The sequence below is a fragment of the Effusibacillus consociatus genome, assembly GCF_042652925.1.
GTDB classification, from domain to species: domain Bacteria; phylum Bacillota; class Bacilli; order Tumebacillales; family Effusibacillaceae; genus Effusibacillus; species Effusibacillus consociatus.
Map to the genome: position 1 here is coordinate 1 of NZ_JBHSHC010000119.1, position 55,649 is coordinate 55,649.

General features: G+C 47.6%; 63 protein-coding genes, 1 pseudogene and 1 riboswitch (1 of these 65 running past the window's edge). Of the genes and pseudogenes, 55 read left to right on the forward strand and 9 right to left on the reverse strand.

Going from position 1 to position 55,649, the window contains the following annotated elements:
• Positions 1 to 96 precede the first annotated feature (96 nt).
• Positions 97 to 285, forward strand: a complete 189-nt coding sequence (locus tag ACFO8Q_RS17275) for a hypothetical protein (RefSeq protein ID WP_380027258.1) — start codon at positions 97 to 99, stop codon at positions 283 to 285.
• Between the two features lie 351 nt (positions 286 to 636).
• On the opposite strand, the gene ACFO8Q_RS17280 is transcribed toward ACFO8Q_RS17275, so the two are convergent.
• Positions 637 to 1,407: an Ada metal-binding domain-containing protein gene (locus ACFO8Q_RS17280; RefSeq protein WP_380027260.1), complete on the reverse strand. Its 771-nt coding sequence runs from the start codon at positions 1,405 to 1,407 to the stop codon at positions 637 to 639.
• A 325-nt stretch (positions 1,408 to 1,732) separates the two neighbouring features.
• Between ACFO8Q_RS17280 and ACFO8Q_RS17285 the strand changes: the two are divergent.
• The 9 genes and pseudogenes from ACFO8Q_RS17285 to ACFO8Q_RS17325 form a co-directional block, all read left to right on the forward strand.
• Positions 1,733 to 2,259: pseudogene (locus tag ACFO8Q_RS17285) on the forward strand (2,3-bisphosphoglycerate-dependent phosphoglycerate mutase); the annotation flags it as partial.
• A 251-nt stretch (positions 2,260 to 2,510) separates the two neighbouring features.
• The gene (locus ACFO8Q_RS17290; RefSeq protein ID WP_380027262.1) at positions 2,511 to 3,212 is read left to right on the forward strand and encodes a cell division protein FtsQ/DivIB; all 702 of its coding nucleotides are present in this window, start codon (positions 2,511 to 2,513) and stop codon (positions 3,210 to 3,212) included.
• 482 nt (positions 3,213 to 3,694) lie between these two features.
• Complete coding sequence (locus ACFO8Q_RS17295) at positions 3,695 to 4,831, forward strand: GspE/PulE family protein (RefSeq protein ID WP_380027264.1); 1,137 nt, start codon at positions 3,695 to 3,697, stop codon at positions 4,829 to 4,831.
• Positions 4,726 to 5,772, forward strand: a complete 1,047-nt coding sequence (locus ACFO8Q_RS17300) for a type II secretion system F family protein (RefSeq protein WP_380027266.1) — start codon at positions 4,726 to 4,728, stop codon at positions 5,770 to 5,772. Before ACFO8Q_RS17295 ends, ACFO8Q_RS17300 begins: the two co-directional genes overlap by 106 nt.
• Positions 5,773 to 5,786: 14 nt before the next feature.
• On the forward strand, positions 5,787 to 6,131 hold the full coding sequence (locus ACFO8Q_RS17305) for a competence type IV pilus major pilin ComGC (RefSeq protein WP_380027268.1): 345 nt from the start codon (positions 5,787 to 5,789) through the stop codon (positions 6,129 to 6,131).
• A complete protein-coding gene (locus ACFO8Q_RS17310; protein ID WP_380027270.1) occupies positions 6,058 to 6,567 on the forward strand; it encodes a Tfp pilus assembly protein FimT/FimU in 510 nt (169 codons plus the stop codon). Before ACFO8Q_RS17305 ends, ACFO8Q_RS17310 begins: the two co-directional genes overlap by 74 nt.
• Entirely contained in the window at positions 6,564 to 6,902 is a 339-nt protein-coding gene (locus ACFO8Q_RS17315) for a type II secretion system protein (protein ID WP_380027272.1), read from the forward strand. Before ACFO8Q_RS17310 ends, ACFO8Q_RS17315 begins: the two co-directional genes overlap by 4 nt.
• The gene (locus tag ACFO8Q_RS17320) at positions 6,871 to 7,359 is read left to right on the forward strand and encodes a PilW family protein (protein WP_380027274.1); all 489 of its coding nucleotides are present in this window, start codon (positions 6,871 to 6,873) and stop codon (positions 7,357 to 7,359) included. Before ACFO8Q_RS17315 ends, ACFO8Q_RS17320 begins: the two co-directional genes overlap by 32 nt.
• Positions 7,352 to 7,759 carry a hypothetical protein gene (locus tag ACFO8Q_RS17325; protein WP_380027276.1) on the forward strand — a complete coding sequence of 136 codons (408 nt, stop codon included), beginning with the start codon at positions 7,352 to 7,354 and terminating at the stop codon, positions 7,757 to 7,759. Before ACFO8Q_RS17320 ends, ACFO8Q_RS17325 begins: the two co-directional genes overlap by 8 nt.
• 80 nt (positions 7,760 to 7,839) lie before the next feature.
• Here ACFO8Q_RS17325 and ACFO8Q_RS17330 read toward each other — a convergent pair whose 3' ends face one another.
• Positions 7,840 to 8,715 (reverse strand): Cof-type HAD-IIB family hydrolase, encoded by an 876-nt coding sequence (locus tag ACFO8Q_RS17330; protein WP_380027279.1) that lies wholly within the window; start codon positions 8,713 to 8,715, stop codon positions 7,840 to 7,842.
• The gene (locus ACFO8Q_RS17335; RefSeq protein WP_380027281.1) at positions 8,712 to 9,479 is read right to left on the reverse strand and encodes a DeoR/GlpR family DNA-binding transcription regulator; all 768 of its coding nucleotides are present in this window, start codon (positions 9,477 to 9,479) and stop codon (positions 8,712 to 8,714) included. The genes ACFO8Q_RS17330 and ACFO8Q_RS17335 overlap by 4 nt, the downstream gene beginning before the upstream one ends.
• A 334-nt stretch (positions 9,480 to 9,813) precedes the next feature.
• Here ACFO8Q_RS17335 and asnB point away from each other — a divergent pair, with 334 nt between their 5' ends.
• The 6 genes from asnB (at position 9,814) to ACFO8Q_RS17365 (ending at position 15,966) form a co-directional block, all read left to right on the forward strand.
• Positions 9,814 to 11,742: an asparagine synthase (glutamine-hydrolyzing) gene (gene asnB / locus ACFO8Q_RS17340; RefSeq protein ID WP_380027283.1), complete on the forward strand. Its 1,929-nt coding sequence runs from the start codon at positions 9,814 to 9,816 to the stop codon at positions 11,740 to 11,742.
• A gap of 228 nt (positions 11,743 to 11,970) precedes the next feature.
• Positions 11,971 to 12,414 (forward strand): ACT domain-containing protein, encoded by a 444-nt coding sequence (locus ACFO8Q_RS17345; RefSeq protein WP_380027286.1) that lies wholly within the window; start codon positions 11,971 to 11,973, stop codon positions 12,412 to 12,414.
• 22 nt (positions 12,415 to 12,436) lie between these two features.
• On the forward strand, positions 12,437 to 13,486 hold the full coding sequence (gene thrC / locus ACFO8Q_RS17350; protein ID WP_380027289.1) for a threonine synthase: 1,050 nt from the start codon (positions 12,437 to 12,439) through the stop codon (positions 13,484 to 13,486).
• Positions 13,487 to 13,497: 11 nt separating this feature from the next.
• Positions 13,498 to 14,418 (forward strand): homoserine kinase, encoded by a 921-nt coding sequence (gene thrB / locus ACFO8Q_RS17355; RefSeq protein WP_380027291.1) that lies wholly within the window; start codon positions 13,498 to 13,500, stop codon positions 14,416 to 14,418.
• 61 nt (positions 14,419 to 14,479) lie between these two features.
• A complete protein-coding gene (locus ACFO8Q_RS17360; RefSeq protein WP_380027293.1) occupies positions 14,480 to 14,941 on the forward strand; it encodes a hypothetical protein in 462 nt (153 codons plus the stop codon).
• A 230-nt stretch (positions 14,942 to 15,171) separates the two neighbouring features.
• On the forward strand, positions 15,172 to 15,966 hold the full coding sequence (locus ACFO8Q_RS17365; RefSeq protein ID WP_380027295.1) for a hypothetical protein: 795 nt from the start codon (positions 15,172 to 15,174) through the stop codon (positions 15,964 to 15,966).
• Here ACFO8Q_RS17365 and ACFO8Q_RS17370 read toward each other — a convergent pair.
• Together ACFO8Q_RS17370 and ACFO8Q_RS17375 are read right to left on the reverse strand one after the other, a co-directional pair.
• Positions 15,921 to 16,766, reverse strand: a complete 846-nt coding sequence (locus tag ACFO8Q_RS17370) for a YqhG family protein (RefSeq protein ID WP_380027298.1) — start codon at positions 16,764 to 16,766, stop codon at positions 15,921 to 15,923. The two genes, ACFO8Q_RS17365 and ACFO8Q_RS17370, sit on opposite strands and share 46 nt — an antisense overlap.
• Entirely contained in the window at positions 16,759 to 18,474 is a 1,716-nt protein-coding gene (locus ACFO8Q_RS17375) for a DEAD/DEAH box helicase (protein WP_380027300.1), read from the reverse strand. Before ACFO8Q_RS17375 ends, ACFO8Q_RS17370 begins: the two co-directional genes overlap by 8 nt.
• A gap of 70 nt (positions 18,475 to 18,544) precedes the next feature.
• A riboswitch (glycine riboswitch) is annotated at positions 18,545 to 18,645 on the forward strand.
• A gap of 187 nt (positions 18,646 to 18,832) precedes the next feature.
• On the opposite strand from ACFO8Q_RS17375, the gene gcvT reads away from it, so the two are divergent.
• Genes gcvT through gcvPB form a run of 3 tightly spaced genes read left to right on the forward strand, consistent with a single transcriptional unit; the run spans position 18,833 to position 22,773 of the window.
• Positions 18,833 to 19,930 (forward strand): glycine cleavage system aminomethyltransferase GcvT, encoded by a 1,098-nt coding sequence (gene gcvT, locus ACFO8Q_RS17380; RefSeq protein ID WP_380027302.1) that lies wholly within the window; start codon positions 18,833 to 18,835, stop codon positions 19,928 to 19,930.
• Between the two features lie 39 nt (positions 19,931 to 19,969).
• On the forward strand, positions 19,970 to 21,319 hold the full coding sequence (gene gcvPA / locus ACFO8Q_RS17385; RefSeq protein WP_380027304.1) for an aminomethyl-transferring glycine dehydrogenase subunit GcvPA: 1,350 nt from the start codon (positions 19,970 to 19,972) through the stop codon (positions 21,317 to 21,319).
• Entirely contained in the window at positions 21,316 to 22,773 is a 1,458-nt protein-coding gene (gene gcvPB / locus ACFO8Q_RS17390; RefSeq protein ID WP_380027307.1) for an aminomethyl-transferring glycine dehydrogenase subunit GcvPB, read from the forward strand. The genes gcvPA and gcvPB overlap by 4 nt, the downstream gene beginning before the upstream one ends.
• 29 nt (positions 22,774 to 22,802) lie before the next feature.
• On the opposite strand, the gene ACFO8Q_RS17395 is transcribed toward gcvPB, so the two are convergent.
• Positions 22,803 to 23,468 carry an N-acetylmuramoyl-L-alanine amidase family protein gene (locus tag ACFO8Q_RS17395; protein ID WP_380027309.1) on the reverse strand — a complete coding sequence of 222 codons (666 nt, stop codon included), beginning with the start codon at positions 23,466 to 23,468 and terminating at the stop codon, positions 22,803 to 22,805.
• A gap of 118 nt (positions 23,469 to 23,586) precedes the next feature.
• On the opposite strand from ACFO8Q_RS17395, the gene ACFO8Q_RS17400 reads away from it, so the two are divergent.
• Positions 23,587 to 23,835, forward strand: coding sequence for a DUF1657 domain-containing protein (locus ACFO8Q_RS17400; protein WP_380027311.1), 249 nt, complete (start codon positions 23,587 to 23,589; stop codon positions 23,833 to 23,835).
• Between the two features lie 50 nt (positions 23,836 to 23,885).
• Here the strand turns inward: ACFO8Q_RS17400 and ACFO8Q_RS17405 are convergent, their stop codons facing one another.
• Both ACFO8Q_RS17405 and ACFO8Q_RS17410 read right to left on the reverse strand, forming a co-directional pair.
• Positions 23,886 to 24,413, reverse strand: a complete 528-nt coding sequence (locus ACFO8Q_RS17405) for a YhcN/YlaJ family sporulation lipoprotein (protein ID WP_380027313.1) — start codon at positions 24,411 to 24,413, stop codon at positions 23,886 to 23,888.
• 291 nt (positions 24,414 to 24,704) lie between these two features.
• A complete protein-coding gene (locus tag ACFO8Q_RS17410) occupies positions 24,705 to 25,289 on the reverse strand; it encodes a histidine phosphatase family protein (RefSeq protein ID WP_380027315.1) in 585 nt (194 codons plus the stop codon).
• A gap of 171 nt (positions 25,290 to 25,460) precedes the next feature.
• Here ACFO8Q_RS17410 and aroQ point away from each other — a divergent pair, with 171 nt between their 5' ends.
• The 34 genes from aroQ to spo0A all read left to right on the forward strand — a co-directional run bounded on the left by aroQ (position 25,461) and on the right by spo0A (position 54,522).
• Complete coding sequence (gene aroQ / locus ACFO8Q_RS17415; protein ID WP_380027317.1) at positions 25,461 to 25,913, forward strand: type II 3-dehydroquinate dehydratase; 453 nt, start codon at positions 25,461 to 25,463, stop codon at positions 25,911 to 25,913.
• Positions 25,914 to 25,929: 16 nt separating this feature from the next.
• A complete protein-coding gene (locus tag ACFO8Q_RS17420; RefSeq protein ID WP_380027319.1) occupies positions 25,930 to 26,997 on the forward strand; it encodes a M24 family metallopeptidase in 1,068 nt (355 codons plus the stop codon).
• Between the two features lie 37 nt (positions 26,998 to 27,034).
• Entirely contained in the window at positions 27,035 to 27,592 is a 558-nt protein-coding gene (gene efp, locus ACFO8Q_RS17425) for an elongation factor P (RefSeq protein WP_380027321.1), read from the forward strand.
• Between the two features lie 118 nt (positions 27,593 to 27,710).
• Complete coding sequence (locus ACFO8Q_RS17430; RefSeq protein WP_380027324.1) at positions 27,711 to 27,983, forward strand: YqhV family protein; 273 nt, start codon at positions 27,711 to 27,713, stop codon at positions 27,981 to 27,983.
• Between the two features lie 136 nt (positions 27,984 to 28,119).
• Positions 28,120 to 28,563, forward strand: coding sequence for a CD1247 N-terminal domain-containing protein (locus ACFO8Q_RS17435; protein ID WP_380027326.1), 444 nt, complete (start codon positions 28,120 to 28,122; stop codon positions 28,561 to 28,563).
• Between the two features lie 181 nt (positions 28,564 to 28,744).
• Positions 28,745 to 29,770, forward strand: a complete 1,026-nt coding sequence (gene spoIIIAA, locus ACFO8Q_RS17440) for a stage III sporulation protein AA (RefSeq protein ID WP_380027328.1) — start codon at positions 28,745 to 28,747, stop codon at positions 29,768 to 29,770.
• Entirely contained in the window at positions 29,758 to 30,276 is a 519-nt protein-coding gene (spoIIIAB, locus tag ACFO8Q_RS17445; protein WP_380027330.1) for a stage III sporulation protein SpoIIIAB, read from the forward strand. The genes spoIIIAA and spoIIIAB overlap by 13 nt, the downstream gene beginning before the upstream one ends.
• Positions 30,277 to 30,293: 17 nt before the next feature.
• On the forward strand, positions 30,294 to 30,500 hold the full coding sequence (gene spoIIIAC / locus ACFO8Q_RS17450; protein ID WP_380027332.1) for a stage III sporulation protein AC: 207 nt from the start codon (positions 30,294 to 30,296) through the stop codon (positions 30,498 to 30,500).
• A 24-nt stretch (positions 30,501 to 30,524) separates the two neighbouring features.
• Positions 30,525 to 30,926 carry a stage III sporulation protein AD gene (gene spoIIIAD / locus ACFO8Q_RS17455; RefSeq protein WP_380027335.1) on the forward strand — a complete coding sequence of 134 codons (402 nt, stop codon included), beginning with the start codon at positions 30,525 to 30,527 and terminating at the stop codon, positions 30,924 to 30,926.
• Entirely contained in the window at positions 30,923 to 32,095 is a 1,173-nt protein-coding gene (gene spoIIIAE, locus ACFO8Q_RS17460) for a stage III sporulation protein AE (RefSeq protein ID WP_380027337.1), read from the forward strand. Before spoIIIAD ends, spoIIIAE begins: the two co-directional genes overlap by 4 nt.
• A gap of 4 nt (positions 32,096 to 32,099) precedes the next feature.
• Positions 32,100 to 32,735: a stage III sporulation protein AF gene (gene spoIIIAF / locus ACFO8Q_RS17465; protein WP_380027339.1), complete on the forward strand. Its 636-nt coding sequence runs from the start codon at positions 32,100 to 32,102 to the stop codon at positions 32,733 to 32,735.
• 13 nt (positions 32,736 to 32,748) lie between these two features.
• Complete coding sequence (spoIIIAG, locus tag ACFO8Q_RS17470) at positions 32,749 to 33,315, forward strand: stage III sporulation protein AG (RefSeq protein WP_380027341.1); 567 nt, start codon at positions 32,749 to 32,751, stop codon at positions 33,313 to 33,315.
• A 24-nt stretch (positions 33,316 to 33,339) separates the two neighbouring features.
• Positions 33,340 to 33,885 carry a SpoIIIAH-like family protein gene (locus ACFO8Q_RS17475; protein WP_380027343.1) on the forward strand — a complete coding sequence of 182 codons (546 nt, stop codon included), beginning with the start codon at positions 33,340 to 33,342 and terminating at the stop codon, positions 33,883 to 33,885.
• A 290-nt stretch (positions 33,886 to 34,175) separates the two neighbouring features.
• Entirely contained in the window at positions 34,176 to 34,679 is a 504-nt protein-coding gene (gene accB / locus ACFO8Q_RS17480; protein ID WP_380027345.1) for an acetyl-CoA carboxylase biotin carboxyl carrier protein, read from the forward strand.
• Positions 34,680 to 34,696: 17 nt separating this feature from the next.
• Positions 34,697 to 36,037, forward strand: coding sequence for an acetyl-CoA carboxylase biotin carboxylase subunit (gene accC, locus ACFO8Q_RS17485; RefSeq protein WP_380027347.1), 1,341 nt, complete (start codon positions 34,697 to 34,699; stop codon positions 36,035 to 36,037).
• Positions 36,038 to 36,220: 183 nt separating this feature from the next.
• Positions 36,221 to 36,595, forward strand: coding sequence for an Asp23/Gls24 family envelope stress response protein (locus ACFO8Q_RS17490; RefSeq protein WP_380027505.1), 375 nt, complete (start codon positions 36,221 to 36,223; stop codon positions 36,593 to 36,595).
• A 66-nt stretch (positions 36,596 to 36,661) separates the two neighbouring features.
• Positions 36,662 to 37,198, forward strand: coding sequence for an alkaline shock response membrane anchor protein AmaP (amaP, locus tag ACFO8Q_RS17495; protein WP_380027349.1), 537 nt, complete (start codon positions 36,662 to 36,664; stop codon positions 37,196 to 37,198).
• Positions 37,198 to 37,428 (forward strand): DUF2273 domain-containing protein, encoded by a 231-nt coding sequence (locus ACFO8Q_RS17500; RefSeq protein ID WP_380027351.1) that lies wholly within the window; start codon positions 37,198 to 37,200, stop codon positions 37,426 to 37,428. The genes amaP and ACFO8Q_RS17500 overlap by 1 nt, the downstream gene beginning before the upstream one ends.
• Before the next feature lie 81 nt (positions 37,429 to 37,509).
• Positions 37,510 to 37,932: a transcription antitermination factor NusB gene (gene nusB / locus ACFO8Q_RS17505; protein ID WP_380027353.1), complete on the forward strand. Its 423-nt coding sequence runs from the start codon at positions 37,510 to 37,512 to the stop codon at positions 37,930 to 37,932.
• Entirely contained in the window at positions 37,929 to 38,885 is a 957-nt protein-coding gene (locus ACFO8Q_RS17510; protein ID WP_380027355.1) for a Kae1-like domain-containing protein, read from the forward strand. The genes nusB and ACFO8Q_RS17510 overlap by 4 nt, the downstream gene beginning before the upstream one ends.
• Before the next feature lie 95 nt (positions 38,886 to 38,980).
• Complete coding sequence (locus ACFO8Q_RS17515; RefSeq protein WP_380027507.1) at positions 38,981 to 39,979, forward strand: NAD(P)/FAD-dependent oxidoreductase; 999 nt, start codon at positions 38,981 to 38,983, stop codon at positions 39,977 to 39,979.
• Between the two features lie 71 nt (positions 39,980 to 40,050).
• Entirely contained in the window at positions 40,051 to 40,899 is an 849-nt protein-coding gene (gene folD / locus ACFO8Q_RS17520; RefSeq protein WP_380027357.1) for a bifunctional methylenetetrahydrofolate dehydrogenase/methenyltetrahydrofolate cyclohydrolase FolD, read from the forward strand.
• Positions 40,900 to 40,921: 22 nt separating this feature from the next.
• A complete protein-coding gene (xseA, locus tag ACFO8Q_RS17525) occupies positions 40,922 to 42,292 on the forward strand; it encodes an exodeoxyribonuclease VII large subunit (RefSeq protein ID WP_380027509.1) in 1,371 nt (456 codons plus the stop codon).
• The gene (gene xseB / locus ACFO8Q_RS17530; protein ID WP_380027359.1) at positions 42,282 to 42,545 is read left to right on the forward strand and encodes an exodeoxyribonuclease VII small subunit; all 264 of its coding nucleotides are present in this window, start codon (positions 42,282 to 42,284) and stop codon (positions 42,543 to 42,545) included. Before xseA ends, xseB begins: the two co-directional genes overlap by 11 nt.
• 2 nt (positions 42,546 to 42,547) lie before the next feature.
• Positions 42,548 to 43,438 carry a polyprenyl synthetase family protein gene (locus tag ACFO8Q_RS17535; protein WP_380027361.1) on the forward strand — a complete coding sequence of 297 codons (891 nt, stop codon included), beginning with the start codon at positions 42,548 to 42,550 and terminating at the stop codon, positions 43,436 to 43,438.
• Between the two features lie 157 nt (positions 43,439 to 43,595).
• Positions 43,596 to 44,438, forward strand: coding sequence for a DUF421 domain-containing protein (locus ACFO8Q_RS17540; RefSeq protein WP_380027363.1), 843 nt, complete (start codon positions 43,596 to 43,598; stop codon positions 44,436 to 44,438).
• An 868-nt stretch (positions 44,439 to 45,306) separates the two neighbouring features.
• On the forward strand, positions 45,307 to 45,936 hold the full coding sequence (locus ACFO8Q_RS17545) for a hypothetical protein (protein ID WP_380027366.1): 630 nt from the start codon (positions 45,307 to 45,309) through the stop codon (positions 45,934 to 45,936).
• The gene (dxs, locus tag ACFO8Q_RS17550; RefSeq protein ID WP_380027368.1) at positions 45,905 to 47,791 is read left to right on the forward strand and encodes a 1-deoxy-D-xylulose-5-phosphate synthase; all 1,887 of its coding nucleotides are present in this window, start codon (positions 45,905 to 45,907) and stop codon (positions 47,789 to 47,791) included. The genes ACFO8Q_RS17545 and dxs overlap by 32 nt, the downstream gene beginning before the upstream one ends.
• 78 nt (positions 47,792 to 47,869) lie before the next feature.
• The gene (locus ACFO8Q_RS17555; RefSeq protein WP_380027370.1) at positions 47,870 to 48,706 is read left to right on the forward strand and encodes a TlyA family RNA methyltransferase; all 837 of its coding nucleotides are present in this window, start codon (positions 47,870 to 47,872) and stop codon (positions 48,704 to 48,706) included.
• 123 nt (positions 48,707 to 48,829) lie between these two features.
• Complete coding sequence (locus ACFO8Q_RS17560; RefSeq protein ID WP_380027372.1) at positions 48,830 to 49,684, forward strand: NAD(+)/NADH kinase; 855 nt, start codon at positions 48,830 to 48,832, stop codon at positions 49,682 to 49,684.
• 25 nt (positions 49,685 to 49,709) lie between these two features.
• On the forward strand, positions 49,710 to 50,156 hold the full coding sequence (gene ahrC / locus ACFO8Q_RS17565; RefSeq protein WP_380027374.1) for a transcriptional regulator AhrC/ArgR: 447 nt from the start codon (positions 49,710 to 49,712) through the stop codon (positions 50,154 to 50,156).
• Positions 50,157 to 50,259: 103 nt separating this feature from the next.
• Entirely contained in the window at positions 50,260 to 52,029 is a 1,770-nt protein-coding gene (gene recN / locus ACFO8Q_RS17570; protein WP_380027376.1) for a DNA repair protein RecN, read from the forward strand.
• A gap of 169 nt (positions 52,030 to 52,198) precedes the next feature.
• Positions 52,199 to 53,518, forward strand: coding sequence for a SpoIVB peptidase (gene spoIVB, locus ACFO8Q_RS17575; protein ID WP_380027378.1), 1,320 nt, complete (start codon positions 52,199 to 52,201; stop codon positions 53,516 to 53,518).
• A gap of 236 nt (positions 53,519 to 53,754) precedes the next feature.
• Complete coding sequence (spo0A, locus tag ACFO8Q_RS17580; protein WP_380027380.1) at positions 53,755 to 54,522, forward strand: sporulation transcription factor Spo0A; 768 nt, start codon at positions 53,755 to 53,757, stop codon at positions 54,520 to 54,522.
• Between the two features lie 203 nt (positions 54,523 to 54,725).
• Here the strand turns inward: spo0A and ACFO8Q_RS17585 are convergent, their stop codons facing one another.
• Positions 54,726 to 54,989: an S-layer homology domain-containing protein gene (locus ACFO8Q_RS17585; protein ID WP_380027382.1), complete on the reverse strand. Its 264-nt coding sequence runs from the start codon at positions 54,987 to 54,989 to the stop codon at positions 54,726 to 54,728.
• A gap of 486 nt (positions 54,990 to 55,475) precedes the next feature.
• Here ACFO8Q_RS17585 and ACFO8Q_RS17590 point away from each other — a divergent pair, with 486 nt between their 5' ends.
• Positions 55,476 to 55,649: the start of a (Fe-S)-binding protein gene (locus ACFO8Q_RS17590; protein WP_380027384.1), read on the forward strand. Its footprint extends 1,989 nt past the window's final position; only the first 174 of its 2,163 coding nucleotides appear in the window; it begins with the start codon at positions 55,476 to 55,478; the stop codon falls past the right edge of the window.

Consider the following 55,649-nt stretch of genomic DNA (forward strand, 5'->3'; position numbering starts at 1 on the left):
TTCGGTGCATTGTGATGCCCAACTCCAGAGAATGGCTGGTTAAGCAACAGTAAATTTAAACTGAGCCTTAATTTTTTGATTTGGGAGGTGTTTTGAATGGAGTGGGTGATCGCTCTGGTCGGGCTCGCGCTTTCAACAATCTTTTTGATTGCGTGTCTGAAGTTTTTCAAAAAACCGAAAAACGGCCGACCCAAAACCAACCCTTTCGACGTGTTGAATTCCGCGGCTTACGGAAAGGAACTGAAGGAGAGAGAACATTTTGTCGAATCAGAAGGAGAAAGGTGATTTGAATGAAGGGTTTCCGTGTGGTTATCCTCTTGGCTTTGTTTTTTGCCGTCGTTGTAATCTATACGATGTTTTTTCCTCCGAGCTTGGGCGTTCATTACACTCCCTGAGCGAAGAAAATTGGGGCTCGATGATATACAGAGCCGCTCCGCGGGTTGGTTGCGTCGCTGTTGCTTTTGCTGCTTGGCAGCGACGAAAAGGTAACGTTGCGTTATAAAGGTTCCGATGTCAAGTCGGCCCGAGATGTGCGGTTTTGGATTCAAGCCGATACGGTGGAATAGGGGGCGTACTTTGTTTCGTTGATCTTATCCGGCAAAGTTATGAATCGTGATGAAATCGAAAAAACCTTGGTTAAGAGTTTTTCAAATCATACACGAGATAATAACTGGCGTAACTCTTCCATGGAGACCAATCGCAAGCCAATTGACGGATTTCCACCTCCGTTGGTCGAACGGGCATATCCCAAATTTTTTTCAACTCGGGGACCAGATGGGTGATGCTCTCCCATCCGAAAAACGCCCAAAATATAAGAACACACGCGCTTCCGATGCTTTTGATGCCGTTCGGGGCGAAAGGGGCTGGCTCCATTGCAGGAAGGGAGAGCCCGATTGTCGCTAACAAAAGAAGCAAAACCAGACCGCTCAAGATCAGAGAAAAACTACCGCTGATTTGCATCCCGAGCAGATTGGTCGTCAAGGCGACGACAAGCAACAATTTGGCAGCATCGATTCTCCGACTGACCAGATGTTGCGCCGGTGTTTTACCGGTAGTCCTTCTAAACGTCCGATGGAAATAGTAAGGACTAACATGAAGTTTCATTGACAGTCCGGTTAAAGTGAGCGGTTCGTGAAAGCAGGATTCAATAAGATTTTTTGCGCGAACAACAAGCTCTTCATCCGATCCGTTCCAATTATGCACCTCCGGATTGCACCTCTTGCATGGACGGAGTCCCGCTGTTCGTGCGTCTTCGGTTGTCGAAAAGATTCTGACATGTTCTCGTTTCGGAGTCCTCGATTTGCAAGAGGGTCGGCAAAAGATACCCGTGGTGAGTACCCCGTAAAAAAATTGACCATCGTACCGTTTGTCGCAAGATATGATCGCTTTCCATAGTTCATCCTGCATACAATCACCCCCGATCTCATTTTCCATTTTATCTTTATAAACTTTACTGCATAAGTACTTTGAGATGAGAAGGCAAGAATTCGAAACGAACGAACTGAATGGCAGATTACTCCATTCGTTTAGAACGACAATCGGATTGAAGGCGTTTGTTGATTGTGTGTTATTAAACACTGCTATTGAATGGGCACAGAAATAGGGTGTTCAAGAGATATATCTTGGGACGACGTTGCAATTTGTTGCTGTCAATTTCCCAGTGTTGCAGGTGGATAAAAAATTTTATAACTGGAGGAGCACCATTCGCTCCTAACTAAGAAAGGAGATTACCATGATAAAACTCGTGCTCATTCGTCATGGTCAAAGCCTGTGGAATCTTGAAAACAGGTTTACCGGATGGGCTGATGTAGACTTAACGGAAAATGGACTAACACAGGCAAGGGAAGCGGGAGAAATCTTAAAGAAACATGGATTCGTCTTTGATGAAGCACATACTTCTGTTCTTAAAGGGCGATACGAACCTTATGGATCATCCTTCATGAGATGGATCTGGTGTGGGTTCCCATTTACAAGACATGGAGGTTGAATGAAAGGCACTATGGTGCCCTTCAATGGTTAAACAAAGAGGAGACTACCGCAAAATTTGGAGAAGAACAAGTGAATATTTGGAGAAGATCTATGAATGTAAGACCACCCGAACTCACAATTACTGATCCAAGATCTGAGGCTTCAGATCCAAGATATCAGGATTTAAAGGAAGGAGAATTTCCACTTACAGAAAGTCTTGCAGATACAGAAAAAAGAGTGCTGAAATACTGGCACGAAAAAATTGTCCCTACCATACAAGCGGGTAAAAGAGAATGAGTACATAACAAAGGATACTGTAAAAGAATCGTACTTAAAACAGCCCGAGAACTACAGGAGCTTAGTGTAGTTTGTTACTTGATTAAACGGGGATCTATAGCACGATATAAATTCCTGGGGGAACCTTTCCTTTGGGTTCGGAGATTCTACACAATAATCCGAATACCCTAATTTTTGATAAGGCAAAAGTAAACAAATTTTGTGGTAAAATGAGGTGACTCATAAAATGGGAAGGAACGATCGCGTTGGTTTTGCATCCGCAGCCGGGTAAGATGTCCCAAAACTCGCGAAGCTCCAAGAAGGCTATTTTTTTACTAATTTGTTTTACAATCAGCATTGCGGTGATTGTGTTTTTTAATTCGCCGATGTCAAAAGTTCGTTCCATAACAGTAATAGGAAATCAACAAGTATCAATAGATCAAATCACGAGCGTTAGCGGATTACAAGCAGGGATGAATTGGTGGAAGGTAGATTCGAAAGACGTTAATCGGCGTCTTACTGAGCAGATTCCTCTGATCTTAGAGGCGGACGTTGAAGTCAAATTTCCTGGGAACATTGTGATCGCAGTCGCTGAAAAATCCGTTTCCGCCTTGCTGATTCATGAAGGCGTTTCTTATCGTCTATTAAACGATGGCACTGTATTTGATAAAACAAATAGTACCACTGGTATCCCCATCGTTAGGTCGGAACGAACTTTCCCTGTGGAAGTGGGAAAACGTATTTCTGATCCAGACGTGCAAAAGTTTTGCACGCAAATTGTAAAAGTGGACAAAACATTACTGCAAGACATATCAGATTTTAACCTTTCGAACAGCAATCTTTGGTATGCACATACCGTTGATAAGTTTAAAATCGTCTTTCCTTCAGGAGATGTGTCCACTACGCTAAACATCTACAGGGATTTTAAAAGAAAGAAATTGCAAGATCAGCCCCCCCGGAGTGGTTGAGATTTACGGTCCGGAAGAACCAGCCGTGTATAAACCAATTCAAACGGGAAATGAATTAGATCGGAGCAGGTAAGAAATCACTTTCTCCTTAAAACTAAAAAACGCCTGTACGGGCTCTTCCGGGCTAAGTTTTCAACCGAGTGATTACAAAATGGTTTCTGCGCATTAATTTGGACGCAAAAGAGAAATACATAATCACCCGCCTCAACATTGATGTTTGCAGAAAACTTTGTCCGGGATTCACGGTGGAGCAAGTCCCCAAGAGTACGGTGAAAGTCGCGTTCGAATACAATCGGCCGACGAAATTATAGACTTGAAAAACTTAATAATCACATGTTTTGAGAACCGAACTACCGGCCAGCACTCCAAAACAAGGAGTGCTGTTTTCTTGTCGAAAAATATATCATAATAATAAGGAGGAAATATCGGTTTAAGAGCAAATATAATTATTGTTGGAAACTGGTCGAAAGGAGGGAATCATCTTGCAGTTGTTGAACACCTCGGATTGGGTTCAGCATGTGATTGAACTGGCGTTTGAGGTAGGGGCGAGTGATATCCACATTGAACCGTCCAAAGAGGGGTATGACGTGCGAATGCGGAAGGATGGAGATTTGCAAAGCATTCCGAATCTGCCGCCATGTGAAGGTAGTTCGGTACAACGAATCAAGGTGCTTGCCGAAATGGACATAGCCGAAAGAAGGCTTCCGCAGGATGGCAGTTTTCAAATGCAGATGCAGGAAAGTGTATTGGATATCCGAGTTGCGTCTTTGCCGACCGTAGAAGGGGAAAAATTGGCTTTGCGTTTGCTCAGGCACACCTCAAAATTGCAGGATCTCGAAGAACTGCAAATGGAGCCCAAACTGCTGCATGATTTTCGGAGGCTGCTGAAGCAATCCCATGGGATGGTGATCGCGGCTGGTCCTACCGGATCGGGAAAATCGACCACATTGTTTGCCGCACTGCGCTTTCTTCTTTCCCGCCACCTTAACATTGTCACTCTGGAAGATCCAGTTGAAAGCCGTATCGCAGGAATCAATCAGGTGCAAATCAATGAGCGGGCCGGACTTACTTTTGCCAGGGGGCTGCGATCCGTTCTTCGGCAGGATCCGGACGTTATCATGGTAGGGGAAATTCGAGACCGCGAGACGGCGGAAATAGCGGTCCGGGCGGCACTAACCGGACATCTCGTTTTGACCACGCTGCATACCGAAACCAAAGAGGGGGCCCTGATCCGATTAGTGGACTTGGGTGTGGAACCGTATCTTGTCGGTGTGGCTGTAAAGGGAGTGCTGAGCCAACGATTGGTAAAGCGAAACGCAGGAGGACGCAGGGCTATTTTTGATCTGCTGACTGTGACGGACGAAGTAAAGGATTGGCTGCAGCAGGGTGCTCCGCCAATGCACAAACCAATTTTTATGCGGGAGAACTTCCTGGAATCTACATTACGGAAATTAATTTTACAAGGCGAGGTGATTGCGGAGGAATATGAAAGGATATGTGGAGGAGATCTGGTATGGTTACAACCAAAGCAAGATGGAAAAGTGATCGGAAGCTCGCCCGATTTTGTTCACGAATGGCCGGACTCTTACGAAGCGGACTCACTCTCCACACGAGCCTGACACTGTTGTACGAGCAGGCTTCACGAAAAGATGCGTTGACCCTGAAAGCATTACTCGAAGGCGTTGAAGGCGGGGAACCACTGTCAATGCTGCTGCACAGACATAAGTTTCACCCAATGGTGCCCGCGATGACACTCGTGGGCGAAGAAAGCGGCAACCTGGTTCATGCATTCAACCGCTTGGGAGAACATTTCCGACATCAATATGAATGGAAGCAAAAAATCGTCAACTCCCTGGTCTACCCCGCTGTGGTTGCGATTGTTACGGTGCTTGTCACGATATTTGTCCTCTATGGAATTCTTCCCCGTTTTGAAACGATGTATCTGAATCTCGGATTCTTTCTTCCCACTGAAACCCAAACTTTGTTCGAATTCACCTCGAAGCTGCGCATCCTTCTTCCCTGGATTCTCATTTTCCTCTGTTTCCTTGCATCAGTTCTTTTTTTCATGCGAAGAGTGGTTCGATCCCGTTTTCCAAAAGCGGGGGCTATGGTGTTTGCCATTCCCGGCATCCGAAAGATTTGGAGAATGTGGATCTCCTATCGGCTGGCAGATTCGATTGCTGTAATGACGTCGAGCGGTGTGCCGCTTTTGCAGGCGTTGGATACATGTGAACGGACCGCCCGATTTTCATTGGAACAAAAAGTGATTCGCCGCATCAAAGAACAGATTTTTCTCGGGGATACATTTACAAAAGCGCTGCAGGCTCAGCATTGGATCGACCCTCTGCTTGTTCATGCCGTTCACGCTGCCGAAGCTAGTGGAGATCTGGCTGGAGTTTGCGGTTTTGCATCAAAAGAACTGGAAGGAGACCTGCAGAGAATGCTGCAGCGCCTGGTTCAACTTGTGGAACCGACTATTATAGTGGGCTTGGGAGTGCTGGTTGGATTTATCGTGTTTGCGGTGGTGATGCCGATGATGCAAATGGTGCAGTCGATTTAAAAAGGAGTGATTGAATGAATGCAATACGGCGTCAAGATGGTTTCACATTGGTGGAATTGGTGATTTCTCTATTTGTGATTTCGGTGATCATCGCGATTTCAATTCCGCATTTAAAGTCGGTCGGCGAGAAAGCCCAAACTACCGCATGTGAAGGAAATCAGAAATTGATCCGCTCCCAGATGGAGAACTACTATCTGGCTGAGCACCAATGGCCGAATACACTCGAAGCGCTCAAGTCAAAGAATTATCTGCAAACCCAACCGGTCTGCCCAAAAGGAGGCAGTTATGCTCTTTCGGTATCAAATGATGAAGCAGTTGTCACCTGCTCGAAACACCCTACAAGCACTGCGACCAAGTGAGTCGGGATTTAGCTTGGTTGAGCTGTTGATTGTTTTGTTCTGTCTAGCGGCACTGCTTGGGCTATCGCTCCCCGGCTATCAACGGGTGATTGACAACAAGAATCTTCAAGGAACAGCCAACCAACTGTATGCCGATATGAAAGAATGTCAATCAATGGCTCTGCTGACTGGAGAGAACCATTCCCTCCGATTGAATAAAGATGACGGTTATGAAGTGTGGACGGGTACGGCCAAGCGAAAATCAATTACCTTCCCAAAGGGAATCCGGATTTCCGAACAAAAATGGGCCTCGAATCGGCCAGTGCTGCAGTTTAATGGCAAAGGACATCCGGTCGGTGGGGGTACGGTGGTACTCAGAAACCGTCATAATAAAGAAATCAGTTTGACTGTTCACCTTCATACCGGTCAGATTCAGGTTAAGGAGGGCCGGGAATGAACGAAGAAGGTTTTTCTTTACTGGAATCGGTGACTGCCATTCTCATTTTGTCGACTGCAATTGCAGTAACACTTCCCATCTGGGGAATGATTCAAAGCCAGGCCCGTCTGGCGGCAAAAATCAATGGTGCTTCCCATATTGCGATCAACGAGATGGAACAGGCTGTTGCTGGCATGGTTCGGACAGGAATTTGGAGTGTTAGAGAGGGAGGGCAGTCGTATACCGTACACACACAAAGTATTGAAGAAATGGAAGGTCAACACATTCGGGTCCGGGTAGCGTTTCAGGAAAGAGGCAAAGAGTATGCGGTATCGTATGAAACATTGGTTCAATAGAACCCGGTTGGATCAGCGGGGGATGACTCTTGTTGAACTGCTTATTGGGATGTTGGTCCTGTCACTCATCATTCTCGCGGTGGCGGGATGGATGTCCCAGTGGGGGAAGTCGGCCCAGGTAATCGAGAAAAACGGCCGGTTGGCAACCCCAGGTGAAAATGCCTTTCGGATTGTCGGAGAGGATATACGAGTGAGCACAGCGATCCTATCTTCCGGCAGCGAACTAACGCTTCGAAACGGGAGCGGTCAGAAGATTCGGTATTACATATCGGATCGGGGAAAATTAATCCGATCCGTTAACGGCCTAGGTGCATCGGTAATCGCACCGGATGTGAAAAAATGGCAGGTGCAGAATAGTGGAAAAAGGGCTGTACAAGTTACCCTGTCACTTGAACACGACGGATCCAAATGGGAAAGAGAGGGCATTTTTTCCCTACGGGGGTGGGGGAATGAATGAACGAGGAAGTTCCTTGCTTCTCACAACTGTTCTTTTGTTAATTGGAATGATAGTTTTGGCCGGGCTCTTTGCATTGGCTTCCTCTGACTATCGATCGGCGCTGGCGATTGTAGAAGTGAACAAGGCGCGATACATAGCAGAAGCGGGAATTACGAAAGCCATTACGAAATTAAATCGTAATCCGAAATGGAGAGAGGGATTTCCATTCTCGTCGTTTGGGGAGGGCAGTTATACGGTCACCATAGTGAACGAACAGGAAAGCCATGCAGAACGTGCTCAAGCAGAACTTCCCGAACTTGTGGTCATACGATCTGACGCCTTTGTTCCTCCGCGTGCCAAACGCAGCCTGCAAGTTATCTATAATGTAAAGGAAAAGAAAATCATAAGTTGGAGCGAGTGAGCGATGAGCCAGCGAAATGGGAGCCTGGAAGGGAGGGAAAGCATGAGGACGCATGAATAGCGTCCTCATTTCTTCGATGTTCACAGCCTGCATTGTTTTACTTCCTTCGGCCAGATTTGATAGATCGCATGGGCAACACCATGTTCATCATTGGTAAGTGTGGTCCTGTCTGCATTCAGTTTCAATGACTCCTCCGCATTCCCCATTGCTACACTGATACCGGCCACTTCAAACATGCTAAGATCGTTCAAACTGTCTCCTAGCACTACACAGTCTTGAATGGAAATGTTATATGCCTCAGCCATGCGGCTTAAGCCGAACCCTTTTGTCGCTTGTTGATGGTTAATTTCAATATTATGATGTGCTGAGGAACTGATATAGATTTCAGGTATCGCCTTCAAAAATGACAGGGTATCTGACAACTTCCCCTCATTGAAGGAGAAGAACAGCAATTTATAGATGTCCGACTTGTACAAAAGAGACTCGATATCCAGACTCTGTTTGCTTGTCGCTTGAAGGAACTGTTTATGCGCAATGTCCATTACGGTGTCTGCCTTCGAGTCCGGATCTGCACACCGCATTTCGTTCATCTCGGCTTCTAAGCAGGATAACGCTTGTTGGTTAACAAAAACTCCTTCTTCTGTATACACTTCCAAATATGAGTTTGAATCCAGTGCATATTTTACAATCTGATCTGCAATGTCTGAATGAATTGGCAATTGATAAACCGTATCACCTTCTTCAGATCGAATATCCGCCCCATTTAAACTGATAACAGGACAAATGATTTCCGCTTCCCGCAGGGGGCCCAAGGCATCCTTGTAATGTCTTCCGGTAGCAATGACTACCTTAACTCCTCTGCTTTGTAAATAGTTAATTGCTTGACTATTTTCGGGACTGATACTTCCTTTTGAATTTAACAGTGTTCCATCCATATCCAGGGCAATCAATTTCATCTGTCTTCCTCCACCGTTACAACCTGCACTTTTAATTCAGATAACTTCATTGCCAGGTTCTCATCAGGTATTTTGTCTGTAATCAAAATATCGATCTTTTCCAAGCCGCATACACGATAAAATAATTGTTTTCCAAATTTCGTATGATCGGCGAGAACAATAACCTGTTCGGAACGGGCAATCATCTCCCGAATTGTAGCTCCATCGTCTTCATTTTTATAGAACAGCCCCTCTGAAGTGATGCCGCTCACCCCCATAAACACCTTATTCGCTCGATATTCTTTGATTTTTTCGATTGTCGACGGGCCATACAGATGACGATATTTTGGATGGAGCTTACCACCCGGCAAATAAACGGTGGTTTCCTCGTTATCCAGTAAAATACTGGCCAGATCAATGGAGTTGGTCACGACCGTTATGTTCGTTGCGGTTAAGAATTTTGCCAAATTCTGAACAGTCGTTGATGCATCCATGAGTAAGTGATCGTGATCATTCACAAAGGCCGTGGCTTTCTTCCCAATCTTTTCTTTAATGGAACTCTCAATACTTTCCCTTTCATGAAAGCCTTGGACTTCATACTGCCGGGATGGCAATAGAGCGCCGCCATGTGTACGAATAATCGCATTTCGTTCCTGAAGTTTTATGAGATCTCTCCGAGCTGTATCTTTCGAAACATCAAACAGCTCACATATTTCCGGAATCGTGATTTTCCGGTTTTTCTCCAAATAATCCAAGATCGACAACAGTCGTTCTTCCTGAAACATTTTCGAATCCCCTTAGTGCGTTTTCTTTATTTTGTACCATGTTATAAGTTTTTTCAAGACTTTATGATCATATTTAAGTTTTTATGATCTATTTTGCATTTATCTAGTCCCTGCCCCTCAAAAATGGATGAGGAACAGTCGCAGAATGTGGTACGATGTGGACAAGAGGTGTCCATCGTGAATATACTGCTTACAAGGGACGAACCGGATGAACGAGATCGCCGATAGAGTCGATCAAATCCTGCGCCATCCTTCGTTTCCCGTTCGTTGACGCGATTCGACAAACCCGATACACTTGAAATAAGCTCGTATGATAGAAAGTGAGGCTACATACATGTGTGGAATTTGTGGCATGGTGACCAAGGATGGTCGTCCTGCAGATCAAATGGTCCTGGAACAAATGACCGATTTGATCGTACATCGCGGACCCGATGATACGGGGGTTCATTTTGACAGGAACGTTGGCTTGGGGTTCCGGCGGCTGTCAATTATTGACCTTGAGGGGGGTCATCAACCACTGTCGAATGAGGACGGTTCAGTTTGGATCGTGTTTAACGGCGAGATTTATAACTATAAGGAAATTCGCCGTTGGCTGATCGATCGTGGTCACAAATTCACAACAGAATCAGACACGGAAGTGATCGTCCACCTCTACGAAGAAAAAGGTCCGGATTGTGTAAAGGACCTTCGGGGCATGTTCGGATTTGCAATTTGGGATTCCAATAAGAATCAGGTTATGGTGGCCCGTGATCATTTTGGAATTAAACCGCTATACTATGCGGAGACCGCCGATACCATAGCGTTTGGCTCCGAAATTAAAAGCTTGCTGGCTGTGCCAGGGGTACAGAGGGAAGTAAGCCAGGAGGCGTTTTGGAACTATCTGACCTTTCAATATGCACCGGATCCATTAACCATGTTCAAGGGAATTTACAAGCTTCCGGCTGCTCACTACATGATTGTCAAAGACGGCAAACTGTCTTTGCAGCGTTATTGGGAAGTCCGATTCGACGAAGGCGATCAACCGCTTTCCTATTATATTGAGGGAACGCGGGAAATTCTGCGAAACTCCGTGCAAGCTCATATGAATTCAGATGTGCCTCGCGGTGCCTTCCTGTCGAGCGGCGTAGACTCGAGTACGATTGTTGCCCTTCTAAAAGAGCTTGAACAGGTGAAGACATTTACCGTTGGCTTTGAAGGAGCCGGCGGACAAAGTGAAATTGAGTACGCCCGCCAGACAGCGCGTATTCTCGGTACTGAACATCGGGATACCATTATCAGCGCCAAAGAATATCTCGATATCCTTCCGAAGCTGATGTATTACCAGGATGAGCCGGTTGCCGATCCGGCCGCGATCGCTCTGTATTTTGTCGCTGAGCTGGCGTCGCAGTATGTTACCGTCGTTCTCTCCGGCGAGGGAGCTGACGAAGTATTCGGCGGGTACACGATCTATCGGGAACCGCTGTCCCTGCGAATGTTTGATTATCTTCCGCCTTCCATGCGCCGATCCCTTGGCGGATTTGCAAAAAATTGGCCGGAGGGCATGAAGGGGCGTTCTTTCCTGATGCGGGGTTCCAAGACCGTGCAGGAACGCTTTGTCGGCAATGCATTCATTTTCGATGAGGAAATGAAAGAACAATTTGTTCATTTCAACCCGGATCAGCTTGGATTGCGCCGTCCGATGGATATCACCGGCGTTTATTACGACCGTGCGAAGAACTATGACGATGTAACCAAAATGCAGTTTCTCGATTTTCATACATGGCTCACCGGGGACATCTTGATGAAAGCGGACAAGATGACCATGGCAAACTCGTTGGAGTTACGGGTGCCATTCCTTGACAAGGAAGTGTTCGAATTCGCATCCAAGATTCCGATGAAATATCGAATGATGAACGGTACAACCAAATATGTTCTGCGTGAAGCGGTTAAAGACATCCTGCCTCGTGAAGTGGCGGAGCGTCCGAAACTTGGATTCCCTGTTCCGACAAGGAAATGGCTGAAAGACGAATTTTATGGTTGGGCTCGAGAATTGATTGACGCAAGCCCGGTGGACCATTTGATCAATAAACAGTTTGTCCAGCAGCTGCTTGATGAACATAAAAATAATGTCCGTGATAACTCCCGCAAGGTATGGACCGTTTTGATCTTCATGCTTTGGCATCAGATCTATGTGGAGCAGTCTGTATCTGTTGCCAGTTCGGTAAGCCCCAATGTCCAACTCAGAAGAACACACGGAAAAGAGTTGGTTGGCACAAAAGAATAGCGTGTCAACGAAGAAGCTGAAGGCCACAACGGCTAAAGGCTTCTTCTTTATGTAAGATCATAAAAAATCATTGAGCCAACCAAGAGCGGAATGGTATACTGTCTACTATACAAAGACGATGATCCTCCTGCAGTGAACAGAGCCCGACTCAGCACTCTGGTGCCCCGGCGCCCTTGTGCCTAAGGCTACGGAATCACATTGCCGTGAGAGCATGAAAGGGAGAGTCTAGTGAAACCACGCAGAAGATTTTACTTGGTGGCCGAAGAAATCATGCCGGAAGCGATGATCAAAACGGTTGAAGTAAAGGACATGCTGGCCAGAGGGGAATTTGACACGGTGCATGATGCGGTTAACGTGGTGGGATTGTCTCGCTCCGCTTTTTATAAATATCGGGATTTGGTCTTTCTGTATGACGATGAGAAAAGAGAGCGTTTAATCACTTTATCGTTAATACTTGAACACCGGTCGGGTATCTTGTCAAATGTTCTGAATACGATTGCCCAAACGGGAGGCAACATTATAACGATCACACAAGGTATGCCTCTTAGCCAAGCGGCTCACGTGACGGCAACAGTGGATATTCGTCATTTGGACGTATCCGTGGATGAATTGACGGTGACACTGCAGAATATGCAGGGTGTCCGAAAAGCGGAAGTTGTGGGTTACAGCTAATTTCAGATAGGAGAGAGAACCAATGTGGAGAGGAATTGTGGAAGAGTACAGAGAGTTTATGCCCGTATCTGACGATACGCCAATCGTTACATTGTTTGAAGGCAATACCCCCTTATACAAAGCAAACAGGCTTTCAAATGCAGCAGGGGTTGAAGTTTGGCTCAAATATGATGGATTAAACCCTACCGGTTCATTTAAGGACCGCGGAATGGCAATGGCGGTAACGAAAGCGAAAGAAGAGGGGGCAGAAGTGTTAATCTGTGCCTCGACCGGCAATACGTCCGCTGCCGCAGCGGCCTATGCCGCCAGTGCAGGAATGAAGGCAGTAGTCGTTATTCCTCATGGGAAAGTTGCTTTGGGAAAATTGGCTCAAACCATCATGTATGGTGCGGAAATTATCGAAATCGAGGGGAACTTTGACGAGGCGTTGGCGATCGTCCGCCAAATTGCGGAAAGTCATCCCATTAAATTGGTGAACTCTGTGAACCCGTATCGGATTGAAGGGCAGAAAACCGGCGCGTTTGAGGTGTGTGACGCTTTGGGTGAAGCACCTACTCATCTGGCAATTCCGGTAGGGAACGCGGGCAATATTACCGCATATTGGAAAGGGTTTAACGAATACCGAAAGAATCGTCGTTCCGGTAAACTCCCGAAGATGATCGGGTTTGAAGCAACCGGTGCGGCTGCCATTGTAAGGGGCAAACCGATTGAAAATCCGGAAACAATTGCGACCGCAATTCGGATTGGGAACCCGGCGAGCTGGGAGCCTGCAGTGCAAGCCGCAAAGGACTCCAAAGGAAAGATCGACCACGTTGGGGACGACGAAATTTTGGAAGCGTATCGCATGATTGCGGCCGAAGGCGTATTCTGTGAACCGGGTTCTGCCGCATCGGTAGCCGGTGTTTTAAAGCTTGCAAAAGCAGGCTGCTTCGCAAACAATGATCGAGTGGTCTGTGTATTGACCGGAAATGGATTAAAAGACCCTGAAACGGCTATGAAACATGGCGTGTCAATTGAGACAAAGGTCGTAGCTGCTAAGGAAGAGGCGGTAGTGAAAGCGATCTTTAAGTAGGAGGGATCAGAATGGGAGTTTGTGTACGCATTCCGGCGACAACTGCCAATCTGGGTCCTGGCTTTGATACTTTGGGTATGGCGCTATCGCTTTATAATACTCTGGAAGCTGCCTGGTCATCGGGCAGCTTGGAATTTGAAGTGACAGGTGACGGTGCCGAATTGGTCCCGCGCGACGCTACCAATGTAGTTTATCAGGCCATGCATTCAGTGTTTGAAAAAGTCGGCCAAGCCTCCCTTTTGGAAGAAAGGGGAGTACGGATTCACATTCACAATAATGTTCCCGTCACTCGCGGATTGGGGAGTTCCGCAACCGCAATTGTCGGCGGTTTATGGGCAGCCAACGTGCTGCTCGGTCAGCCTTTGTCTGAGGATGAATTGGTTCACATGGCTGTTGAAATCGAAGGGCATCCGGATAATGTTACGCCGGCAATCTTCGGGGGAATCGTGGTTTCAGGAATGGTGAACGGGAAAGTCTATTCCAAAAGGTTTTCCCCGCCCCCCGAAATGAGCTGTGTGGTGGCAATTCCGGACTTTCAGCTTGCAACCAAGACGAGTCGGAAAGCTCTCCCGCCGGCGGTTTCCCATGCAGATGCCGTTCATAACGTGAGTCGAAGCAGTCTGATGGTGGCTGCGCTGGTGGAAGGAAATTTTGACATGCTTTGCAATCTGATGGACGATCGATTGCATGAACCTTATCGAATGCCGTTGGTTCCGGGAATGAAGGATGCGATTGCACGGGCGAAAGAGGCTGGTGCTTTGGCGGCTGTTCTATCGGGGTCGGGTCCAACGTTAATCGCATTTTGCAAGGAAAGAGCAGATCGGATAGGAACTGCTTTGCAAGAAGGTTTTCAGGCAGAAGGGATTGGCTCTGAAATCATGATTCTGTCTCCCGCGGAGCAGGGGGTAGAAATTTTTTCATCTGATACTTAATAATTCCTCCTCTTTTGTGCACCCTATAGAGGGTTTTTCAAAGCATAAAAGAGGTGATGGAATGAATTGGAGACAAAAAGCAGTTGGTCTTGGAGTGGTTTTGGCTGCTCTTTCCACCCCAATTCCGAGTTGGGCAGCCGGTGCAGAAGGCGGGGGCGCTGCTCGACAAGAAGTGTCGAAAGACTCGACAGAGGTTCATGAGATGCAACGGCAAATCAATGAACTATCAGAAACTGTGAAAAAACAACAAGAACAATTACGTTCTCTCGCGGAACAAAAACATGTAAAATTAAATATTATTCAGTATGACGAATTAATAAAGAAAATACATCAGTATAACGAAGTTGACAAAAAACTTCAGGGACAGTTGAACGCCGCCCGGCAATCCCGCAATGAATCAAAACAAAAAGAGATTTTGGCCGCATTAACCGCCAATAAGAAAAATCAGTTAGCTGTAATGCAGGAAGCTGAAAGGTTATTGTCTTCGGAAATCCAAAAACTCAAAAACCTTCCCTCCTCATAGAGGCCCCTGTACCCATTCGGGTACAGGGTTTCTTTTTTCTCGAATCCCGTCGATTTAAGCAGGAAAATTGAGTAGGATCAACGACACGTTCCGGCAACAATCGCAGACAATCCACTGTAAAATTAGTTTAATAAGAATTCGTCAGCACTTTTTGGGTCCCCATAAAAGTACCCGGAATAAGCTGCGAAGGTTGATCTTCACTTTGATGGGCCCGTTCCGGGAGGGAGAAAATGAAGAGGTTTGGAATTCTTATATTGATTCTGACTACGCTGTTATTTGGACAATCGACCGTTACAGCCAATCCTGGACAAGCTGCTGCCATTCACCAATGGAAGAATCGGATCGCTGATTCAAATCCGATTTTTCATGACTGGAAAGATTCAACGGTTCGCCAGTTGTTTGCCGAATCTACGGCTTACGGACAGGAGGCTGTGGTGTGGCAGGTCGAGAACCAAAACCGGAATCTCGGATATTTTGTTACAGCCAGCAATGGACAAGCCCTGTTTGAATATAGCCCTGTCACACCGATTGAAATGCTGAAGAATCAGAAAGCGGGTCATTATTTGTACATAGGGCCTGGAATGCATTTATTCCAAGTGGCGGATGCTGATCCGGATACGTGGATGAACCTTGCCAATGGGGAGACCATTCAGGGAAAGCCCATCCGGCAGAGAGCTTCAATTATCGGTGAGGCTCATGACTCTGAGGCAGGCGGGGAAAATTTCAAGGGAATCCAGTTTTCAACCGACACCCGTTCGGATTACGGGATAGATGTAATGATCCAGTACGGTTTCGGCCACTCGGTTCCGTTTGACAAAAAATTATTGCCCGAAACGGGGGAGGCAGCCGGTTATCTGGTATTCACCACTCTTGCGAAGGACTATTATTCCGTCTGGGCAATTACCGGGCTGCAAACCATTAGGGGCAATCTGGAAGTTCTGGAACTTCGCGATGTGTTTGCTGGGGCCGAATATCCGATTTATATCGGGACAGATCCGGCCGTAAATTGGGTTGGCTCCAGATAAAGCAGGGCAAAGTGCAGGGGAGTCACCTGGATGCGGGGCTGACAGCGCCATTTCAGTTCCGCGGTTCGCAGTTCTCTTTCGGCTGAATAGATTGCCATTTGCTCTTGGTTATCAAACATCAACGACTGGTAATACGTTTCAAGTTGTTCAATTTCGTGGGATAACTGTTCGAGGGCTGCCTCGGCCCAGGAATGGTCTTCGCTTTGGATTTCCTCCGTTACCGCATCCTTGATCTTTTGCCACCCCGTTTGGAGAGAGGCAATCAGGAACTGTCCGTTCGAGAATTGTTCTTTATAATACTCCGGCAGTTCATCCGTCATGGGAAGTTCACGAATTTGTTCGTACAGATCCGGGATTACCTGGTTGCTTTTCAGGTTCACCCCGTAAGAACGAATCTCGTCTCTTCGTCTGTCGGCGATATAGGAAATTTTAAGACTGGTTACCAAAAAAGGGACCCTCAGTCCGGTGGAAGTTCCATGCTGATACTGGCAAACAAATCGTCCCCTACGCGTTGCCGATTCAAAGATCTTTTCAAGTCGAAAGCTTCCGAGGGCCACCAGTTCGCACTTTTCCTCTCCTTCAATTTCCACTTCCGGATCGAACACCAGGTTTAAGACGGTAGGTTTCACTTCCTGTCCCGTAGCTTCCACCCACATCCAATAGTACGGACGATCGGTCAGTTCTTTATCGACCTCAATGGGAAGTTCGACTTGCAGAAAATTTGGCTCGTCCCGAAGGATCGGGGTGTTGGTCGCCTGGAAATATCGTCTGCAGTAGGATTGAATCTGCTCCTTATTCATCTTGTTCCTCCCTTAGAGCTTCGATCATTTTCTGTCCCAGCTGGTCAAAACGCGAGGCAAGATCTTCTTTCGAACTGGACTCGACAAACCATTCCATGATATCGTTCTCGAGTGTTTTGTTCATTTTCAGCTTGCCGATGATCATATCCAATTCTCCGATGACCATCTCAAACATACGGATCTTTTCCTGCAGCAAATCCACAATGTGTTCTTCAATCGTACCGCGTGTGGCCATATTATAGATAAATACGTCCCGTTCCTGGCCCAGACGGTGAACCCGTCCAATCCGCTGCTCGATGCGCATCGGATTCCAAGGCAGGTCGAAGTTGATCACCTGGTTGCAAAATTGCAGGTTGATCCCCTCACCGCCGGCTTCCGTTGCTACCATCACCTGAGCCCTTTTTTCAAAAAGATCCTGCATCCAATCTTTCTTGCTTCTTTTAAAACCGCCCCGAAACGGAATCGCCCGGATGCCCGCTTGTTCGAGCATGTAGATGAGATATTCCTGGGTGGCCCGATATTCGGTAAAGATAATCACTTTGTCATTGCAGGATCTCACAATGTCGATTACGGTTTTTCCTTTTGTGTATTCTTCGAGCGGGATTTCTCCGCACATTTTATACAGCTGTTCGATTCTTGTCTTTAAAGAGTCGGATGTTTTGGGGTCCTTATGCATTCTTTCAAGTGTCGGCATTGCGGCATAAGGGGTGGAACAGATCTCCCTTTGCAGGGTGATCAGCGGCAGGACATTGCCTCGTTCTGCCCGCCGTTTCAAATATTCTTCTCTCACAAAATACGAAACGGCATCGTATAATTCGCGTTCCTTCGGCGAGAGTTCAAGCGGAATGGAAGTCACTTTTCGTTGGGTGAAAAAAACGCCCCCTTCACTGCGCTTGTTTCGAATCATCACCTGCGACAAAGCATCTTTTAATTCACCGGGGTTTTTGGGTTTGCGTTTCTCTTCCATGAAGGTGGATGTAAAGTGCTGGGCGCTTCCCAGTTGCCCCGGTTTTAACAGAGTAATCAGGTTGTACAATTCCTTCATATCATTCTGTATCGGAGTTGCGGTCAGTAACAATAAGTATTTCTTTCTTAATTGATTGATCAGTTCCCAGTTTTTCGTTTTCCGATTTTTGAGCTTGTGGGCCTCATCAACGATTACCAGGTCCCAATCCTGTTCCAGGACAATGCTCCGATGCGGATCTCGCTTGGTTGTGTCGATTGAGGCTACTACTACGTCATAGGTTGTCCAACACCATTCTTTGCGTTGGGCTGCCGCTTTTATATTGAACTTTTCATTTAACTCCCGGGTCCATTGCAGAACAAGAGAAGCGGGCACGAGAATCAGAGTCTTTTTTACCAAACCTCTCATGATATATTCCTTCATGATCAAACCGGCTTCGATCGTTTTTCCCAAGCCGACTTCATCTGCGAGTATGGCGCGACCCTGTAATTCATTGAGTACCCGTTTGGCTGTTGCCACTTGATGCGGGTAGGGGACGACCGCGGGAATGTGCTCGAGGCAAAGCAATTGGTCAAAGGTAGGAGCCACCTTTGTTTCCTCGGCTTCCCTTATCAATTGGAACAGGGTCCAGTGATTCCAATTTTCGTTTTCTACTCTTTCCAGGAACTGTTGGAACAGATTATCATCTATGGTGCACTCCGGTGCCTCATGGATCGGAGGGTTCGTTAAAGAATCCAGTTTCAAGGAGTTCACCCCTTGTGGTATAATAATGCTGCAATAGAGTGTGCTAGTTTTTGGAATTTTATACGCGCGGATGATTGTTGCGGGAGAGAACGACATTTCGTCGCCGAAGGAGCAAGTGGGGGTTGCCCGAATCTCCATGAATCTCTCAGGCAGAAGTACCGCAATCAGGACGCAACTCTGGAGAGAGCCGGATTACATAGGCCACCCAAGGGGCAACTTCAATTGAAGGGAACTCTCAGGTAGCGGGGACAGAGACACTAGGGGAAATTTTCCCTAAGTGTCTCTTTTTTCTTGCCCAAAAAAGGGAAACATACTTTGGAAAAACAATTTTTCGGAAGATTTTTTAGGGGGTTGAATGATGGCAGAGTTAAAACGTACACCGTTGTTTCCTGTATATGCGGAGTATGGCGGAAAAACGATCGACTTCGGGGGGTGGGAACTCCCGGTTCAATTTTCCGGCATTTTGCAGGAGCATGAAGCGGTTCGCACCCGGGCGGGACTGTTTGACGTGTCCCACATGGGGGAAATTGAAGTAAAAGGTCCGGATGCATTGTCCAATATCCAAAATTGGATTACCAATGACGCGTCCAAAATTGAGATTGGCCAGGCATTATACTCTCCTATGTGCTATCCGGATGGAGGGTGTGTGGATGATCTTCTGGTCTACCGGCTCGGCACTGACCATTATCTGCTGGTCGTGAACGCGGCTAATATTGAGAAAGATTTTGAATGGGTCAAGCAAAACGCATCGGGAAACGTCGAGATCACGAATCTGTCGGAGCAGATAGCCCAACTCGCGCTGCAAGGTCCCCTTTCGGAATCGATCCTTCAAAAGCTGACCGATTATGACCTATCAACGGTCAAATACTATTGGTTTGCCCAGGACGTGACCGCAGCAGGGTACAAATGTCTCGTATCCCGAACCGGATATACCGGCGAGGACGGGTTTGAAATCTATGTCGATGCTGAACATGCGGCAGATCTCTGGAAAGCCATTCTGAATGCAGGAAAAGCAGAAGAAATTGTCCCTGTGGGTCTGGGAGCCCGTGACACGTTGCGGTTTGAAGCAAGATTGCCTCTCTACGGGCAGGAAATCAGTTCGTCCATTTCGCCGTTGGAAGCGGGTCTCGGAATGTTTGTGAAGCTCGACAAGGGCGGCTTTATAGGCCGGGATGCGTTGGCCAAGCAAAAAGAAGAAGGACCGAAGCGCAAACTTGTAGGCTTCGAAATGATCGAGCGGGGCATTCCGCGCACACACTATGAAGTGCAGGTTGACGGGCGGAAGATTGGTGAAGTTACAACAGGTACCATGGGGCCGACCGTAAAGAAAAATATCGGACTTGCATTGATCGAATCTGACTATGCAAAAATCGGTCAGGAGCTTGACGTCATTATCCGAAATAAACCGGTGAAAGGCGTAATTGTCAAGACCCCATTTTATAAAAGAGCAAAGTAAATAACCTCAAACAAATTAAGGAGTTTTGGAGGCGAAACATTGAAAAAGCACAGCTATATCCCCAACACAGAAGCAGACCGCAAGACGATGCTCGATTCACTGGGGCTTCAAAATGTGGAAGACCTGTTTTCTGATATTCCCGAGTCGGTGAGGTTAAAAAGGGAACTGAACCTTCCGCCGGCCTGGTCGGAAATTGAATTAAACCGGAATTTTGCCGCAATGGCCAACAAGAATGCCAACCTGGAAGAGTATGTTTCCTTCTTGGGAGCCGGTGCCTACCAGCATTATATACCTTCCGTTGTAGACGCAATCATTAGCCGTTCTGAATTTTACACGGCGTATACTCCTTACCAACCTGAAATTTCGCAGGGCATCCTGCAAGCGATCTTCGAATACCAGACAATGGTATGTGAATTGACCGGAATGGATGTGTCGAATGCATCCATGTACGATGGTCCCAGTGCTATGGCCGAAGCGGGAATCATGGCTTGTGCCGCAACACGTCGTTCCAAGCTGTTGATCTCACGAGGCGTTCATCCGGAGTACCGCGAAGTCGTCAAAACTTACGCGTATGGTCAAAACATTGAGGTTGAGGAAATTGCACTTGAAGACGGACGCACCAGCTTACAGGATCTTGAAGCAAAATTGGGCAGCGACATTGCGGGTGTACTTGTGCAATATCCGAATTTCTTCGGTTCGATCGAGGATATCAAGGCGATTTCCGAACTTTCGCATCAGCACAAGGCGCTTTTTGTCACTGCAGTCAATCCGATTGCAATGGGAATTCTCGAAGCTCCTGGTGCCTTTGGTGCAGACATAGTAGTGGCTGAGGGGCAATCCCTCGGGAATCCGGTTGCTTTTGGCGGACCTTACCTCGGAATGCTGGCAACGACAAAGGAACTTGTACGACGGGTACCTGGGCGGGTAGTAGGTCAGACCGCCGATTTGGATGGCCGCCGTGCGTTCGTGTTGACTCTGCAAGCACGGGAACAACATATACGCCGCGAGAAAGCGAGTTCCAATATTTGTTCGAACCAGGCATTGAATGCACTGGCTGCCACTGTATACCTCACCTATATGGGGAAACAGGGGCTGCAGGATGTGGCGAAATTGAACCTGCAAAAAGCGCATTATGCCCATAAAAAACTCTCAGGCATCAAAGGGATCGAGCCCCTTTTTCAAGCACCGTTCTTTAATGAGTTTGCTGTCAAGCTGAATGGGAATCCTGCAAACGTCAACAAAAAACTGCTCGACGCGAAGATTATCGGCGGCTATGACCTGGGTCGGTCATATCCCGAATACACAGGCGGTATGCTCTTTGCAGTTACGGAATTGCGCACAAAAGAAGAAATTGATTTATTGGCTGAGCGATTGGAGGCAATTGTATGAGACAAGAAAAGAATCAACCGTTGATTTTTGAGTTGTCACGTCCGGGTCGAATCGCATACAGCCTTCCGGCATGTGACGTACCTGAGCAATCTGTTGAAGAATTGATTCCGTCTGATTATGTTCGGAAAACACCGGCCGAACTGCCTGAAGTGAGTGAAGTCGATTTGGTTCGCCATTTTACGGAACTCTCTCGCCGCAACTATGGGGTCGACAATGGATTTTATCCGCTTGGATCCTGTACGATGAAATACAATCCGAAGCGGAACGAACGCATGGCGCGTTTGACAGGTTTTGCTTCCATTCACCCTTATCAGGATGAGGAAACGGTACAGGGCGCACTTGAACTGATGTATAAACTGCAGACCGAGCTGGAAGAAATCACCGGAATGGATCGAGTGTCTGTGCAACCCGCAGCGGGTGCGCAGGGGGAATGGACGGGACTCATGTTAATCCGTGCCTATCATGAAGCACGCGGAGAGAAAAGAACGAAAGTAATCGTTCCGGATACCGCTCATGGGACCAATCCTGCATCAGCTACAGTAGCGGGTTATGATACCATTACGATCAAATCGGACGAACGGGGAAACGTGGATCTGGATTCACTGCGTCAAGTTGTAGGCCCCGATACGGCTGCACTGATGTTGACCAACCCATCGACTTTGGGACTGTTTGAAGAACAGATTGTGGAGATCGCTGAGATTGTCCACGAAGCAGGCGGTCTGCTTTATTATGATGGAGCAAACGCGAACGCAATTCTCGGATATGCCCGTCCTGGCGACATGGGATTTGATGTGGTGCATCTCAACCTGCACAAGACCTTTACAACCCCGCATGGCGGCGGTGGTCCCGGAGCCGGTCCGGTCGGGGTAAAGAAAGAATTGATCCCATTCCTGCCAGTACCGGTTGTCGACTATAAAGACGGCAAATATGTACTTGACTACGACCGTCGGCAGTCCATTGGAAAAGTAAAAGGCTTCTATGGAAATTTCGGCATCTTGGTTCGCGCATACTCGTACATTCGGACCATGGGACCGGACGGCTTGAAGCTTGTAACGGAGGACGCAGTATTAAACGCCAACTATATGATGCGGAAACTGAAGCCCTACTTTGACCTGCCGTATGATCGGATCTGCAAGCATGAATTTGTTCTTTCCGGGAAGCGGCAAAAGGCGAACGGGGTTAAAACGCTTGATATTGCCAAGCGGATTCTTGACTTCGGTTTCCATCCTCCGACCATTTACTTCCCGCTTAATGTAGAGGAAGCGATCATGATCGAACCGACAGAAACCGAAAACATTGATACTTTGAATCGATTTATGGAGACAATGATTGAGATTGCGAAAGAAGCAACCGAAAACCCGGATGCAGTAAAAGCGGCGCCGTACACTACTGTGGTCAATCGATTGGATGAGACTATGGCAGCCCGAAATCCGGTGCTGCGTTACGTGAAGTAAGAGGAGGGGGTCTGGGGATCCCCTCTTTTTCATTTTGGAACATGATACAATGTGATGAAATGAGCGATCCCGTCTCTCATGGCTTGGACCAATTTTTCTTGATAGGCGTCCGTTTGCAGCTTAGCGAGTTCAACAGGATTTGACAGATACCCGTATTCCACCAGAACAGAGGGGAAATCAGGCCTCCGAATCACAAAAAAACTGTTCCCGTTGCGCGGGAGATAATACTTGTTTGATACAGTATTGAGACGGTTTTGCAGCTCTGCTGCCAGCATGTAACTCTCGAACGAGCGTGTGTTGAAATACAGAACTGAACCGCGATTGTACGTGGTACCGTGGTTCCCGTGTATGCTGATCAGCATGGTTGCATGTTTTTGGTTTGCAGCTTCCACCCGACCGAACAGATCGCGTTTATGGCGGCCCCATCCTCGGTCTGTTGGGGCAAATTTTGTTGCGTCTTCATCCGTTTCTCTGGTCAACTCCACATGAAATCCTTCCTTGCGGAGTTTCTTGGCGAGCTTCTTGGCAATTTGCAAATTCAAGTCTTTCTCGAGAACTGTCCCGTCCGCGCTTTGCGTACCGGGATCAATGCCTCCGTGTCCCGGGTCGATGACGATGACGGGTTTCCGTATGGTTTCGGCCATTGCGCCATTGGTGAATAAAAACAGCGCGAACAGAACCAGAATGATTCTCACATGGATTGCTCCTTCCTCAGACCACCTTGATTTTCCAATATTTTCTCCTTATAAGCGGTTGTCATTCTGACGATAGTAACAAAGGGGAAACCCGAATACACTCTGAGGAGGCACTTCAATGACAGTAGGAACCAAACTTCATCAGACTTTGGCATCTTGTGAATCGGCACTGGCAAGCTTCAAGACATTTGCCTTGGACACGGACAACCAGCAAGCGAAACAAATGTATTCCCAGCTTGCCAACACGATGGAACAACAAATTATTACCCCGCTTCGTTCGCGGGTAAATCAGATGGAACAACAGGAGCCTCAGTACAAGATGAATCAGCAGGCTCAGCAGCAAGCGAATCAAAAGAACCGGTCGTAACCGTCGAAAAGGAGAGCCCAGGCTCTCCTTTTCATCTGATACATATAAACCTATCTCTGCTGCGGCCAAATCCTTTGAACAAATTCTGTGAATCTTTCGTACACTCCCTGGATTGGGCGTCCTGCGCGGATATCATTGGTGTATCCCTGGAACCGATCAAATACGTCCGCATCTGCCGAAACGTACACCCGTTGAATACTCGGATCGACCCGACGCACTTCATTCGCCACTTCGTCTTTAAACCGGTCAGTCATGGCTTGACTCCGACCGGTATAAGGAATGTCTACTGCCACATAGGCAGTGCGATCGGTTACAAGCACATTGGCACGGCTAATATTATGTTTTCCAACCAATGCGTTTGCAATATTTTGCGCATCTCTGACAGGTGTGTCAGTCGTTTGCACCCGAGGAGCCGTGTCAGGCGCTGGGGAGGGGGGCGGAGGCGGGACCGGGGCACCCGGGGCCGGAGTTTGTGCTCCCGGATACCGTTGAGCCCGAGGTTGAGCCGGAGTGCAGCCGGCCATCAAAGCAGTTGCCAGTAGGAAAACAGTCAACATCCTGATCTTGTTTCCATGCATTGCGAAATCACTCCTTAATATCAGTGTTTTTTCCGTTTATTACTATCACCAAAAATAGAAAAGGCATACCGTCGATATCGGGCGTGCCGGGGACGATTTGTAAAATAAGTTACTGACGATATTGAGGCTCCTGTTTCTGAATGTAATTCAGGTGGGATTGGGGTTATCACCCGGACAGATAGCTTTTACCCGGGAGGTTAGGGGGACTTGGTGGAATTTGTACCAGGTGGAAAAATAAGTATGGCGTGCAAACTGGAAACAGTTTGACACGCCTTTACTGTGGGGACACCGCTAATTTACATTTAAATGAGAGCAATCGTTGATACAATCAACATACCAGCGCGCATTGTCGAAACGAACCCGAGTAATAGCAGTGTTTCCAATCCGCTCCGCACGCTTACCCGTGATGGCGTGCAGGAAAGCGTTGATCGATCCTCCGTGTGTAACGATGAGAATGCGCTTGCCGTCGTGGCGCTTGGCAATCGATTCAACCGATTTTTTTATCCGTTGCCTAAGCTCTTCGTATGTTTCCAAACCTGGAATCTGATGTTGAGTCGGATCGGAAAGGGCTCCCGGGTATTGTGCATCAATTTCTGCCCGTGTCATACCTTCCAATATCCCGTAATTCCGTTCCCGAAGTCCCGGTTCAATAAAGTGCGTCACTTTCAGTTGCTCGTTTACGTGTTCAGCCGTTTGTTTTGCCCGCGACAGATCGCTGGAATATAAGACATCCCAGGTCTCTTTTGACAGTTGATCAGCCGCAATCCGCGCTTGTTCAATCCCCGCTTCTGACAAAGGGACATCTTTTGAACCCTGCAGCCGGGATTCCCGGTTCCAAAGCGTTTCTCCATGCCGCACCAGGCAGATCTCTGTCATAAATGTTGGCTCACCTCACATTATCAGTACGTTACCATTATAACAAAATCCCCAGTGCTATGTGCTATGGGACGGGGATAACTCCCGACATGAATTGGACTTGTGGTTCTCACTACTCTTTACACAAAAATTGTGCTACAATGACAAAGTGAATTTTGGAGGTAAATTGTCATGGCTCAGATTGTAGTTATTCATGGACCGAATTTAAATCTGTTGGGGCAGCGGGAGCCGGAAATTTACGGAACCTCTACGTTGGAGGATATTAACCGTCAATTAACGGAACTCGGGAATCAGCACTCTGTTGAATTGGAATTTTTTCAGTCAAACCACGAAGGACAAATTATCGATCGCATTCATTCTGCCATTGGCTCTGCCGAAGGGATTTTAATTAACCCGGGAGCTTTTACTCATTATAGTATTGCAATTCGGGATGCGCTCAGTGCGGTTCCGATTCCGGCTGTTGAAGTTCATTTGTCAAACATTCATGCACGCGAGGAATTTCGTAAACTTTCAGTTGTAGCACCAGTTGCTGTCGGGCAAATCAGCGGTTTCGGCATCCAAAGCTATGAACTGGGATTATTGGCACTGGTTGGCCACTTGCAGAGACTCGGGCGACTGACATAGAAAGAAGGTTTGATACATGCAGGAACGGTTAGTCAAGCTCCGTAAACAGCTTGCCCAGCAACCGTGTGACGGAATGTTGATTGTTAAGCCTGAGAACAGACGGTACATCAGTGGGTTTACAGGGTCAGCCGGTTACTTGTTAATTACCGGGAAGGATGCCATATTAATTACTGACTTCCGGTACACCGAGCAGGCACAGGAGCAGGCTCCCCATTTTGAAGTGGTAAAACACGGCTCCTCTGCTCACGAAACGATCCTTGCCCATTTGAACAGGTTAGGTATCAAACGCTTGGGTTTTGAAAAAGATTATCTTACATATGCAATCTACTCCACATTTCAGGAGAAATTCGCGCCCATCGAACTGGTTCCGCTTGAAGGAATCGTGGAAAAACTCCGGGCGGTGAAAGATGAGCATGAGATTGCAATCATTCGCAAGGCTGCTGAAATTGCGGATGCAGCTTTTTCCCATATCACCGGTTTTTTAAAACCGGGAATTACGGAACTGGACGTAGCTGTAGAGCTGGAGTTTTTCATGCGGAAACTCGGTGCCAAAAGCTCTTCATTTGACATCATCGTGGCGTCCGGTGCTCGGTCCAGTTTACCGCATGGCGTGGCTACGGATAAGGTGTTGGAAAAAGGGGATTTTGTCAAATTGGACTTTGGTGCGTTGTACCAAGGATATTGCTCTGATATCACGCGAACCGTCGTGCTGGGGGAACCGAGTGACAAACAGCGGGAAATATACAACATCGTAGCAGAAGCTCAATTGTATGCTCTGGAGCACTTGAAGGCAGGCATGACCGGGAAGGAAGCGGATGCTTTGGCCAGGGAGATCATAAAAAACAAGGGATACGGGGATCACTTCGGCCATGGTTTAGGTCACGGAATCGGGCTTTATATACATGAAGAACCGCGGTTATCTTCACTTTCGAACGATGTATTGGAGCCGGGAATGGTGGTGACTGTTGAACCGGGCATCTATGTGGCCGGTTTTGGCGGAGTTCGAATTGAAGACGACGTTGTGATTACCGAATCGGGAATTGAGATTTTAACCAGTTCTATCAAGGACTTGTTAATACTTTAATACTTCAGGCACTCATCAGTAGGAGGGAATTAACTAAATGATTTCAAGTAATGATTTTCGTCCGGGAGTTACGATCGAATATGACGGCGCCATTTGGAAGGTGATCGAATTCCTCCACGTAAAACCGGGTAAAGGTGCTGCCTTTGTTCGTACCAAATTGAAAAATGTAAGAACCGGTGCAGTAAAAGAAATGACTTTCAATGCAGGTGAGAAAGTTCCGCGTGCCCGAATTGAAACCCGTGAAATGCAATATCTGTACAACGATGGGGAAAACTACACCTTCATGGATACCGAAACATTTGAACAGATTCAGATTCCTGCAAGCCAACTGGAATACGAACTGCAATTCCTGAAGGAAAACATGAACTGCTTTGTTATGATGTACGAAGGAGCAGCCATCGGGATCGAGATTCCGAATACCGTTGAACTGGAAGTGGTGGAAACAGATCCCGGTATTCGGGGCAATACTGCAACTGGCGGATCCAAGCCGGCCAAATTGGAGACTGGCTATGTGGTTCAAGTTCCGTTCTTCATTGAAGTGGGAGACAAGTTAATTATCGATACCCGTTCCGGTGAATATGTTTCCCGTGCTTAGTACCATTAAACCGCACTTTTGACAGTGCGGTTTTTTTGTTCTAGCTTGTCTGCTGCCCACATACATTTTCCTAGTGAAGAAGTCTGTCCGTTGGGATCAAGGGATGAGGTGTGGGGCAATGTTTGACGTTGAGGACAAGTTGGTATTGGGAATGGCAGGGCTTCGGCTTCTATCCGGCAGCATCGAAATCATAGCTGCTCTGCTAATGCTGTATTACGGGACAATCGAGCGAGCGGTCACGGTGAATGCGTTTCTTTCCCTTGTTGGACCCATCGTTTTGATTTTAGTGACAACGATTGGACTCATCGGGCTGGCCGATAAACTGGATTTCACGAAAATGGTACTTGTCATGTGCGGCGTCGCTTTGATTCTGTACGGAGTCCGGTCGTGATACCTGATTCCGGGTCCATTCTCAAGGCACTCGGAATAAACTTCGAAGTTGTACGTCACTTTAATGGGTGTTGTACATACCGTCACTTTGATGGGGTGATACTAGTGAGGGACAACGGACTGAAAGGAGAACAGGTATGCACCAGTTAAAAGAACGCATGGCGTATATAAAAGGGTTGACCTCAGGGCTTGATGTGAACCGGAATACTCCGGAAGGCCGCGTACTGCTTGAAATAATAGACTTGATGGACGCTGTCATACATTCAGTTGACAGGCTGAATATCCATCAAGAAGATTTGGAAGAGTATGTCAGTGCAATCGACGAGGATCTCACTGATTTGGAAAACGATTTTTATGGCGAGTACGACGATGAGGATATAGACGTGTATGAGGTTTACGAAGATGAGGATGGAGAGCAAGACGACGATATTGAGTACTTGGAAATGGAATGTCCGAACTGCCAGGAAACAGTGTTTGTAGATTGCACCGTGTTTGATGATGACGACGTTGTGGAAGTTTTATGTCCGGAATGCCACGAAACGATTTTGGTGAATGACGACAGCCCGGTTACCACCTCATAGAAGTTGTGTTTGTGCCAGCCCTCCCTGGGATTGGGGAGGGTTATTTTTATTGCTTTTTCTAAACTACGAAAATAGCAAATTGCAAACTGAGAATCTCGTATTTTTTTGGTCCAAGCCGGTATAAACGAACAAGCCGGTCCATATGTATGGAATATCTACTTGTGGACGAGGAGGGGGTACCATGCTTCCCACGGCTTCACGCAACCAAATCGAAACTGCGATTCGTCAACAAATCCTGCCTGTGCTTGCTCCCGCCATTCGGAGCATCATTAGCCGCACTCCGCCATCTGTGCAGTTCAGCTTGGAAGAAATTCGAATCCGTCTTGGGAAACCGCTGCAGGTATATACCCACCAGGGGGACTATTACTTGGATCCGCAAGGTCAACCTTTCCGGTTTCTGCCTAAAGCCTACTGCGTCTCCGAAGAGGATGTGGCGCAAACTCTGCAGCTTCTCACGCGCTCTTCTCTCTATGCTCTGGAAGAAGAATTGCGGCGTGGATTTCTGACGATTGCCGGGGGGCACCGGGTTGGATTGGCTGGCCGGACGATTTTGTCGGCCGAAGGATTCGTTCAAACCATGAAGGACATTACGAATTTGAATATCCGGGTGGCCCGCCAAGTTCAGGGGGTTGCCGATCCTGTCAAAGAATATCTGATGAACCCGTCGGGCTATAAGCTTTACAACACCCTCATCATTTCGCCGCCGCAATGTGGAAAAACGACTCTCCTCCGCGACCTGGCCCGTCAAATCAGCGATGGGTCCCTTCACCCCAAGATGAAGGGATTAAAGGTCGGAATCGTGGATGAACGATCCGAATTGGCAGGATGTGTAAACGGGGTTCCTCAACACAGTGTTGGATCTCGAACAGATGTATTGGACGGATGCCCCAAGGCCCAAGGGATGTTAATGATGATCCGGTCCATGTCTCCGCATGTGTTAATAACGGATGAGATAGGGCGGGAAGAAGACCGCGATGCGATCCAGGAAGCGGTTCATGCAGGGGTTCATGTAATCGCCTCCGCACACGGCTATAATCTGGCAGAAATCAAAAATCGCCCTGCGATTCAATCCCTCTTTGAAGCAAAAGTGTTTTCCCGTTTCCTGGTTCTGTCCCGGAGAAACGGACCCGTCACGCTGGAAGGGGTTTATGACAAGAACGGACAGCGTCTGTATCAAAGAGAGGGTCGATCCGAATGGTCAAATTGATTGGTTCCGTGCTGTTCGTTATGGCCACAACCGGTCTGGGATTGTGGAAAGCGGCTTCCTATTCGGAACGAACAAAAGAACTGCACCAACTGATTACAGCCCTGCAAATGCTGGAAACCGAAATCTCCTACGGGGCGACGCCATTGCCGGAAGCTTTGACTCGAATCGGTTCCAGGATCGCCGGAAAAATCGGACTTCTGCTGTCCGACACGGGTTTCGCTTTATCACAGGGAGACGGTCGATCGGCCGGGCAGATTTTTCAGGAACAAGTGCTGCGCTGGAGCCCAAAGCTTCACCTAAAAACGGAAGACCAGGAAATCCTGTGTACCTTTGGCCATACGCTTGGGAATTCGGATCGTCTGGATCAAATCAAGCATATTCACCTGACCTGTAAAAGACTTGCTGCAGAAGAAACGACAGCCCGGGATGAGCGGGACCGGTTGGGAAAGATGTGGAAATATCTCGGCGCCTTAATGGGCTTGGCTGCCGTAATCATCATGTATTAAAGCAGGGGGATGGGAAAATGTTTTCAGCCGCAGTCAGTACAATTTTACAAATTGCCGGGATTGGGTTTCTGGTAGCTGTTTTGCATACGGTTCTAAAATCCGCGGGAAAAGAAGAGTTTGCAAGCTGGACCACTCTTACCGGAATTGCAATTGCATTGCTGCTCGTCCTCAGCAAACTCGAAATCCTGCTGTCGGAAATCACGAGTGTATTTCGGTTCCAATAGGAAACCTGGAGGAAGGAATCGGTCATGGACATACTTCAAATTGTTGGACTTGGCCTTATCGCAACTTTTCTGATACTCACGGTAAAATGGCAATCTCCTCCCGCCGCTCTTTTGATCTCCCTATTGACCGGTGTGTTCGTATTCGTAATTTTGGTGCCTCCGATTCGAATGATTTTTGAGGAAATCCAAAGTTTGGCGATGCAGGCCCGTGTGGATCTGAGGCTTCTGGGGGTGATTTTGAAGATCATCGCGATTGCCTACATTGCCGAATTTGGGGCCCAACTTGTCAGGGACGCGGGGGAGTCGGGATTAGCCTCGAAGATTGAGTTTGCCGGAAAGATTCTGATTTTGGTGCTTGCGATTCCCGTTGTTCGCGTGGTGATCGACACAATCATGCAGGTGATGATTCGGGGGGGAGCCGGATGAGAAAATGGCTTTTCTTCCTGATTACCGTCTTCCTTCTCACTTTTGCGGCCCCCCCGATGGGGGTCGCAGCGGAAGAAGCGCAAAAAATCGCTCCTGAAAAAAATGTGGAATCCTCTATCGATACAAGTGAGATTGACCGCTTTTGGCGAGATTTGGTGGAGCAGTATGCCGATTTTTTACCGAGTACGACCACACCGCATATTCTCGAGCTGTTGAAGGGGGAAGGGTTCTCGCTCAAGGGGGTTCTGCTCGGGATGATCAAGTTCCTTTTCTTCGAGATCTTACAGAATTCGATGTTGTTGGGAAGTATCCTGATTCTGGCGGTATTGGCCTCCTTGCTGGAAAATTTGCAGAATGCTTTCGAACGGAACGCGGTTTCCCAGGTCGGCTTCTCGGTGATCTATATCGCGCTTATCGTACTATCGGTCAATTCCTTTATGACAGCTACGGGATACGCCAAAGAAGCGATCAATACCATGAGCGATTTTATGATGGGGAGCATTCCGCTTTTGCTTACCCTGATGGCTTCCACCGGAGCCGTTACATCAGCAGGGCTGCTCTACCCGACCGTTGTTTTTGCCGTCAACACGTTTGCAGGGCTTGTCACCAATGTGGTGCTCCCACTCATCTTCTTTTCAGCGGTCCTGTTGATGGTTTCGGAGTTCTCCAGCCGTTATAAGCTGTCCCAGTTGGGCGGGTTTCTAAGAACCACCGGGAATTGGATGTTGGGAGCCTTCTTTGCAATCTTTCTTGGCATCATGGCCGTAAAAGGGGCGATGGGGGGAGTGGCCGACGGGGTTGCCTTACGAACAGCCAAATTCGCGACATCCACTTTAATTCCGGTCGTGGGCAAGATGTTCTCCGATTCGATTGATACCGTAGTCGGCGCTTCCATGCTCGTCAAGAATTCCATCGGCGTTGCAGGTCTGGTGGTATTGGTGCTGATTTGCACATTTCCGGCACTCAAGATTATCAGCCTTGCGATTGTGTACAGTCTGTCGGGAGCGTTGATGCAGCCGCTCGGGAATTCACCCGTGATCTCATGCCTTGCTACCATTGGGAAGACACTGTTCATCGTGTTCTCCGCTATGGCAACCGTCGGGTTCATGTTCTTCCTCTCCATCACCATGATTTTAATGGCGGGCAACATTCAACTGATGGTGAGGTGAAAGAATGGCACTTTTATCTTCCTGGCTTTTGCAGATTGTACTGATCCTGTTGTTTGCTGTCGTAATGGATCTGGTTATTCCGACAAATGCGATGCGGAACTACGTCAGGGTGGTGATGGGACTGGTCATCATGGTCACCATGTTAAAGCCAATCTCCGCCTTGTATGACAACAAGTTCGATCTTTCCCGGATCCAATGGCCGGAAGCGGGAGCGCAATTTGCTGGTTTTGATTCCATAAAATCCAAGGCAGAGAAACTGCAGCGTGATCAAATGCGCCAAGCGCAAGAACAATTGCACATCCAGTTGGAAAAGCTGGTCAAGGAACAGGTGGAAAGCGCATATCCATTAGAAGTAACCCAGGTACAAGCCAGGTTTGCGGATCCATTGAATGAGTCCCATCCATCTCCCGAAATTACAGAATTGAGCCTGCAGGTTCGCCCAAAGGAAAACAATCGTTCCGGGAGTGAAATACAGCCGGTTCAACCGGTCAACATTCAACTTGACAAACAACAAGAACCAGGCAAACCACAAGCGGATTCCATAGATCAAGAAAAGATTTCCAAACAGATCAAGCAAGATTTGGCATCCAGATTCCAAATTTCCGGTTCGGCAGTCTCAATCAAGTGGATGGCCGACTAAGGGGGTGAGACATATGAATTTCGATTTCAATTTTCTTACTCGCATTCCCAAGTGGACATACATTCTGGCTGCACTGGGTCTGATTTTGATCCTCTTCGGATCCTTTAATTCCCCCAAGACGGTCAAGCAATCTGAGACTGCAGAAGCGACAAAGGTAGTGAACACCGATTCTTCAACGATAAGCAGATACGAGCGTCTGTACGAAGAAAAATTGGCACAGGTTTTAAACCAGATCGATGGAGTATCGGAAGTCACCATCATGGTGAACCTGGATTCAACCGAAGAACTGGTCTTGGCCGAAAACGTGACAACCAACAGGCAAACGAATCAAGAACGGGACAAACAGGGCGGTGAGCGAATGGTTACTACGGTTAACGAAAATAAACAACTGGTCATGATGAAAGGATCTCCCGATAACCCGGTTGTGGTAAGGACAATTAAACCTCATGTCCGCGGGGTTCTGGTAGTTGCCAAAGGGGCTCAACAACCGAGGATTGAAGCTTTGATCAAAGAATCTGTGCAGCGGGTATTGGAAGTTCCGTCGCATCGAATTTCAGTTCAACCGAAAAAATCGAATTAAACGATCTGAAGGAGGAAGAAACTCATGGCAAAACGTCAAACGGTATGGCTTTCGACAATGATGATCCTGTCTCTAATGGTAATCGGGTATTACACGGTCGACGACACTCTCACACCGGTTCCGGCAAACACGACGGACGGCAAAAAAACTGAACAACCGTCCAAGGACAGCGGCAAAGAACAAGGCAAAACCACAGAGAATAAGGAGACCATGACGGGTGGCGACTGGTTTGTGGAGGAGGCATTGAAAAGGGAAGATGATTACTCAAGGAAAATGGAAGAGCTCCAGCATGTTCTCGCGGACAGCAAAACGACTACGGAACAAAAAGTGAAGGCGGAACAAGAACTGAATGCGCTCAAAGAATTTAACGAAAAAGCAAGCAATGCGGAAGGCAAGGTAGTGGCGGAAGGATTTGAGGAGGCGCTGATCACCAAAGGAAATGATAATCGTATCACCGTCACCGTCCAAGCAGCTCAACTGTCGAAGGAACAGGCGGCCAAGATCTATATGATCGTCAGTAAAGAATTGAACGTACCGGCTCATCAAATTGTGGTTTCGTATAAACAATAAAATACTTGAAAAGCAGAGATGCTTTTTTGGTCGATAGGAAATTGTAAATTTTGTCCTATCGACATAAGCGCAACTAAAGGCATTCACAAGTCTAAGGACTTGGTGAATGCCAAGTTTTCTTTAGCCAGTTGGGCGCCCGTTGGTTGACAAGGCGCTCTTCTTCTTTTTTGATTGGCTCTGTTCGAGGTTGCTCTCCGCACTCCGACCGCGTGGTGTAGAAAGATTATGCAAGAATGTGGTATACTTTCCAATAGTGCGTAAAGTTCACGCAGGTAAAAGGGAGGACTACGATGTTCAAACTGAATGAAATTAGAGAACTTGTCCGTTTGATTGACGAAACGTCAGTAACTGAACTGAATGTGGAAGCTGCCGGAACGAAGTTGATCATAAAGAAGGAGTATGGCGCTGCAACTCCGGTTGTTGTTCAACCGGCGCCTGTACAAGCTCCTGCAGCGATTCAAGCTGCTGCACCTGCAGTCCCTGCGGCACCTGTTCAGGCTCCAGCTGTCGAAGAGACAGCCAAGAAAGCGGTTGCACCCGCAGAAGATCCAACATTACATAAAATTGTTTCGCCGATGGTCGGAACTTTCTATCAGGCTCCGGCTCCGGATGCTGATCCCTATGTTGGCGTAGGTTCCAAAGTTACCGAAAAAACGGTTGTATGTATCGTTGAGGCAATGAAATTAATGAACGAAATCGAAGCGGACGTACGCGGAGAAATTGTGGCGGTACTTGTAGAGAACGGACAACTGGTTGAATACGGCCAGCCGCTGTTCCTTGTGAAACCTGAGTAATGCGGGGGGCAGCTATCGTGTTTAGAAAAATACTGATTGCAAACCGTGGTGAAATTGCTGTTCGAGTGATTCGGGCATGCAAGGAGTTAGGGATCCAGACTGTCGCGATTTATTCCGAACCGGATCGCGAATCCCTGCATGTAAAACTTGCGGATGAAGCGTATTGTGTGGGACCTACTGCAAGCAAGCAGAGTTACCTTAACATCCCGAATATAATGGCGGTTGCCACCTCAACAGGAGTGGACGCCATTCATCCCGGGTACGGATTTCTTGCAGAAAACGCCGATTTTGCAGAGATTTGCGAGGCGTGCGGAATCACATTCATCGGGCCCAGTGTCGAAGCTATCGAGAAAATGGGCGACAAATCGGTTGCCAAAGATACGATGAAAAAAGCCAACGTTCCTTGTGTTCCGGGAACTGACGGATTAATCGAGGATATTCGGGAAGCGCTTGATGTAGCGAAGCAAATAGGCTATCCGGTGATCGTGAAAGCAACCGCCGGAGGCGGCGGAAAAGGGATGCGTGTCGCCGCCAATCCGGAAGAATTGGAAAAATCGATTCAGATGGCGCAGGTGGAAGCGGAGACCGCTTTCGGCAATGCCGGGGTCTATCTCGAGAAGTTTGTGGAAGAGCCGCGTCATGTCGAGATTCAAGTTATGGCAGACAAGCATGGTAATGCGGTCTACGCTTGGGAAAGGGATTGCTCCATCCAGCGGAGACACCAAAAGTTGATTGAGGAAGCTCCTTCCCCCGCTTTATCCCCTGATTTGCGTAAACGGATGGGGGAGTCGGCGGTGGCTGCGGCACTTGCGGTCAATTATTCCGGTGCGGGAACCGTGGAATTCCTGCTCGACAAGCATGGAAATTATTACTTCATGGAAATGAATACCCGGATTCAGGTAGAGCATCCGGTTACCGAAATGATTACCGGCATTGACCTGATTAAAGAACAGATTCGGGTTGCAGCCGGCGAGAAGCTTTCCTTCTCACAAGATGAGCTGGCATTGAATGGCTGGGCGATCGAATGTCGGATTAATGCGGAAGATCCTGACAAAAACTTCATGCCCTGCCCGGGAACGATCACAAAATATCTCCCGCCCGGCGGGTTCGGGGTTCGTGTGGACTCCGCGGCTTATACGGGTTACAAGGTGTCCCCGTTTTACGATTCGATGATTGCCAAACTGATCGTCTGGGGGCCGACCCGTTTGGAAGCTATCGCTCGTATGGAACGCGCCCTGCAGGAGTTCCAAATCGAAGGAATTAAGACGACCATCCCGTTCCATTTGAAAGTCTTGCGCCACTCGGCGTTTATTGAAGGGGACGTCAATACAAAGTTCTTAGAAATGTATACATTGTAAAATTTGACTTTTTATCGGGTCCCCATTAAAGTACTCGGAATTTACTTCGAAGCTTCTCGTCACTTTAATGGGCCCTCTAAAATTGTCATATTTTACTCCCTCTGGTATACTATTGATACTAATCGGACAAACAAAGGGGGGTTATGAGTGACGATCGATAACTTGGAATTTGACGTAACTGAAATGGGCCAGATTCGAATTGCTCCCGAAGTGATTGAAATCATTGCCGGACTGGCTGCAACAGAGGTCAGAGGAATCGCCGGAATGAGCGGCGGTGTCGCAGGCGGCATTGCTGAGCTGCTTGGCAGAAGGAACCTCGGCAAGGGCGTTAAGGTCGAGGTTGGTGAAAAACAATGTGCTGTGGATCTGTCTGTAGTGACGGAATTTGGCAGTAAAATTCCGGAAGTTGCAGCAGAGGTTCAAAATAATGTAAAACGTGCGATTGAGAATATGACGGGGCTTGAGGTCGTGGAAGTGAATGTTCACGTTTTGGGCGTAGCCTTCAAACAAGAGGAAAAAGAAGAAGAGCCCCCCACACCCACTCATCGTGTTCGATAATCATCTTCCCCCCTGGAACTGACTTTTTTCACGGGGGGTTTTATACAACTCGAGGAGGGACAAGCTTTGGGTTTCTTGGATCGAATTCTGCTTTTCCTGTTCAGCTTGACGGTTGCATTTCTTTCTTTTTTGATGGCTACTCAAATCTTCGGATTTAACTGGCTGAGTCAATCGTTTGCCGATTATTCGACTGAAATTCTCGTGGGTGCCGTTATCCTGTTTTTGGTCTCATTGCGTTTTCTTTTTTTCCGAACGGGTGCTTCCAGAGAACCGCAGGCCATCATACATAAGACTGAACATGGAGAAGTTCGAATCTCGACACAGACATTGGAAAGCTTGGCAGATCGGGCAACTCGTCTGGTTAGAGGCGTAAGCGATCTGAAAACCAAAGTTCGTCCGTCTGAGGTGGGGATTCGTCTAGCAATCCGAATATCCGTGGACCCCGACTTGGACATCCCCCAGATCACATCATCCGTACAGCAGAAAGTAAAGGATTACGTGGAGGCTACCGCCGGCGTCATTGTTGAAAATGTGGTGGTATATGTGAATGATGTGGCAAAGGTGCAAGCCGGAAAAGTCTCCACACGACCGAGGGTAGAATAATGGAGATCTGGAATAAAATCTGGTCTTTTATTCAGTCGGCGAATCTGCGTACTCTTGGGATGTTGGTCGGAGCTTTGCTGGGATTGCTCTATTTGTGTGTCGGATTTTGGAAAACATTGGTGTTTGCTGGTTTTATTCTGTTAGGATATTTGGTGGGACGTTGGTTAGACAGCCAAGAGGATTGGCGCGCCGTTGTCGAACGCCTCATTCCAAATAAATCTCGGGATTAAAGGGCAGAGTCGAACTTGCCCTTTTTTCTTTGTTTGATAATGGCAAGAATAAATACACTGAAGTTAAACGGAGGGATACACATGAGCCGCAGGCAGGTGCGCGAAAGCGCTCTTCAAAGCCTTTTTCAGATGAACGTGGGACAGGTACCCGCAAATGAAGCCATTGGGCATGTACTGGAAGAGACGAATCAGGAGATCGACAAAGAATACTTGGAAAAAATGGTGACCGGTACACACAACAACCAATCCCGGATCGACAGCATAATTGAGAAGTATTCGGTCGGCTGGAAAATTGACCGGATGCCGACTGTTGATCTCACCATTTTGCGTATGGCTGTTTATGAGTTGTTATATGAGCCGGGTACTCCGGAAAAAGCAATTATAAACGAAGCGATTGAACTGGCAAAAGCTTTCTCGACCGCCGAGTCAGGCAAGTTTGTGAATGGGATTCTCGGCAAACTGGTTCAGGATCTCGATCAATTAAGGGGTTCAGTACAGGAATGATCCTCGGGATTGATACAAGTAATTATACGACTTCGATTTGTTTAATTGATCAAGCCGGTCAGATCGTGCATGAGCAGCGGAAGCTGCTTAGTGTGGAAGAAGGGGAACGAGGGTTGCAGCAGTCTGCTGCCCTGTTTCAACATATCAAGAACTTGCCGGATCTGGTGGAGAAGATCGGGGATTTACGCGGACTGCAAGCAGTTTGTGTTTCTTCACGGCCTAGACCGTCGGAAGGATCGTATATGCCGGTGTTTCTTGCGGGAGAAGGACTCGCCCGCAGCCTGGCTGCTGCTTTCAACATACCGCTCTATCGCACGAGTCACCAAGAGGGGCATATTGCAGCGGGTGAGGGGACAAGCGGGCCAGTACCGGCTGATGAGTTTCTGGCCATTCATCTTTCCGGAGGAACTTCCGATTTGCTGCATGTGAAACGGTATGCGACTGGATATGCGATTGAAATCCTGGGAAGTTCTCAAGACCTGCATGCAGGTCAGTTTGTGGACCGGGTTGGTGTAGCTTTGGGGCTTCCTTTCCCGGCAGGACCTCACCTCGAAAAATTGGCCCTCACAGCTGAAGGAGACGAGTCCTCGATCCGATTGCCATCGCCTGTCAGCGGCTTTAATTGGTCGCTTTCGGGGCCTGAAACTGCAGCCAGAAGATACATGGAATCGGGTGGGAACCCGGCGGCCATTGCAAGAGCGGTTGAGAATTGCATAGCAAAAGGTCTTGAAAAAGTATTGGGAAAAGCGATAGAGGAAACCAATTTGCGTCAGATTTTAATCGTTGGCGGAGTAGCGGCCAACCAACACATTCGCAAACGTCTTCAACATCGTTTGGAACATCCGGCCGTGAAAGCACAACTCTATTTTGCAGATCCCCGCTATTCTACGGACAACGCTTTTGGTGTGGCGAGAATCGGATTATTGACACACAATTATCATACAATCAATTGATTGGTAGATCGTTATGATATAGTATAATGGTATCATTCAGCGAATCGACGTTTTGCAGCACGATACGACAAGGAGGAACTCAAGTGGCAGAAGGATTGCGGGTAGATGGGAAAGTATATGATATCACGATTATAGGAGGGGGCCCGGTTGGGCTGTTTGCCGCTTTTTATGCGGGCATTCGTGATATGTCGACAAAGATAATCGACAGCCTTCCTCAACTGGGCGGGCAGTTGGCGGAGTTATATCCGGAGAAGTATATCTATGACGTTGCCGGGTTTCCAAAAGTGTATGCAAAAGATCTGGTGAACAATTTAAAGGAACAAATGGCGCCGTATAATCCTACCGTGTGCTTGAATGAGCGTGTAACGGGACTTGAAAAGCAGGATGACGGAACATTCAAACTTACTTCAAACACCTCGGTGCACTATTCCCGGACTGTTCTGGTTGCTGGCGGTATCGGGGCTTTCACTCCCCGCCGTTTGCCTGCTGCCAATACGGAACAATATGAAGGAAAAGGAATTCAATACTTCATTGACGATCTGTCCAAGTTCAAAGGTCTGAACTGTTTGGTTGTCGGTGGCGGAGATTCGGCGGTTGATTTTGCTCTCATGCTCGAGACAGTCGCCAAGAAAGTAACTTTGATTCATCGCCGTGACCAATTCCGTGCTCATGAAGACAGCGTGCGGAAATTGTTCAACTCGTCTGTAGAAGTGAAGGTATTTACCGAGCTGAAAGCGGTTGAAGGAAACGGCAAACTCGAACGGGGCCTGCTGGTCAACTCGAAGGAAAAAACAGAGGAAACGGTTGAACTGGCTGCGATTATTGGGGCACTCGGTTTCTCCGCATCACTGGGTCCGATTTTGGATTGGGGTCTTGAGATTCAGGATAATGCAATCGTTGTAAACACCAAAGGGGAAACCAATATTCCGGGTGTTTATGCGGCAGGGGACATCGTCACCTATCCGGGTAAGATCAAACTCATTGCAACCGGCTTTGGCGAAGGTCCGACGGCTGTCAATAATGCGAAGATTTATCTGGATCCGGAATCCAAGCTGCATCCTGGACACAGCTCGTCCGGTTTTGGCAAGAAATAGATTCGAATTGAAAATAATAAAAGTCTACGCTGCTAAGCGTGGACTTTACATATTTCTGAGGAGGATTTGAAATGCCTGCAAACGTAATCAGCGGAAAAGAAGTGTCTGCTCAAATTCGGGCAGAACTTAAGGATGAGGTGGCAAAACTGGCAGCAAAGGGAGTACAACCCGGACTTGCCGTGATTTTGGTCGGAAACGATCCGGCTTCTCATAGTTACGTAAAAGGAAAAGAGAAGGCTTCTATCGAATTAGACTTCTATTCCGAAATTCACCGCTTGGATGAGAACGTTTCGGAAGAAGAAGTGTTATTGTTAATTAAGAAGCTGAATGCAGATCCAAAGATTCATGGGATTTTGGTCCAACTACCGCTTCCGCGACACATTTCGGAACATAAGGTAATTCTTGCAATTGATCCGCGAAAGGATGTTGACGGTTTTCATCCCCAGAATGTCGGGAATATGTACATTGGGCTTCCGGCCTTCCTGCCATGTACACCGCACGGGGTTATCCAAATGTTGAAAAGGTCCGGTGTGGAGATTGCAGGAAAACATGCGGTTGTTATCGGACGTTCCAACATTGTCGGGAAGCCGATGGCGCAGCTCCTTCTCTCTGAGAATGCCACGGTGACAATCTGTCATTCCCGTACGAAAGACCTTCCTTCCTTTACGAGACAAGCGGATATTTTGATCCCGGCTGTCGGACGGGCAGGAACTGTTCGTGCCGATATGGTGAAACCGGGTGCGGTCGTTATCGATGTGGGTGTGAATCGTGTGGACGGCAAGCTGGTTGGTGACTGCGCATTTGAAGAAGTAAGCGAAGTTGCATCGATGATTACGCCTGTTCCCGGCGGGGTTGGCCCCATGACCATCACAATGTTAATGTACAACACGGTGGAGTCTGCAAAACGTCATTCTGAATGAGGGATTTATGGGAGTGAATCGGATAAGCGAAGAAGCGATTTTGTCGGTTTCGGAGTTGACGGGAGCGATTAAATTCCTGCTCGAACGGGATCCTTTATTGTCGGATTGCTGGGTGCGCGGAGAAATATCGAATTTCACCCATCACAGCAGCGGGCATATGTATTTTACTTTGAAGGATTCAGGCAGTCGAATCAAATCCGTCATGTTTGCGTCGAAGAATCGATCTCTCACCTTTCTCCCAAAAGAGGGCATGAAGGTGATCGTCCGTGGAAATGTCTCCGTATTTGAAAGAGACGGGCAATACCAGCTTTATGTTAACGAGATGCAGCCGGACGGTTTGGGTTCTTTGTTTCTGGCATTCCAACAATTAAAAGAACGTCTGGAAAAAGAAGGGCTGTTTCAGGAAGATCGTAAAAAACCTCTGCCTAAATTCCCTAAAGTGATTGGCGTCGTAACCTCTCCCACCGGGGCGGCGGTCAGAGATATCATAACGACCATCCGTAGACGGTACCCGGTTGCTCATGTGCTTTTATACCCTGTATTGGTGCAGGGGACCGAGGCCCCTTTGACAATAGCGAATGCAATCGACCACCTGAACGAAATGGTCGAGATGAAGATCGATGTTCTGATAGTGGGCCGCGGCGGTGGCTCTCTCGAAGAACTTTGGGCTTTTAACGAGGAAATCGTCGCCCGTTCCATCTTCGCTTCCCGGATTCCGATCATTTCGGCTGTCGGTCATGAAACCGATTTTACAATCGCAGATTTTGTAGCCGATGTGAGAGCTGCAACACCAACGGCTGCTGCTGAGTTAGCTGTTCCCCACCTGTTGGAGTTAACTCGTCACCTTGATTCAACCGAACAGCGTTTAGCTGCGGCAATGTCCAATCAACTGCGCGATTTGCGAAAATGTGTTGATCATTTGGCGCAGTCGCCCGTTTTTTCCCGTCCAACAGACCGAATCCGACAATTGCGCCAGCATGTGGATCACACGGAGAATGAACTTGAACTGTTACTGACAAAACTCCTTGGGAATCGGAGCAAACGGGTAAATGAACTCACCCAGCGTCTTTCTCAGAAATCGCCCGTTGAACGAGTGATGCATACCGAAGAAAGATTTGGTTTTGTCCTGCAGAAAATGTTTTCCGCGATGGAAGCCAGGCTCGGGAACGCAGGCCACCAATTGGACAGAATGATTGATAAACTGGATGCCTACAGCCCTCTCCACGTAATGAAAAGAGGGTATTCTCTCGCGTATCGCGAAGAAAAAGGAAGGCATTTGGTTCGGAGTATCAATGAGGTGCAGCTCGGCGACAGGGTGAATATCAGGCTGCAGGATGGATGGTTGGATTGCCAGGTTTGGGGAATTGAGGAGGAAGACAACCATGACGAATAAAAAAACGAATGTACAACCTGATCAAACTGTAGAAGAACTTTCTTTCGAAGATGCTTTACAAGGCTTGGAAAAAATTGTCCGGGAATTGGAAGCGGGGGAGATCCCGCTGGAGCAAGCGATCGCAAGTTTCCAGGAAGGGATGAAGCTGGCAAAGATCTGTCGAGAAAAGCTTGATCAGGCGGAACAAAAAATTGAAATGCTGGTAGCCGATGCGGCAGGTCTCACCAAGAAGCCTTTCATTCCGGAGGAATAAGAATGTCTTTTCTTATTGACGAATATTTGAAGAATCGCGCCAAAGAAGTGGAAGAAGCTCTCGACCGCTTAACAGCATCTGCCCTTGACACTCCGCACCCAATAGGGGAAGCGATGAGATACAGCCTTTTCGCGGGGGGGAAACGAATCCGCCCCATTCTCACTTTGGCTGCGGTGGAAACAATGGGTGGAGATTATAAAGAAGCTCTTCCCGTCGCCTGCGCAATTGAGATGATCCACACGTATTCCTTGATCCATGATGATTTGCCGGCTATGGACAATGACGATTTTCGACGCGGGAAGCCCACCAATCATAAAGTGTTTGGGGAAGCGATGGCCATCCTGGCAGGTGACGCTCTTTTAACGTATGCATTCGAGGTATTGTCCTCAGTCGAAATGCCCGGAAGGGAAAAAGAACAGCTTGCGCTCATACGGGAATTATCGAAGGCAAGTGGTTTTCAGGGAATGATCGGAGGACAAGCGGCTGATATGGAGGCCGAAGGCAAAAACGGGGACGAAGCAACTTTGCTCTATATCCACAGACATAAAACGGGCGATTTGCTTACCGCCTCCGTTCGAATGGGAGCGATTTTTGCCGGGGCATCCGATCAGGAATTAGGGAAGTTTACTGTTTATGCAGAGAATCTTGGATTGGCTTTTCAAATCCAAGACGACATTCTGGATGTCATTGGCGATCAATCGAAAATCGGGAAAGCCGTCGGAGCCGATGCGGCACTTCGTAAGATGACTTTTCCGGGCATCTATGGACTGGAGGCTTCTCAAAAAAAATTGCATGAGTTGACTCAAAAAGCACTGACATCTCTGAATGAAATCAGTCAGGACACCACGGTTTTGCAGGCTATTGCGGACTATCTTTTAAAACGTGAGTTTTAAATAAGGACAGTGTACCACAAGCGTATTTGCGGGGTGAATTGCCTCGAAGATGCGCTTTTTTCTTGGAATTTCCTGAGTAGGCAGGACGAATAAATCGGAAACTAAGCCGGAAGCGTTTTTCAAATCCTGTATCTGAAAAAAACGGGGGATCGGAACAATGCAAGTTCTCATGTGGTTCGTAAACGCTCTGATTGTGTTTTTTATTGCCTTCGCATTAATGCGGGTGATGGGGAAACGTGCTGTCGCCGAAATGTCTGCTTTTGATTTGATTGTGGTGATACTCCTTGGATCCATGTTGGCAACTCCTCTGTCCAGTCAACGTAGCGTTACTCAGACAGTAGTAACGGGAGCCTTCGTGGCACTTGTATACTTTGCTTTCAGCTTCTTAATGCTGAACAACACCGCGAGACAAGCTCTGCATGCGAAACCGACGGTATTAATCAGCAAAGGGAACATTAATGAAACGGGACTTCGGCAGGCCAGGATGACAATCCCGGAGTTATTGGGGTATCTCCGGGTGAAAGGTTATTCTACTGTTGCGGACGTTGAATTCGCGATTCTGGAGGAAATGGGCGAGATATCCGTAATACCAAAATCGCAAAATGCTCCAGTAACACCCAAGGATTTAAATATTGCAACCGCACCTGCTTCATTACCGGTTCCAATTATTGTGGAAGGGGAATGGTTGGATGACAACCTGTCTTATTTGCAAAAAAGCCGGGAGTGGGCGTTGGATCAGTTGGCGATGCAAGCGTTTGATCCCGAGGATGCCAAGAAACTTTCTCTTGTTCAGGTTGAACCCGATGGTACATTAACAATCGATATCAATGAACCTGCATTCCAGGGACAATTCCCTCCCGGACAATACATGAGCTCGGAACAAGCCTCCACGGCTGTTATGCCTTCAGCTGCAACCAATCCGGGAATCTCTGAAGTTACCAAGAATGCTCTGAATAAGATGCAGACAAAAAAACAAGCGGAAGAACAAAAGGAGAAATAAAAGGGAATTACTCGAAAACTCTTCCACAATCAGGAAGAGTTTTTTCATGCGATTTGTTCAGTTTCGGGATAAAACAGCCAAAAACCCTTGAAAATCGTTCCGCCAAGGAAATAGGGAAGCTCTTTTGTAAACGGTGTTCCCCGGATGAGGGTATAGTCAATCCGGCGAAGATTGGTCACGGAAGCATGCTATGGTATAATGGATGCAACATGGATGGGTGGCGCAGTATTCTAGTCGATCCCCCTCTTCTGAAGGCGGGCCTAAAAATCCGTCAAAGGGCACATCGATGAAGTTCCTGGTGTTGGCTTGAGGCGCCCAGCTTTGGGTTGATACTGGGAGTTAAGGTTGTAGGGCGATCCGCAATGGCATGCGGGCGTTGACCCTACTTCCGCGGAGGCCCATGTTTTGTGGTTTGACACCCTCGTGTGGATAGCTACAACATGGGGTATGAACCTGCATGGCGAGTGAACTGATCTTCGACGACACGACACTTGTGTGCAGCGTAGCCTGCCTTGAGTGATATGTAGGGATTGCAGGGTTCAGGTGAATCGTTTCGGCCAAAAACGATCCACCGGTGCTGTATGAAATACATGTTGCAAAAGAGGCTAGGAAGATGTGCGGGATTGTTGAGGAAAACTCCTAGACTGTCGTACTCGTTACGTGGCTTCTCGGGGATTATAGTGTGGTCTAAGTGGTAATCGAGTCCGGCGAGTGGCGACACCGCCGAGACAGACATAAAGGGAAACCGCCGCCATGGCGACGTGGCGGAGTTTGTCTGGGAAAACCTACTCGACCTAAGTCACAGCGTTTACTCGAGAAGCTGCCACCTCTCTACATAGTTATTTGCGAACGGAGTGTATTCCTATTCATGAATAGCGCGTGGCGTGACACGCTTCGATGGGCGACGTTCATCTTTGGCGTCACCTTTTTTCTATCAGGTTTTTTTAACACCTCCACAGTCGTGCTGGATCAGGTAGATTGGTGGGTGGGTGTTCTTATTGTGTTCGGAATTATCCTAGTTGGGATTGTTTTTGATATAATGGGACTTGCAGCCGCCGCTGCCAGAGAGACACCCTATCATGCAATGGCATCCGAGCGTGTTCGCGGTGCAACGCAAGCGATCCAAATTGTCCGCAATGCCGAAAAGTTCTCCAATTTTTGCAATGACGTGGTCGGAGATATCGCCGGGGTTCTCAGTGGAGCTGCAACGGCCGTTGTCGTGGAGAGAATTATTCATGCGGCCGACATGACCGGGTTTCAAAAAGCAGTTGCTGCAATTACGGCAACAGCGTTGGTTGCTGCACTTACAGTAAGCGGCAAGGCACTTGGAAAGGCATATGCAATTCGCAATGCGAATTACATTATCCTTCGGGTCGGCCAATTTTTTAGCTGGCTTGAAAGGAAGTTTCATATCAGTTTATTTTCTGGAAACGATAAGAAAAAATCGCGAAAGCGAGGCGGTAAGCGTGCGGTTGGAAAACGTCAACAGCCCCGCTGATATCAAAAATTTCAATGTGAAGCAGCTGGACGAACTGGCGGAAGAAATTCGACAGTTTCTTATTGAAAATTTATCTGTGACAGGCGGACACTTCGGGGCCAATTTGGGGGTTGTGGAATTAACCCTTGCATTGCATAAAGTATTCAACAGTCCGCATGATAAATTGATCTGGGATGTAGGGCATCAGGCGTATGTTCATAAAATCTTGACCGGACGCAAATCGATGTTCCCGACACTGCGGAAATTTAAGGGGTTATCAGGATTTCCGAAACGTTCGGAAAGCGAACATGACATGTTTGATGTAGGGCATTCCTCCACATCAATTTCAGCTGCGGTTGGGTATGCCTTAGCCCGTGACCTCAAGAAAGAGAAAAATCATGTTGTGGCTGTGATTGGCGATGGCGCGATGACGGGCGGCATGGCGTTTGAAGCGATGAATCACGTGGGCCATATCGGCACCGATCTGATTGTTGTTTTGAACGACAACGAAATGTCGATTGACCCGAATGTCGGTGCTATGTCAAATTACTTGGCCAAGATTCGAACCGATTCGCATTATAAGAACGCAAAAGCGGAAATTCAGCATGTCCTTCAGAAAATCCCGACCCTCGGCAACAAGGTGGCGAAAGGGTTGGAGCGGATCAAGGACTCTCTCAAGTACCTGATGGTTCCAGGGATGCTCTTTGAAGAATTCGGCTTCACCTACATGGGGCCGATTGACGGGCATAACATTTCTCTCCTGTTGGAGGCAATGGAACAAGCGAAGAGCACCAAAGGTCCGGTTCTTGTGCATGTCGTTACCACCAAAGGGAAAGGATACGCTGCAGCGGAAAGTTCGTATGACAGCGGCCATTTCTTGAATCCGGTAAAAATTGAGACGGGAACACCGAAGTCCGTTCCTCCGATTCCGACTTACAGTTCCGTATTCGGAAACACCATGATCAAACTGGCTGAGCAGGATGAAAGGATTGTGGCGATCACGCCTGCAATGCCTTCAGGATCAGGTCTCTTGAAATACGCGGAGAAATTTCCGAATCGATTCTTTGATGTCGGAATTGCGGAGCAGCATGCAGCAACGTTGGCGGCAGGGCTTGCATGTGACGGGATTCGTCCTGTCCTTTCGATTTATTCGACTTTTATGCAGCGAGCCTATGACCAAATCATTCACGACATTTGCATTCAAAATCTGCCTGTTACGATTGCGATAGACCGTGCGGGACTTGTGGGGCCCGATGGCGAAACACATCAGGGAGCCTTCGACATATCGTTCCTTCGGGCAATTCCGAATCTCACCCTAATGATGCCGAAAGACGAAAATGAACTTCAGCATATGCTCTATACCGCTCTCCAACAAAATAGTCCCACAGCTGTCCGTTACCCTCGGGGTGAAGGAAGGGGCGTCCCCATGGATGAACAATTGCGGGAAATTCCGATAGGGAAGTCGGAAATCCTGCGGGAAGGCACTTCTCAGGTTGCGATTTTAGCCCTTGGACCGATGGTACAGCTGGCTGAAAAAGCTGCCGATGTGCTTGAGCAGGAAGGAATTTTTCCCATGGTTGTGAATATGCGCTTTGTCAAACCGTTAGATCACGAGTTATTGATGGATCTTGCAATGCGCGGTTATCGGCTTATTACGGTTGAAGAAGCCGCGACAGCCGGCGGCATGGGATCTGCCATCCTGGAGTTTTATGCCGGAAACATGATTTCAGGTGTGGAACTGTTCCCGATTGGGCTGCCGGATCGGTTTATCGAACATGGTAGCGTGAAGGAATTGTTGGAATCGGTCGGAATCACCGTTGAAAGAATCGTGGAGCATACGAAGCGTTTGGCCCCAAAGAAGCGGCAGCATGCCTGACTGGAACCATGCAATTGATAAGCTTGCAGCCTTTTTCCGGCTGCAAGCTTTTGCGCATTTTGAATTAGAGGAGCAGATATGAAAAAAGAACGATTGGATGTATTTTTAACCGAACAAGGGTTTTACCCGACTCGAGAAAAAGCAAAAGCGGCGATCATGGCAGGGTTGGTGTTTGTTGACGGGGAACGTGTTGACAAAGCAGGCAACAAAATCAAAACAGATGCCCGGATTGACGTGAAGGGAGACCTGCATCCCTATGTTTCGCGCGGAGGCTTGAAGCTTGAAAAGGCACTGCGAACCTTTCATTTTACCATGGAAGGAAAGGTGGTCATCGATATTGGGGCTTCTACGGGAGGATTCACGGACTGTGCCCTGAAGAACGGTGCCAGACTCGTCTATTCGGTCGATGTAGGATATGGGCAGCTTGCCTGGCAATTACGCCAGGATCCGCGGGTCATCGTGATGGAGCGGACCAATTTTCGGCACCTTAAGGTAGAGGATTTGCAAGCCGATCGTCCGGAAGTTGCAGTGATGGATGTATCCTTTATTTCGGTGAGACTTCTGTTCCCCGTGATTAAAAATGTGCTGGTTCAAGGCGGAACTCTCATTTCACTGATCAAGCCCCAATTTGAAGCAGGACGAGAGAAAGTCGGCAAGAATGGGATTGTACGGGAACCCGAAACACATAAAGAAGTTCTGTTAACGACAATGAAGGCGGCAGTGGCGGAAGGTTTCGAGGTGAAAGACATTACCTTTTCACCGATAACCGGCGGAGACGGCAATATTGAATTTTTGGCTTATCTGCGCTCCACGGAACAACCTTTACTCAACGAACAAGAGCTTACGGAAGCGGTGGTTGCTGCAGTGCAGGCCGCCCATTCTACTTTGCAGAATTCGGCCCAAAATGTGAATTGAAGGAATTTTATCGATTCTCGCGAATTAAGCAAGGATGGAGGATCAAAGCCACTCATTCAAGTGACGGGATAAAAACAGTCATACAGAGGGAACAGAGGGAAAAAACGGAGGGGGACCGAGGCAATGAAGAGAATCGGGATTGCAGTGAATCAGAACAAGCCCAGCGCTGTGGATGTCACCGGACAACTGGTTGAACTGCTGGAAGCGAAACGGGTCAGTGTCCTGGTTGACAGCGGTGTTGCCGATCAAATTGGCAGATCTGATCTTGCGATGGATGTCCAACACTTTCCCGGCAAAGTGGATTTGGTTTTTGTTCTTGGCGGAGACGGAACTCTACTGGGAGTGGCAAGACAATTGGCTTTTTTCGATTTGCCGATTCTCGGGATTAATCTTGGTCATCTTGGCTTCCTTTCGGAAGCGGAACCGGATGATCTTCACAGTGCTGTTGATCGGGTACTTAGTGGAGATTTCCATCTGGAGAAACGAATGATGATCGAAGCTGCCATCATTCGTAACGGACAAGTGATTCATAACAGCATTGCGCTGAATGACGTAGGGATAGCCAAAGGTTCTTTCGGCAGAATGGTGACACTGTCCGTTTATGTTGATGATATGTATGTGGACACATACTCAGGGGACGGGTTGATCGTATCGACTCCAACCGGATCTACTGCGTATTCATTATCCTGCGGCGGTCCCATTGTGAGCCCGCATATTAACGTGATTGTTGTAACGCCAATTTGCCCCCATCGTCTTAACTCGCGACCGTTTATTGTTCAAAAGAATCAAGAGATTCGGGTTGAGGTATCCGCTACCCATAACGACATGGGCGTCACGATTGACGGTCAGGTGGGATATAAGGTGGAAGCGAACGACACGATTCTCGTTCGGAAATCTTCCCATTACACCACATTAATAAAGTGGCAGGAACGCGGGTTCTTTGACGTGTTGCGCCAGAAACTGCACGATCCAAACTGAGTCTTCAGGAGGCTGTGACTTACATATGAAAGGGCAACGACTGTTAAAAATAAGGGAATTGATTTCGACCCGTGACATCGAAACCCAGGAGGAACTGGTGGAAAGCTTGCGGGATCTGGGGTACCAAGTCACACAAGCGACGGTGTCCCGGGACATCAAGGAACTTCAGCTTGTAAAAACTCCTACCCCGGATGGTCGTTATAAATATGCTTTGCCTGCAGAACCCACTTATAATCCGGAAGCCAAACTTCGCAGGTTCTTGACCGACAGCTTTGTATCGGTTGACCGGGCCGAAAATCTGATCGTCATGAAAACTCTTCCCGGCAACGCTCATGCGATAGCCGGTCTGATTGACGCATTGAATTGGGATGACGTATTGGGAACGATCGCTGGCGACGATACAATTCTGATCATCGGACGAACCAGGGAACACGCCTCCGTAATCGTGGATCGATTCCTTGCATTTTTATAAGTTGCGAACATTTGTTCTGTGTGATATTATTGGGATAGCAGGTTGGGAATATGGCCCCCGAGGAGTTTTTAATGATGACCCGAATGGCAAGGGGACTGAAAGAGTGGCAAGGGGACTGAAAGAAAGAAAGGGTGATGGTATGTTGCAAGAACTCTACATTCGTAACTTCGCTTTGGTTGATGAAGTTCGTTTGACTCTGGGGCCCGGCCTTAATGTATTAACCGGAGAAACAGGCGCCGGGAAATCGATTTTGATTGATGCCCTCGGATTGGTTCTGGGCGGCCGCTCCTCTTCCGAAATGGTTCGTCAGGGATGCGAGAAAGCGATTATCGAGGCTCTTTTTGCGGGAAAAAGATGTGATCGTCTTGCTGATCTGTTGCAAGAACAGGGCGTTGAATGGGAAGACGACACACTGGTGATTGTTCGCGAAGTGAGTGTATCCGGGAAGACCGTATGCCGGGTCAACGGTCGCATCGTTACCGTGCAGACCTTGCGTCAAATCGGGGCATTTCTGGTCGATCTTGCCGGACAACACGAGCATCAATCCCTGCTTCGAACGGAAGAGCATCTCGCAATGCTCGATCTGTTTGGCGGGGCAGAACTTCAACGTTTAAAACAATCGGTAACCGATACATATGACCAATACAGGAAAGCAAGACGTGCACTGGAGCAAGCTGCCATGGGGGAGCAGGAGAGGGTACAGCGCATGGATATGCTTCGTTTTCAATTGGAAGAGATCCAGACATTAGGGTTAAAACCGGGAGAAGAAGAAGTTCTTGAAGAAGAAAGACGAAAGTTGGCCCACGCAGAGAAACTTTCGGTCACCGCTTCCAATGTGTATGACAGTTTGTACCAGGGTGGAGTGAAACAGGCTTCCATTGTAGAAGTGCTTCATAAACTTGGCACGGAACTCGAAGGAGTTCTGCGTTATGATTCCTCTTTGGAAACAGTCCTCGAACTTATTAAATCTTCTGCTTACCAACTGGAAGAAGCCGCTCATGAAATACGTTCCTATCGTGATTCAATCGAATCGAACCCGGACAAGCTGGGCACGATGGAAGAACGGATCGCAGTCTTAAACCGTTTGCGCCGCAAATATGGGGAATCGGTAGCCGAAATATTATCCTACGGAGAGAAAATCGCCCAAGAATTACACGACCTTGAGAATCACGAACAAAACTTGGCACGACTGCAAAATGAGGTGGACAAGCTGGAACAAACGCTGGCAAAGCAGTCCGTTCAACTTTCTGGCAAGCGCAAAGTGTTCGCGGGAAAATTAGCGAAACGGATTATGGAAGAACTGTCCTCCTTAATGATGCCGCGGACCCAGTTTGAAATCAGTTTTCAGTACCCTCCGGATGAGAAAGGTATTCTTGTCAATGATCAAAGAGTTCATGTGACTCAGCAGGGGATTGATCGAATTGAATTTCTGTTCTCACCCAACACAGGTGAACCTTTACGTCCGTTGGCGAAAATCGCGTCCGGCGGAGAACTGTCGCGTACATTGCTCGCGTTGAAAACGATTTTGTCGGGAGACGGCTTGGAAACCTTAGTATTTGATGAAGTGGATACCGGAATCTCGGGTAGAGCCGCTCAAGCGGTGGCGGAAAAAATGTCGGCGCTAGCTTTATCCAACCAGGTGATTTGCGTGACTCACCTTCCGCAGGTTGCCTGTATGGCAGACAAGCATTTTATGATCCTCAAAAAACAGGAAACAGGACGCTCCCAAACTGTTGTCAATGAATTAAATGAGAAGGAACGGGTAGAAGAATTGGCACGGATGTTATCAGGAGCGGAGTTAACAGATACGACCCGAAAACATGCGGAAGAAATGCTGTTACAAGCGAAAGCTCTAAAGAGTAAAGCCTCCTAAATCAATACCGGGTAAAAATGGCGTTCGGCTGCGGCTGGGAATCCCATTTTTACCCGGATTTTCTTTTTGGCAAATCTGTTCGGAACGGCATAAAAGCACCGTAGAAGGGCAATTTTATATACACATACCCATGGAGCAAAAAAGTCGAATTCGAGGGGGCGTGGCGCAGTTGGCAAACTTTATTCTGAAAAGAGGAATTGGACTTATTCTGGCAAGTCTTGTCGTCGCTCTGTTCAGTTCGACTCCAGTCCATGAATGGGCTGCCACACCCGGTCAAATTCGAGTCCTGGAAGGTCATAGTGCTCTGCTCAAATTAGGACTTCCGGTAAGCGCCACCGTTACCACTTCCAACGCTCAAGTTGCGGCCGTTCATGGACCTCCGGATTCAAGAAACGCATTTAACCTGAAGCAACCGATTCGAATCGATTCTTTCACACAAGGAGATGCGGATGTTAAGGTTAAACTTTTCGGCATCCTGCCGCTTAAATCGGTTCACGTAAGTGTTGTGCCGGATATAAAAGTGGTACCTGGAGGGCAATCCATTGGAGTGAAAATAAAGTCCGACGGGATTATGGTGGTGGGATACAATCTGGTGAAAGATCACAATCGATCCCTCTCACCCGGGGAAGCGGCCAACGTGAAAGTCGGCGATGTGATTACGGCAATTGACGGCCGTGCCGTTCAAGGGGTGGAACAGGCAGCCGACTTAATCAACAAGGCCGGAAAAGAGAAACGGGATATCGAGCTTACGCTGCTGAGATCGAAAAATCATATCAAATTGCGGGTTACACCCACTTGGGACAAAGACTCGGAAACCTACAGAATCGGTTTATATATTCGGGATTCAGCGGCGGGTGTAGGTACCCTGACATTTTTTGCTCCCAAATATAACGTATTCGGTGCTCTCGGGCACGTCATTTCAGACATGGACACCGGACAGCCCATAGCGGTAAAAGAAGGGCAGGTTGTACACTCCAGTGTCACCTCGATTGATAAAGGAGAAAGCGGACAGCCGGGTGAAAAACGCGGCAACATGATTGACGAACATAATGTGCTTGGCACAATCAAAAAGAACTCCGACTTCGGAGTGTTTGGCACCATGAAAAAGACTCCCGACTATGGCAAGACAACCGAACCGATTCCTATTGCTCTGGCGGAACAGGTGAAGGAGGGGCCTGCTACAATTTTAACGGTTGTGGACGGCCAGAAAGTGGAGGAGTACTCGATCGAAATCGTCAATGTGCTCCGGCAAAAATACCCCGCAACCAAGAGCATGGTCATTAAAATTACCGATCCGCGGCTGCTTGAAAAAACCGGCGGAATTATCCAAGGAATGAGTGGAAGTCCGATTCTCCAGGATGGAAAGATTGTTGGAGCGGTAACACACGTATTCGTCAACGATCCGACGCAAGGATACGGAGTTTTCATTGAGTGGATGTTGAATGAGGCCGGGATTCAAACGAAAACTGCATCCGCAAAAGCTTCTTGAGGCACCCGAACTTCGGGTGTTTTCTATTTAGGACTTTAGAACTATTTTCCCAGTTTTTTTCGACAAGAAAGTGACATTTATCCCGGGAATTTATAATATTTATCTAAAAGGATCATTTGTCGAAAAATATTCAAGGTGAAATGTCGGAATATTTTAGTGAGTTTCTGGAAGGATAAGGCCCTGTTTTGTCGAATTCTATTTGCGTGGAAAAGAACGGTCAGAAGGGGGACCTATTGGTGAATCAAATCAAAATTTTGGTCGCGGATGATAACAGGGAATTTGCAGATCTTCTGAAGGAATTTATCTCTGAGCAACGCGACATGGAAGTTGTCGGTATCGCCTACAATGGAAATGAAGTCCTTGAAATGATTGAAACCCACACTCCAGATGTGATAATCCTTGATATTATTATGCCGGTGTTAGACGGAATCGGTGTGTTGGAAAAGATCCAAAACATGAATTTAAAGCCCGAACCGAAAATCATCATGCTTACCGCATTCGGTCAAGAAACGATTACCAAAAGGGCGGTGGAACTGGGAGCATCCTATTATATTCTCAAACCGTTTGACATGGATATCCTGATCAATCGGATCCGTCAAGTAGTTCGGATTCCGAGCGGTTCCAAGCAGCCGCCGATTATGACCCGGGGCAAGAACGTAGATGCTTCGATTACCAATATCATTCATGAAATTGGTGTACCCGCCCATATTAAAGGGTATCACTACCTTCGTGAAGCGATTAATATGGTGTACAAAGATGTCGAAATCTTGGGTTCGATCACCAAGGTTCTGTATCCGAAAATCGCTGACAAATACAACACCACCCCAAGCCGTGTAGAACGTGCAATTCGCCACGCGATTGAAGTGGCATGGGGCCGAGGCAACGTTGATGCCATTCGCTCTGTATTCGGTTACACCGTTAGCGTTGGTAAAGCAAAACCAACCAATAGCGAATTTATCGCGATGGTTGCTGACAAGCTGCGGATCGAGGCGAAGATTTCGTAAACGAATTGCCGCAAGGGACTTCGGCTTTTGGGTAAAGCAACTTAAAACAACTAACACCTTGCATTAGTTGGTTTCCTTTAATCAATTAATGCAGGGTGTTTTTTTGGCCGGCAATTGGTTTGGTCCCTTATTGGTTTTCGAACAGAAAAGAGACCGCGCGTAGACGATCTCTCCCAGAATCCAATTATTTATTCAAATCAGATCTATCGGCCTAAAAAAGTTTTGATGTCTTCCACGTTTGCCTGATGCTCTCTGTAAATCATGCTGGCTACTTCTCCGCGTGTGATGTTGTTTTCCGGTTTGAACGTTCCGTCTGGATAACCGCTAGTAATTCCCCAATCTTTCAGTGCATTTACGGCGGTATGATACCAAGCATCACTTGGTACATCCGTAAAGTAGTTGCTGGCAACAGCTGCACTCCCTACGGTAGATAATGCGAGTGTCAATACCAAAACTTTCTTTTTCATCGAATGTTCCCCCTATTCTCCTCGTTCAGTTCCCCTTTTGACGGCTGGATCCAGACTATAAATAAATTGGACCGTCCACAGCAGACGGTCCCACAGAAACAAAATTTACCCCAAGTCAATCGCAACTGTCTTTAAGATGAATGATCGGTCGGCCCTACCACAATAAATTTGCTAACTTTTTTATTCTCTTTTAATCTATTCAGAGTGTCAAGTAGTTCTTATAATTTACCTATATATGGTTTTTTAGTTGAGTTTTCCAAAAATGAATTAAATGAGGCAAAAATGCATTAGACAATCGCATATGATTGAGAAAAGAGTCAAAAAGTAAATGCCAAGAGCCTACTGACAATTGATTTTTTTGAGTCTCAAAGAGAGATTCCGCTGTATGGCACAATTATTGCTTGGATACAAATGCAAGAGGGAAAGATAATGGAAGAACTTGTCTGATTAAAAGTGGATTTCATGGAAAAGGAGAGGCGAGCGTTTATGAACGTTGCAAGTATCTTATTTCTCTTTTCCTTCCTGGCTGTCCTGGGATATTCCCTGTATGCCTTTTGGAAGGTAATGAGTGCTCGTTACAGATTTATTCAGTTAGGGAACCCGGAGCCAATCGGGGATTGGAATCAGAGAATTCGAGTCGCTGTCCGTCAGGTATTCGGT

What these genes read in the sequence shown, in the direction of transcription:
- spoIIIAE (WP_380027337.1), top strand. Translation starts at nt 30,923, where the DNA reads ATGAGAAAATGGCTTTTCTTCCTGATTACCGTCTTCCTTCTCACTTTT.
- xseB (WP_380027359.1), top strand. Translation starts at nt 42,282, where the DNA reads ATGACGAATAAAAAAACGAATGTACAACCTGATCAAACTGTAGAAGAA.
- gcvPB (WP_380027307.1), top strand. Translation starts at nt 21,316, where the DNA reads ATGAGACAAGAAAAGAATCAACCGTTGATTTTTGAGTTGTCACGTCCG.
- ACFO8Q_RS17545 (WP_380027366.1), top strand. Translation starts at nt 45,307, where the DNA reads ATGAATAGCGCGTGGCGTGACACGCTTCGATGGGCGACGTTCATCTTT.
- spoIIIAB (WP_380027330.1), top strand. Translation starts at nt 29,758, where the DNA reads ATGGTCAAATTGATTGGTTCCGTGCTGTTCGTTATGGCCACAACCGGT.
- aroQ (WP_380027317.1), top strand. Translation starts at nt 25,461, where the DNA reads ATGGCTCAGATTGTAGTTATTCATGGACCGAATTTAAATCTGTTGGGG.
- spoIIIAD (WP_380027335.1), top strand. Translation starts at nt 30,525, where the DNA reads ATGGACATACTTCAAATTGTTGGACTTGGCCTTATCGCAACTTTTCTG.
- ACFO8Q_RS17360 (WP_380027293.1), top strand. Translation starts at nt 14,480, where the DNA reads ATGAATTGGAGACAAAAAGCAGTTGGTCTTGGAGTGGTTTTGGCTGCT.
- ACFO8Q_RS17500 (WP_380027351.1), top strand. Translation starts at nt 37,198, where the DNA reads ATGGAGATCTGGAATAAAATCTGGTCTTTTATTCAGTCGGCGAATCTG.
- efp (WP_380027321.1), top strand. Translation starts at nt 27,035, where the DNA reads ATGATTTCAAGTAATGATTTTCGTCCGGGAGTTACGATCGAATATGAC.
- ACFO8Q_RS17365 (WP_380027295.1), top strand. Translation starts at nt 15,172, where the DNA reads ATGAAGAGGTTTGGAATTCTTATATTGATTCTGACTACGCTGTTATTT.
- ACFO8Q_RS17560 (WP_380027372.1), top strand. Translation starts at nt 48,830, where the DNA reads ATGAAGAGAATCGGGATTGCAGTGAATCAGAACAAGCCCAGCGCTGTG.
- ACFO8Q_RS17410 (WP_380027315.1), bottom strand. Translation starts at nt 25,289, where the DNA reads ATGACAGAGATCTGCCTGGTGCGGCATGGAGAAACGCTTTGGAACCGG.
- accB (WP_380027345.1), top strand. Translation starts at nt 34,176, where the DNA reads ATGTTCAAACTGAATGAAATTAGAGAACTTGTCCGTTTGATTGACGAA.
- ACFO8Q_RS17535 (WP_380027361.1), top strand. Translation starts at nt 42,548, where the DNA reads ATGTCTTTTCTTATTGACGAATATTTGAAGAATCGCGCCAAAGAAGTG.
- ACFO8Q_RS17475 (WP_380027343.1), top strand. Translation starts at nt 33,340, where the DNA reads ATGGCAAAACGTCAAACGGTATGGCTTTCGACAATGATGATCCTGTCT.
- ACFO8Q_RS17405 (WP_380027313.1), bottom strand. Translation starts at nt 24,413, where the DNA reads ATGCATGGAAACAAGATCAGGATGTTGACTGTTTTCCTACTGGCAACT.
- ACFO8Q_RS17305 (WP_380027268.1), top strand. Translation starts at nt 5,787, where the DNA reads ATGAATGCAATACGGCGTCAAGATGGTTTCACATTGGTGGAATTGGTG.
- spoIIIAA (WP_380027328.1), top strand. Translation starts at nt 28,745, where the DNA reads ATGCTTCCCACGGCTTCACGCAACCAAATCGAAACTGCGATTCGTCAA.
- thrC (WP_380027289.1), top strand. Translation starts at nt 12,437, where the DNA reads ATGTGGAGAGGAATTGTGGAAGAGTACAGAGAGTTTATGCCCGTATCT.
- ACFO8Q_RS17540 (WP_380027363.1), top strand. Translation starts at nt 43,596, where the DNA reads ATGCAAGTTCTCATGTGGTTCGTAAACGCTCTGATTGTGTTTTTTATT.
- spoIIIAG (WP_380027341.1), top strand. Translation starts at nt 32,749, where the DNA reads ATGAATTTCGATTTCAATTTTCTTACTCGCATTCCCAAGTGGACATAC.
- ACFO8Q_RS17420 (WP_380027319.1), top strand. Translation starts at nt 25,930, where the DNA reads ATGCAGGAACGGTTAGTCAAGCTCCGTAAACAGCTTGCCCAGCAACCG.
- asnB (WP_380027283.1), top strand. Translation starts at nt 9,814, where the DNA reads ATGTGTGGAATTTGTGGCATGGTGACCAAGGATGGTCGTCCTGCAGAT.
- ACFO8Q_RS17320 (WP_380027274.1), top strand. Translation starts at nt 6,871, where the DNA reads ATGCGGTATCGTATGAAACATTGGTTCAATAGAACCCGGTTGGATCAG.
- ACFO8Q_RS17430 (WP_380027324.1), top strand. Translation starts at nt 27,711, where the DNA reads ATGTTTGACGTTGAGGACAAGTTGGTATTGGGAATGGCAGGGCTTCGG.
- ACFO8Q_RS17585 (WP_380027382.1), bottom strand. Translation starts at nt 54,989, where the DNA reads ATGAAAAAGAAAGTTTTGGTATTGACACTCGCATTATCTACCGTAGGG.
- thrB (WP_380027291.1), top strand. Translation starts at nt 13,498, where the DNA reads ATGGGAGTTTGTGTACGCATTCCGGCGACAACTGCCAATCTGGGTCCT.
- ACFO8Q_RS17330 (WP_380027279.1), bottom strand. Translation starts at nt 8,715, where the DNA reads ATGAAATTGATTGCCCTGGATATGGATGGAACACTGTTAAATTCAAAA.
- spoIIIAF (WP_380027339.1), top strand. Translation starts at nt 32,100, where the DNA reads ATGGCACTTTTATCTTCCTGGCTTTTGCAGATTGTACTGATCCTGTTG.
- ACFO8Q_RS17300 (WP_380027266.1), top strand. Translation starts at nt 4,726, where the DNA reads ATGGTTACAACCAAAGCAAGATGGAAAAGTGATCGGAAGCTCGCCCGA.
- nusB (WP_380027353.1), top strand. Translation starts at nt 37,510, where the DNA reads ATGAGCCGCAGGCAGGTGCGCGAAAGCGCTCTTCAAAGCCTTTTTCAG.
- ACFO8Q_RS17435 (WP_380027326.1), top strand. Translation starts at nt 28,120, where the DNA reads ATGCACCAGTTAAAAGAACGCATGGCGTATATAAAAGGGTTGACCTCA.
- ACFO8Q_RS17325 (WP_380027276.1), top strand. Translation starts at nt 7,352, where the DNA reads ATGAATGAACGAGGAAGTTCCTTGCTTCTCACAACTGTTCTTTTGTTA.
- gcvT (WP_380027302.1), top strand. Translation starts at nt 18,833, where the DNA reads ATGGCAGAGTTAAAACGTACACCGTTGTTTCCTGTATATGCGGAGTAT.
- ahrC (WP_380027374.1), top strand. Translation starts at nt 49,710, where the DNA reads ATGAAAGGGCAACGACTGTTAAAAATAAGGGAATTGATTTCGACCCGT.
- ACFO8Q_RS17275 (WP_380027258.1), top strand. Translation starts at nt 97, where the DNA reads ATGGAGTGGGTGATCGCTCTGGTCGGGCTCGCGCTTTCAACAATCTTT.
- ACFO8Q_RS17490 (WP_380027505.1), top strand. Translation starts at nt 36,221, where the DNA reads ATGGGCCAGATTCGAATTGCTCCCGAAGTGATTGAAATCATTGCCGGA.
- ACFO8Q_RS17510 (WP_380027355.1), top strand. Translation starts at nt 37,929, where the DNA reads ATGATCCTCGGGATTGATACAAGTAATTATACGACTTCGATTTGTTTA.
- ACFO8Q_RS17315 (WP_380027272.1), top strand. Translation starts at nt 6,564, where the DNA reads ATGAACGAAGAAGGTTTTTCTTTACTGGAATCGGTGACTGCCATTCTC.
- ACFO8Q_RS17310 (WP_380027270.1), top strand. Translation starts at nt 6,058, where the DNA reads ATGCTCTTTCGGTATCAAATGATGAAGCAGTTGTCACCTGCTCGAAAC.
- folD (WP_380027357.1), top strand. Translation starts at nt 40,051, where the DNA reads ATGCCTGCAAACGTAATCAGCGGAAAAGAAGTGTCTGCTCAAATTCGG.
- ACFO8Q_RS17335 (WP_380027281.1), bottom strand. Translation starts at nt 9,479, where the DNA reads ATGTTTCAGGAAGAACGACTGTTGTCGATCTTGGATTATTTGGAGAAA.
- ACFO8Q_RS17400 (WP_380027311.1), top strand. Translation starts at nt 23,587, where the DNA reads ATGACAGTAGGAACCAAACTTCATCAGACTTTGGCATCTTGTGAATCG.
- ACFO8Q_RS17370 (WP_380027298.1), bottom strand. Translation starts at nt 16,766, where the DNA reads ATGAATAAGGAGCAGATTCAATCCTACTGCAGACGATATTTCCAGGCG.
- spoIIIAC (WP_380027332.1), top strand. Translation starts at nt 30,294, where the DNA reads ATGTTTTCAGCCGCAGTCAGTACAATTTTACAAATTGCCGGGATTGGG.
- ACFO8Q_RS17280 (WP_380027260.1), bottom strand. Translation starts at nt 1,407, where the DNA reads ATGCAGGATGAACTATGGAAAGCGATCATATCTTGCGACAAACGGTAC.
- ACFO8Q_RS17555 (WP_380027370.1), top strand. Translation starts at nt 47,870, where the DNA reads ATGAAAAAAGAACGATTGGATGTATTTTTAACCGAACAAGGGTTTTAC.